Raw genomic sequence first — 56082 nt, 5'->3', positions numbered from 1 at the left:
GTGGATGCGGAAATGATCGGCCGGCTTCAGTGCGTCGGCGGCCTTCTGTATGTCCTTGTCGTTCGCGCGCGCAAGCGAGCAGATCGTGCTGTCCTTCACGAGGCCGGCGATCGTATGGATCGCGTCGAAGTCGCCGTTCGAGCTGGCCGCGAAGCCCGCTTCGATCACGTCGACTTTCATCCGTTCGAGTTGCCTGGCGATGCGGATCTTCTCTTCCTTCGTCATCGACGCGCCGGGCGATTGCTCGCCGTCACGCAGCGTGGTGTCGAAAATGATCAGTTTGTCGGACATGTCGGGCCTCCTCGGGAGTCGTTCAGATGTGGGACTTGGTTTTGGAATGGGACGATGAGCGCTGCCGCTGGCAAGGTAGGGCGATCACGATGATCGCGGCCGGTGCGGACGGAACGCAAAAACGCATAAGGGCGTGAACGAAGCATGATGGCGCGGCGCCGCGAACGGCCTCGCCGACCCGGCAAAATCGGCCACGCCCACGCACTGATCCGACGACTATAGCGGCATTCCAGCCACCGCGCAATGCGCGCCGGGGCGGTCTGCGGCGCTGTCCGAAGCGACCGCGTAACGGCACCAACCAACGGAAAACGGCAGCCTGCAGGCTGCCGTTTTTCGTACGTCGCTGCGATGCAGCGCGGTTCAAATCCTCAACGGTCGTGCGACATCGAACGCGCCGGATTGGCCCGGCCGCGCACCGCCTGATACGCCCAGAACACGTAGCCGGACAGACCGTACAGCACAAACAGACCGAACAGCATCAACGGCGGATCGGACGACACGAGCACGAAGGCGACCACCACCAGCAGGATCACGCCGAACGGCACGCGATGCCGTACGTCGAGCGCCTTGCCGCTATAGAACGGCGCGTTCGACACCATCGTCACGCCCGCGTAGATGGTCAGCACGAAGGCGACCCACGGCAGCCAGACGAGCTTCAGCGGCACGCGGTTGTCGGTGGCGAGCCACACGAAACCGGCGATCAGTGCCGCCGCGGCCGGGCTCGGCATGCCCTGGAAAAAACGCTTGTCGACCACGCCGATATTCGTGTTGAAACGCGCGAGCCGTAGCGCCGCGCCGGAACAATAGACGAACGCCGCGAGCCAGCCCCACCGGCCGAGGTCCTTCAGGATCCATTCGTACATCACGAGCGCGGGCGCAACACCGAACGACACCATGTCCGACAGGCTGTCGAACTGCTCGCCGAACGCGCTTTGCGTATGCGTCATGCGCGCGACGCGACCGTCCATGCCATCGAGCACCATCGCGACGAAGATCGCGATCGCCGCGATCTCGAAGCGCACGTTCATCGCCTGCACGACGGCGAAGAAGCCGCAGAACAGCGCGGCCGTGGTGAATGCGTTCGGCAGCAGGTAGATGCCGCGTTTTCTGAGGAACTGCTGACGCTGCGCGCGCCGGCTGTCGGCGACCGGCGACTCCGTGACCACCGGCGGCTTGTTGCGACGAAACGGCCGCGGCAGCGGTCCACTGCTGCGGGGTCGACGCGGTTTGAATGCGGCCATTCGGACAACCTCCTGTATGCCGCTTTACAGCTCGGCGAGGATCGTGGACGACGCCGACACCTTCTCGCCGATCGACACGCGCGGACGGCTGCCCACCGGCAAATACACGTCGACGCGCGAACCGAAGCGGATGAATCCGTAACGCTGGCCGCGGGTCAGCGGCTCGCCTGCACGGACGTAGCAAAGAATCCGCCGCGCGATCAGCCCGGCAATCTGCACCGACGTGACCGTCTGGCCGCCGGCCATTTCGATCACGACCGCGTTACGCTCGTTTTCGAGCGAGGCTTTATCGACCGCCGCGTTCAGATAGGCGCCAGGAAAGTATTCGACTTTCGAGATCGCACCGTCGACGGGCGAGCGCTGCGAGTGCACGTTGAACACGTTCATGAACACGCTGATCTTCAGCGCTTCGCGATTCGCATAAGGATCATGCGCGGTTTCTACCGCGACGATACGACCGTCGGCAGGACACAGCACCGCGTTGGCCTGCGTCGGAATCGGACGCGCCGGGTCGCGGAAAAACTGCACGATGAAGATCAGGATCAGCCAGAAGAGCCACGCAAAGCCGAACCCCCCGAAGGCGTGAACCAGTAATGCAACGACGGCCGCGATGGCGATGAACGGCCAGCCTTCTCGCGCGATGATCGGATGAGGGTAATTCATGGATGGCTTCTGTGTTTTTGTAAAACCGTAGGATAGCAAAAGCCGCCCAGGGTTCAGCACCCTTGGACGGCTTTTTGACTGTTCCGGCCGCCGCGCCGAAGCACCGCGCCGGACCTCGTTATATCGAGACGCTTAGTTCTTCGACTGGTCGACGAGCTTGTTCTTCGCGATCCACGGCATCATCGCGCGCAGCTTCGAGCCAACCTGCTCGATCTGGTGCTCGGCCGTCAGACGGCGACGCGATTGCAGCGTCGGTGCGCCAGCCTTGTTCTCGATGATGAAGCTCTTCGCGTATTCGCCGGTCTGGATGTCGGTCAGCACGGCCTTCATCGCCTTCTTCGTTTCAGCGGTCACGATGCGCGGCCCCGTCACGTACTCGCCGTACTCGGCGTTGTTCGAGATCGAGTAGTTCATGTTCGCGATGCCGCCTTCGTAGATCAGGTCGACGATCAGCTTCAGTTCGTGCAGGCACTCGAAGTACGCCATTTCCGGCGCGTAACCCGCTTCGACCAGCGTTTCGAAGCCGGCCTTGATCAGGTCGACGGTACCGCCGCACAGCACAGCCTGCTCGCCGAACAGGTCGGTTTCGGTTTCTTCGCGGAAGTTCGTTTCGATGATGCCGGCCCGGCCGCCGCCGTTAGCCGCTGCGTACGACAGCGCGATGTCGCGCGCCGCGCCCGACTTGTCCTGCGCAACCGCGATCAGGTGCGGCACGCCGCCACCTTGGGAGTAGGTGCCGCGAACCGTGTGGCCCGGCGCCTTCGGCGCGATCATGATGACGTCGAGGTCGGCACGCGGGATCACCTGGCCGTAGTGAACGTTGAAGCCGTGCGCGAACGCGAGCGCTGCGCCCTGCTTGATGTTCGCGTGGACTTCCTTCGCGTACACGTCGGCGATCTGCTCGTCCGGCAGCAGCATCATGACGACGTCCGCGCCCTTCACCGCTTCCGCGACTTCCTTGACTTGCAGGCCGGCGTTTTCAGCCTTGCTCCACGATGCGCCGCCCTTGCGCAGACCGACCGTGATGTTCACGCCGCTTTCCTTCAGGTTCAGCGCGTGCGCATGGCCTTGCGAGCCATAGCCGATGATGGTGACCTGCTTGCCCTTGATGAGGGAGAGATCGGCGTCCTTGTCGTAGAAAACTTTCATGTCGGTTCCTTGGCTAGATTCGATGATTCAGATAAATTCAGGTACTGCGAATGTCGTTATTGCCAGCCGGGCGATACCGCGTTGCCCGGCCTTGCGAAACGCGACGTCAGACCTTCAGAATGCGCTCGCCGCGACCGATGCCCGAGCTGCCCGTGCGGACCGTCTCGAGAATCGCCGTGGAATCGAGCCCCTCGATGAAGGCGTCGAGCTTGTCGCTCGCCCCCGTCAATTCGATCGTGTAGGTCTTTTCGGTGACGTCGATGATGCGGCCGCGGAAAATGTCCGCCATCCGCTTCATCTCCTCACGTTCCTTGCCGACCGCCCTCACCTTGATCAGCATCAGCTCGCGTTCGATGTGGGCGCCCTCGGTAAGGTCGACCACTTTCACCACCTCGATCAGGCGGTTCAGATGCTTCGTGATCTGTTCGATCACGTCGTCCGAGCCAACGGAGACGATGGTCATGCGCGACAGCGAACGGTCTTCGGTCGGAGCCACCGTCAAGGTTTCAATGTTGTAGCCGCGTGCGGAGAACAGACCCACCACGCGCGACAGCGCGCCTGGTTCGTTTTCCAGCAGGACGGAAATGATGTGTCTCATGTTTCGCTTCTTCCAGATGATGTGTCGATGTCTGCGAGCGGAGCGGCGCCGCTTCGTCTGCCCTCGCCTTTTTTGAAGGCGCGCATCACGAAGCCGGCGCTGGAGTTATCCAGACGCCCCGTCGTTAAAGATCTTCCGAACCCATGAGCATCTCGGTGATGCCCTTGCCGGCCTGAACCATCGGCCAGACGTTTTCGGTCGGATCGGTCTGGAAGTCGAGAAACACCGTGCGATCCTTCAGGCGCAGCGCTTCCTTCAGCGCCGGTTCCACATCGGCCGTGCGCTCGATGCGCATGCCCACGTGTCCGTACGCTTCGGCAAGCTTCACGAAGTCCGGCAGCGCATCCATGTACGAATGCGAATAGCGTTTGCTGTATTCGATCTGCTGCCACTGGCGCACCATGCCCAGATAGCGGTTATTCAGCGAAATAATCTTGATCGGCAGGTCGTACTGCTTGCAGGTCGACAGCTCCTGGATGCACATCTGGATCGAGCCTTCGCCCGTGATGCACAGCACGTCGTCGTCCGGATGGGCCATCTTCACGCCCATCGCGGCCGGTAAGCCGAAGCCCATCGTGCCGAGGCCACCGGAATTGATCCAGCGACGCGGCTTGTTGAACTTGTAGAACTGCGCGGCCCACATCTGGTGCTGGCCCACGTCGGAGCACACGAACGCGTTGCCGTCGGTCAGCTCCCACGCCTTTTCGACCACGTACTGCGGCTTGATGATGTCGCTCTTGCGGTCGAACTTCAGGCAATCTTTCGCGCGCCAGCCTTCGATGTCCTTCCACCAGTCGGCGAGCGCCGCGGCGTCGGGGCCATGCTCGGCCGTCTGCAACTGCTCGATCAGTTCCTTCAGCACTTCCTTCACGTCGCCGACGATCGGAATGTCGACCTTGACGCGCTTGGAAATGGAAGAGGGATCGATGTCGATATGGATGATCTTGCGCGGCCGCGACGCGAAGTGGCTCGGATCGCCGATCACGCGGTCGTCGAAGCGCGCGCCGATCGCGATCAGCACGTCGCAGTGCTGCATCGCCATATTGGCTTCGTACGTGCCGTGCATGCCGAGCATGCCGAGGAATTTCTTGTCGCTCGAGCGGTAGCCGCCCAGACCCATTAGCGTATTGGTGACCGGATAGCCGAGCAGATCGGCGAACTGGTTCAATTCACGCGACGCATCCGCGAGCACGATGCCGCCGCCGGTGTAGATATACGGACGCTTCGCCGACAGCAGCAGCGACACCGCCTTGCGGATCTGACCGGAGTGGCCCTTCGTGACCGGGTTGTATGAGCGCAGCGAAACGCTCTTGATCGGCTCGTATTGGCACGGCGTCTTCGACACGTCCTTCGGAATGTCGATCAGCACTGGGCCGGGACGGCCGGTACGGGCGATGTAGAAAGCTTTCTTGACGGTGGCGGCGAGATCGCGCACGTCCTTCACGAGGAAGTTGTGCTTCACGCAGGGACGCGTGATGCCGACCGTGTCGCATTCCTGGAATGCATCCTGACCGATCGCGGCAGTCGGCACCTGGCCGCTGATCACGACCAACGGGATCGAATCCATATAGGCGGTCGCGATGCCGGTCACCGCGTTGGTGACGCCGGGGCCGGAGGTCACGAGACACACGCCGACCTTGCCGGTGGAACGCGCGTAGGCGTCCGCGGCATGCACGGCGGCCTGCTCGTGGCGCACGAGCACATGCTGGAACTTGTCCTGCTTGTACAGCTCGTCGTAAATGTAGAGTACCGAGCCGCCGGGATAGCCCCAGATGAACTCGACGTCTTCGTCGGCCAGTGCCTTCATGAGCACGGTGGCGCCGATAGAGTCTGCTTCGTGATGGGGGGTCGTATCCGACGTGGAGAATTCCGCGCTGGGCATATTCATTGATTCACCTTTCGAATTTTCGGCAAAAAATTGATCGGGTGCTCTCTGCCGGGCTCGTGACTCGGGTTCAAGCGGCGCGTCCAGTTGACAGGCGGGCTTCTTGGGCCACACCTCAATTGAGACAACTCACTTATGTTGCGAACCAGCGACGATAGCTTCTGACGCGCTCGCGGTCAAGAAAATATTGCCATTGGCTCGCGCGTAGGAGAGCGCGATCGGACGGAATGTCGACCGTCATGCAAATGCAAGCTTGAGCAGGTTTCACCCCTATCGGAGCAAAAGTTTGTTAGCATCCGCGAGTTTTACGACATTTTTCGACCGATTACGCGCACGCTTGCTGCGCCGACCCCAACCGGATGGCATCAGACAAGGAACTCGCCGATTTTCTGGCGGGCGTCGAAAGGCGCGCATTCAAGCAGACGGTCTACGCCGTGCGGGACGACGATGCGTCCCTCGACATCGTGCAAGACGCGATGATCAAGCTCGCCGAGAAATACGGCGACCGTCCGGCGGCCGAGCTACCGCTGCTGTTTCAGCGTATTCTGCAGAATGCGACGCACGACTATTTCCGCCGTGCCAAAGTACGCAACACCTGGGTTAGTCTATTCTCGTCGCTCGGCAATGCCGACGACGACGAGTTCGATCCGCTGGAAACCTTCGAGGCCGAGGCGGGTTCGGCTGGCGCCGAGAGCAACGAACAGAAGCTCGAACGAGAGCAGGTCCTGCAGTCGATCGACAACGAGATCCAGAAATTACCGGCACGTCAACGGGAGGCGTTTCTCATGCGTTATTGGGAGGATATGGATGTCGCCGAGACTGCCGCCGCAATGGGCTGCTCCGAAGGCAGCGTGAAAACGCACTGCTCCCGGGCCACTCACACGCTGGCGCAAGCGCTCAAGGCGAAAGGAATCACGCTATGAGCTCCCTTGAAAACACAGAACTCGAGTTTGCGCGTCAACTGCGCCGCGCGCTCGACGAAAACACCGCCAGCCTCCCTCCCGCCACCGTCGACCGGCTCGCTGCCGCGCGTCGGGCCGCGTTGGCGCGCAAAAAGCCCGAAGCCGTCAGCGCGCCGGTGTTCGTGCCTGCGTTCGCCGGCATGCCGGCCGGGATGGCGGGGCTACCGCAGGGAGGCTTCGAGCCGCGCCGCCGCTGGCCGCTGCGCCGCTTCGCGCTCGCGTGGCCGCTGGCCGCGCTGGTCGTGAGCCTGATCGGCATCGCGTACTGGGAAGATCACCAGCGCACCGCCGAACTTGCCGATATCGATGCCGCCATGCTAAGCGACGACCTGCCGCTCAATGCCTATCTCGACCACGGCTTCAACGCGTATCTTTCACGCGCCCACTGAGCGGGAGATTCCTCGGGTGAGTTACAAGCGCGGCCTGGCCGTTGTTTTCGGATGCACGATCGCGGCCCTGGTGTCGTTTGTCGCGACCTATCCGCGCTTTCACCCGAGCCCATCGTCGGCGGGCAATCCGTCGCCCGGCGTCAACGTCGCCGCGCCCGCGCCCGCCCCCGCACTTTCCGTCGAATTGCCCGGCCTGCCGGGCAGCAATAGCCCCCTCGCGTGGTCACGCCTGAGCGCCGCCGACCACGCCGCGCTGGCCCCATTCGCATCGCAATGGGATTCGTTTAGCGACGAACGCAAGCGAAAGTGGATCAAGATTGCGTCGCGATACGCAAAGATGTCGCCGGATGCGCAAAAGCGTCTGCATGAGCGCATGAGTGAATGGGTGCGCATGACGCCCGATCAGCGCCGCGTCGCGCGCGAAAACTACCAGGTTTCGAAGGAGTTGCCGCGCGAAGCGCGCCAGAACGCGTGGAAAGCGTACCAACAGCTGCCCGAAGAAACGAAGGAGCGGCTCGCCGCGAGCGAACGCAAGCGTCGCCCCAGCGTCGTCAGCGCGCCGCCATCGGCTCGCAACGAGATCAAGGGCATCGACCGGTTCGTGAATGCGCGCGAGCACGGCGCCAGTGCTGCCGCGGCGGCGAGCGCCGCGCCGGCTGCCTCCGCGCCGGCCGCGGCCTCGCTGCCGGCAACGCCTGCGATTCCGGCGGCGGGCAGCTTCGTACCGGCGACGCCGGTGCCCGTGTCGCCTGCCGAAGCGCCGGCAATCTTCCACGGCTCCTGATTCCGACCCCGAACCCATTACGTGTCCCAGCCGCTCGCCACCCCCACCCTGCCTGCCGCCGCACCCGGCGGCACGGCGCCCACCGTCCGGCGACGGCTCGCGGCACTGCTCTACGAAGCGGTCATTCTGTTCGGCGTCGTGTTTCTCGCCGGCTATCTGTTCAGCACGCTGACGCAGCAGCGTAACGGGCTCGCGCATCACAACCTGCTCGCCGGCTGGATCGGCCTCGTGGTTGGCGTGTACTTCGTCTGGTTCTGGACGCACGGCGGCCAGACGCTGCCGATGAAAACCTGGCGATTACGGGTTGTTGGCGCTGATGGCGCGCCGGTTTCGGTTGGGCGGGCGATTGCGCGGTATGTGTTCGCCTGGTTGTGGTTTTTGCCGCCGCTGGCGTTGCATCCACTTCTTGGGTTGCGGGTGCCGCAGACGCTTGTTATTGCGGGCGTCTGGTTCGTGGTGTGGGCCGCGAGTGGGCGTTTTGATCCGCAGCGGCAGTTTTTGCATGATCGGCTCGCGGGGACGCGGGTGGTAGCGGTTGGGCGCTAGCGCGCGTGGGCGATGGGCCGAATGCGGTGTTGTCGTCCTTTCCTTGCTTTGTTATCGGTCTATTGGCGTTGCCCCTTGCAGGGCGGGGCTTTTTTCGTTGTTCTGGGTTGGTTGGCCTCTCCTTGTTGTCTTGTCGGTCTATTAGCGTTGCCCCTGTGCGGGGCGGCACCTACTTTCTTTGCTGCTGCAAAGAAAGTAGGCAAAGAAGACAGCTCAAACCGCCAACTCTTAAGCGGGTCCCTCGGTCCGCGTGAGGTAGTGGTGCATCTGGAATCAGTGCCCGCGCACATTCCGCGCTTGTGACAAGGCTGTCATTCTTCCGGCGGCGCTACGCGCGCCGAAACCCCGCTCAAAAACCGCTGGTTGTTTCAGCACATCGCCGAGGCGCAGCCGAGGGTCCCCGCTGCGCGGGCAAAGCCGTTGGTTTCCCAGGCAGACCCGTCCGCGACGCACGTAGTGCGGAGTGGGAGCGGATGATGGCTTTGTCACGAACGGGGAATGTGGCGGGGGCCCGGATTCCAGATGCACCACTACCCCTTCCAAGCCAGGGGACCCGCTTAAAAGTTGGCGGTTTTAGCTGTCTTCTTTGCCTACTTTCTTTGCAGCAGCAAAGAAAGTAGGTGCCGCCCCGCACAGGGGCAACGCTAATAGACCGATAAGCCAGCAAGGAAAGGCCAACCAAGCCAGAACAACGAAAAAACAGGCCCCGCCAAGGCCCCTCCGTAATAAGAACTTCTCATGACTGTCACGCCGCAGTCACGCGCACCCGGCCCAATACGGGCACCGCCACTCGACGCGTGAGCCATGGACCCCAATACGTCCGCGACTTCCCTGTTTCGTCAAACCGGACCGAGCGTCGACCCCGTCGCGTTCCGGCCCGCTCCGGGTTCTACTCAACACGGCCTGCCGCTGCCCGCGACGCCATCACTCGATGCCCACGCCGATCATCCCGATGACGGCCACGACGATCCGCATCGCTATCGCACGATCTGGCTCTCGGATATCCATCTCGGCTCGAGCGGCTGCCAGGCGGGATATCTGCTCGACTTCCTGCGCCACAACGAATCGGAGTACCTGTACCTCGTCGGCGACATCATCGACGGCTGGCAGTTGAAGAAAGGCTGGTACTGGCCGCAGGCGCACAACGACGTCGTGCAGAAAGTGCTGCGCAAAGCGCGCAAAGGCACTCAGGTCATCTACGTGCCCGGCAATCACGACGAAGCCGCGCGCCAGTTCTGCGACCTCGCGTTCGGCGACATCCACGTACGCGGCGAAGCGTTCCACACGACGCTCGCCGGCAAGCGGCTGTGGATCGTGCACGGCGATCTGTTCGACGGCGTGATCCAGCACGCGAAATGGCTCGCCTATCTCGGCGACACGCTGTACACGATGATCCTCGTGCTGAACCGCTGGTTCAACCGCATTCGCAGCAAGCTCGGATTTCCGTACTGGTCGCTGTCGCAATACCTGAAGCATCAGGTCAAGAACGCGGTCAACTTCATCTCGTCGTTCGAACGCGTAATGACCGACGAAGCGCGTCGCCGCGGCTGCGACGGCGTCGTCTGCGGCCACATCCACAAGGCCGAGATGCGCGAGATCGATGGCGTGCTCTATTGCAACGATGGCGATTGGGTCGAGAGTCTGTCGGCGCTCGTCGAGACTTATGAAGGCGAGCTCAAGGTGATCTTCTGGACTGCGCTGCGCGCGCCCCAGGCGGGCACGCAAAAAGCCCGCGCCACTGCCTGAGCACTTCCACTCTCCACTTCCACAGGGCCCGCAGCGATGAACAACGCGATGAAGATCATGATCGTCACCGACGCATGGGAGCCGCAGGTCAACGGTGTCGTACGCACGCTGAAGAACACCCGGCGCGAACTCACCGCGCTCGGCCATCAGGTCGATCTGCTGACGCCGCTCGAATTCCGCACCATCCCGTGCCCGACTTACCCGGAGATACGCCTGTCGTTGCTGCCGCGCCGCCGGCTGCGCGAGCGCATCGACCGTTTCGCGCCCGACGCGTTGCACATCGCGACCGAAGGTCCGCTGGGCATGGTCGCGCGCGCGTATGCGCTCGACCACAAGCTGCCGTTCACGACCGCGTATCACACGCGCTTTCCCGAGTACGTGCAGGCGCGCTTTCGCATCCCGCTCGCGGCGACCTACAGGTTTCTGCACTGGTTCCACAAGCCGTCGCTCGCGGTAATGGCGCCGACCCCCGTCGTCAAGCAGGACCTCGAGAAGTTCGGCTTCACGAACGTCGTGCTGTGGACGCGCGGCGTCGATCTCGAAATCTTCCGTCCGATGGACTCGAAGGTGCTCAACACCGCGCGGCCGATCTTCCTGTACGTGGGACGCGTGGCGGTCGAGAAGAACGTCGAGGCATTCTTGCAGCTCGACCTGCCCGGCTCGAAGTGGGTCGCGGGCGAAGGTCCGGCGCTCGCCGAACTGAAGTCGCGCTATCCGCAGGTCAACTATCTGGGCGTGCTGTCGCAGGCCGAACTCGCGAAGGTCTACGCGGCCGCCGACGTCTTCGTGTTTCCGAGCCGCACCGACACGTTCGGACTCGTGCTGCTCGAAGCGCTCGCATGCGGCACGCCGGTGGCCGCATATCCGGTCACCGGCCCGATCGACGTGCTCGGCGACGGCGGCGCCGGTGCAATGCACGAGGATCTGCGCGAAGCGTGTCTGGAGGCACTGAAGATCGATCGGTTGCATGCGCGCGCATGGGCCGAGCGCTTCTCGTGGGCAGCGGCGTCCGCACAATTCGCCGCGCATCTGAAGCCGCTGCGCGATACGGCGTATCGTGAGGAAAGCGCCGCTGCGTGATGCGGCGCGCGGAGCCATCCATGCGAAGCAGTCGATCCAGCGCCGAAGGCGCGTCGAACGGCGCACTGCGCGCCGTCGAGTCCACCCGCGACACCACCAGCATCGAACCGTTCGACGACGTACGCGAGCCGGGTATGACCGGGCATGCGGATACCGTGCATCGGGTGAACGGCGCGAGTACCACGACCGGCGGCGCCAGCGTCGCGGGTGGCGTGCAGCCTGACGCCACCCACGACACGACTCGCGACTCGAGCCACGACGCCCCCAACGAACCGCTCAGCCCCGACGACCCCCTCGCCCCGCTGCCCTTCAATCCCTACAAAGGCAACCGCGGCCTCACGCGCGCATGGCACGCGATGAAAAACTCGCTGGCCGGATTTCGCGTTGCGATTCGCGAGGAAAGCGCGTTTCGTCAGGAACTCACGTTGGCCGCGATCCTGATTCCGTGCGGCCTCGTGGTGCCCGTCGATCCCGTGTCGCGCGTGTTGCTGCTCGGCTCGGTGCTGCTGGTGCTGATCGTCGAGCTGCTCAACTCGAGCGTCGAAGCGGCAATCGACCGGATCTCGCTCGAACGTCACGAGTTGTCGCGCCGCGCGAAGGATCTCGGCAGTGCGGCCGTGATGGTCGCGCTCGGCATGTGTGTGATGACGTGGGGAGTCATCGTCGGGCCGCTGGTCGTCGGCTGGGTTCGCGCGTGGCTTTGAGGTGCGATGCGGGTTGAAGCGCACGCTTCGCCACGCCCACAGGATGAAAATCCGCGCAGGCGGTTGGGTATTAGAACGCTCGGTTTATAATCGTTTAACGGTCTCACAGGAAAGCGCTCGCGCAAACGGATCCGCGCCTCGCCTCATCCTGCCCTTTCGGGGGGCCCGCCGCGTGTCGGCGGGTTCGGGAGAGCTCAATATACCAACCGCATCCGGGTGGAACACGCAGCAGCGGCACGCCGCCACGCGCACAGCCCGGCATAACCAGGGCCGGACGACATGGAAGCCAAACCTCCCCGCCGCACGCGCGAACGGATTCTCGAACTGTCGTTGAAGCTGTTCAACGAAATCGGCGAGCCGAACGTCACGACGACGACGATTGCCGAGGAAATGGAAATCAGCCCAGGCAACCTGTACTACCACTTCCGCAACAAAGACGACATCATCAACAGCATCTTCAGCCAGTTCGAGCAGGAGATCGAGAAGCGTCTGCGTTTCCCCGACGACCATCGCGCGACCATCGACGAGATGTGGTCGTATCTGCAGTACATGGTCGATTTCACGTGGCGCTACCGCTTCCTGTACCGCGACCTGAACGACCTGCTCGCGCGCAACCGCACGCTCGAGACGCACTTCAAGCAGATCATCAGCCATAAGGTGCGCTTCGCGAGCCAGTTCTGCGAACAGCTCGTCGCCGACGGCGAAATGGTCGCGACGCCGCAGGAAATGCAGGTGATCGCGACCAACGTCGGCGTGATCGGCACGTACTGGCTGTCATATCAGTTCGTGATGAATCCGCGCAAATACAACGAGCAGGAAGCGATCCGCGAAGAGCTGCATCAGGTCAGCGTGCAGATCGTCTCGCTGATGGCGCCCTACCTGCGCGGCCGCTCGCGGCAGCTGTTCGACGACCTCGTATCGGGCACGCTGCCCAAGCGCGAGTTCTACGACTACCTGCCGCCGCGTGAAGGCGCCGCGCCTCGCAACGAATCGAAGGACAGTTGAGCATGAAGTCGGTGTGTGTCTATTGCGGCTCCTCGATGGGAGCCAAACCGTTGTATGCGCAGGCGGCGCGCGCGTTCGGCCGTGCGCTGGTCGAGGCCGATCTCGCGCTCGTCTATGGCGGCGGCAAGGTGGGGCTGATGGGCGTGATCGCCGATACCGTGATGGCCGAAGGCGGCCGCGCGATCGGCGTGATTCCCGAGCTGCTCGTCAGCAAGGAAGTGGGACATAACGGCCTGACCGAACTGCACGTGGTGCCCGACATGCATCATCGCAAGAAGATGATGGCCGAGCTGTCCGATGCGTTCGTCGCGATGCCCGGCGGCGCGGGCACGCTCGAGGAGCTGTTCGAGGTCTTCACGTGGGCGCAGCTCGGCTACCACGGCAAACCGGTTGCACTCCTGAACACCGACGGCTTCTACGCGCCGCTGATCGACCTGCTTCAGCACACGGTCGACGAAGGCTTCATGCGCAAGACCTATCTCGACATGCTGCAGATCGACGCCGATCCGCTCGCGTTGATCGGCAAGCTGCAACGCTACGCGCCGCCCGCGCGCGACAAATGGGCGGCGGTCCAAAGCGACGCGATCTGAATCGCGGGTCCGCCGAACCCGAGCGAAGCGCGCCGCGCACGCACCACCCCAACGACGAGGTTGCGATGACGAAAGCTGTTCTGATCACCGGCGGCAGCCGCGGCATTGGCCGCGCCACCGCGCGTCTGCTTGGCGCGCGCGGCTGGTGCGTCGGCGTGAACTACGTGCGTGACCTCGCCGCCGCGCAGCAGACGGTCGCAGAGGTCGAACACGCGGGCGGCCGCGCGGTGCCGATCGCCGGCGATGTCGCGAACGAAGCCGACGTGACCGGCATGTTCGATACGCTGCAGCAATCCTTCGGCCGCATCGATGCGCTCGTCAACAACGCGGGCATCGTCGCGCCGTCGAGCCAGCTCGCCGATATGGACTTCGCGCGTCTGAAACGCGTGTTCGACGTCAACGTGCTCGGCGCCTATCTGTGCGCACGGGAAGCGGCACGGCGCATGTCGACCCAGCGCGGCGGCGCGGGCGGCGCGATCGTCAATGTTTCGTCGGCGGCGGCGCGGCTCGGTTCGCCGAACGAATACGTCGACTATGCGGGGTCGAAAGGCGCAATCGACACGATGACGCTCGGCCTCGCGAAAGAACTCGGCCCGCAGGGCGTGCGCGTGAACGCGGTGCGTCCGGGCCTGATCGACACCGAGATCCATGCCAGCGGCGGCAAGCCCGAGCGCGCCGCGCAACTGGGCGCGACCACGCCGCTCGGCCGCCCCGGCCGCGCCGACGAAGTCGCCGAGGCCATCGTATGGCTGCTCAGCGACGCGTCGTCGTACGTGACGGGCGCGCTGTTCGACGTCGCCGGCGGCCGCTGAGCGAACGCCGCACGCAACGCGGCGCAAGCCTTAAACACCTGGCGCGGTCCACTACGGCCGCGCCTTTCCAGCCCGCTCCCCCTCTCCTCTTTCCCCACGAACCCTGGTCGATTTCTCATGAAACCGGCACAGTCGCGCATCGAATGCGCGCGCGTTCGTTCGTGTGTAATCTTCAGTAATAATGCAGCGCTACAATCGACCAGATCGTATGCATCTGCAGGCGACGTAAGCAAAGCATAAGTACGAGGCCAACGCCGCCGCGTACGCTGACCAGAGACTTCCATGCAACACAAGCAGTCCACGCGCTGGCGCGCGCACAGCGCCAACGCGACGGCCCCGACCTCGGCCGCTCCAGCAGGTGGCGCGCACGAGGCCGCGCTTTCCGCCGGCACCGCGCACCCGTTTGCCGGCGCGCAGACCCAGCCGGCGGCCGGGGACCCCGCGGCTTCGGCCGCAGCGGTATACAGCGCCGACACCGCCCATCCATCGGGCTCCGCCGTTTCTGCCGACCGCGCAACGCGCGGCCTGCAGCGTTGGCGCGCGCTCGCGGCGATCCGCCCGCTGCTGTGGCTGGTCGCGCTGGCGATCCTGTGCGCGTGGCTCGCCCCCGGCATTCTCGGCCACGAACCGTGGAAGCAGGACGAAACCTACACATTCGGCATCGTCCAGCACATGCTCGATACCGGCGACCTCGTCGTGCCGACCAATGCCGGCCAGCCCTTCGTCGAAAAGCCGCCGATCTACGATTGGGTCGCCACGGGCCTCGCGTGGATGTTCGGCCGCTATCTGCCGCTGCACGATGCGGCACGGCTCGCGAGTGCGCTGTTCGCGGGCCTGACGGTGTATTACACCGCGCGGGTCGCGCGTCGCGCGGTCGCTGCGTCGAGCTGGTTCGACCTGCGCGTGCTCGGCACGCTCGCGCTGTTCGGCGGCACGCTCGTCGTCGTCAAGCACGTGCACGACATGATGACCGACGTCGCGCTGATGGCCGGCGCCGCGCTCGGCTTTTGCGGACTGTTCGAACTCGTACTCGTGCATCTGCGTGACGACCCGCGCGCCGCGTCGTATTTGCCGATGCACTCGCAAGCCGCCCGGCAGACCGAACCGCTCGATGCCCGCGAGCGGCGTCACGCGATCATCAGCGGCGCGACGATGTTCGGCGCGGGCGTCGGCGTGTCGCTGCTCGCCAAGGGGCTGTTCGTACCGCTCGTGTTCGGCGCCACCACCTGCGCGGCGCTGCTGCTCTATCCCGCATGCCGCAGCCGCGGCTTCGCCGGCGCGCTCGGCCTCGCCGCGCTCGTCTGCGCGCCGTTCGCGCTGATCTGGCCGATCTGCTTCTACCTGCGCTCAGCGGCACTCTTCAAGGTGTGGCTGTGGGATAACAACGTCGGGCGTTTCTTCGGTTTTTCGGTCGCCGAGCTCGGCTCCGAAAACGAGAGCCACCTGTTCGTGCTTCGCACCGTGCTGAGCGTCGGCTTTCCGGTCGTACCGCTCGCGCTGGCCGCGCTCGCCGGTGGCGCATGGCGGCGCTGGCGCGATCCGGGCGTCACGCTGCCGGTGCTGTTCGCGGGTATCGGTTTCGCGGTGCTGCAAAGCTCGGCGACGGTTCGCGAGCTGTACATCCTGCCGTTCATCGCGCCGCTCGCGCTGGTCGCGATGCAGGGCGTCGAACGTTTGCCGGCGCGCCTGCATACCGGCTGGGATATGACTAGCCGAGTGCTGTTCGGCAGCGCGGCCGCGCTCGTGTGGATCGTCTGGTCGATCATGACGACCCCCGCGAGCACGCATGCGTCGCTGCATCTGCTCGGCCGCTGGCTGCCGCTCGACTGGGTGCTGCCGATTTCGCCCGCGCTGATCGTCGGCGCGCTGCTGCTGACGATCGGCTGGCTGTGGCTGTTGCCGTCGTTCAAGTACGCGGGCAAATGGCGCGGCGCGCTCAGCTGGTGCGCGGGCGCGATGCTCGTCTGGGGGCTCGTCAGCACGCTGTTGCTGCCGTGGCTCGACTATGCGAAAAGCTACCGCTCGGTGTTCCGGGACCTCGGCGCGAAGATGGATATCGAATGGAACGACGGCGACTGCATGGCAAGCTCCGGACTCGGCGAATCCGAAGCGCCGATGCTCTTCTACTACACGGGCATCGTGCATCAGCCGAGCGAAGATCCGCGCACGACCGCCTGCACCTGGCTCATCGAGGAAAGCCGCCGCGACAACGCGCGGCCGCCGGCCGGCGAATGGCGGCTGTTCTGGTCCGGTGCGCGACCGGGCGATTCGGATGAGCTGTTGCGCGTCTTCGTGCGCACGCCGATGGCGGGCAAGCTGCACGGCGACGAATAGAGCCGCGCAACGCGTCGCGCCGGCCGAGTGTCTCGCGCGCGCGTCCGCGTCGATTCAGAACGACGAACCGGGCTCGCGCAGGAACGCGATCTCCTCGTCGCTCGATTCACGTCCGAGCAACCCGTTGCGATGTGGAAAGCGGCCAAATCGTTCGATCGCTTTCGCGTGGCGCAGCGCGTACTGATAGTAGCCGTCACCGCCCGGCTCCGCCGCAAGCTGTTTGAACAGTCGCAGCGACTCCTGCTGGCTCGCGAGCGTTTCATCGTGCTCGAACGGCAGATACGCGAACGCGCGATGCTGCACGTCCGGCAACAGCCGATCGGCGCCGCTCGCGATGATCCGTTGCGCGGTTTGCAGCGCCTTGCCGTCGGTCGCGAAGGCGCGCGGCGTATTGCGATGGCAGTTGCGGGAAAACTGGTCCAGCACGATGACGAGCGCCAACGCACCCAACGGCGTGCTCTGCCATGCGTCGAGCTCACCCGCGTTCGCCGCATCGATCAGGTTACCGAAACGTTCGCGCAGCATCGTATCGACGGCGTCATCGCGCTTGAACCAGAACTTGCGCTCCGTGCCGCGCTCCGGCGTGCCCGGCGCACCGAACCAGCAGTCGAGAACCTCGCGCGCCCGCGGCGCAAGCGCCGCATAGTCGGCTTCGACCGAGTACGGTGCCGAGGTGGCGTGCGGCGGCGTGTCAGCCATTGCGGTTGCGCATCCAGTCGGCGGTTTCGAAGAACGAGCCGAGCAGGCGCGCGCGCAGCGGTTCCGGCAAGCCGACATCCTCCATCGCCCATGCCATGCACCTCAACCACTGGTCACGCTCGCTCGACGCGATCGCGAACGGCAGATGCCGCGCGCGCAGACGGGGATGGCCAAAGCGGCCGATGTAATGATCGGGACCGCCGAGCCAGCCGCACAAAAACCAGAATAGCTTGTCGCGCGACCCCTCGAGCGACGCCGGATGCAGCGCGCGAATCCCGGCGAAATCCGCCTCGAGATCCATCAGGTCGTAAAACCGGTCGACCAGGTCGCGCACGCGCGACTCGCCGCCCACCAGTTCGAAGGCCGTCGGCTTGTCCGAGGACACTTCGTCGTTCAAATCGCTCATACCCTGCTCGACAGCAAAAAGACATCACCAGGAAAACTCACGCGTCGCGCAGCGACTGCAGCGCCGGCCGCGCCAACACATGCCGCAAACTCAGCCACCCGCCGACACCGGCACACGCGATGCCGGCCGCAATGCCCACCGGCAGCAGCCACGGATCGAAGTCCAGATAAAACTCGAACACGTGCGTGGCCAGCATCGAGCCGACGATCTGCGCGCCGAGCGCCGCCATCAGGCCGGCAAGCGCGCCGACCGCGACGAATTCGGCCACCTGCACCGCCCGCACCTGACGATGCGATGCGCCCAGCGCACGCAGCAGCGCGGATTCTCGCATACGCTCGTCGCGCGTGCCGGCGAGCGCCGCGTATAGCACCAGCACGCCGGCCGCGAGCGTGAAGGCGAACAGGAATTGCACCGCGCCGATCACCTGCTGCAACACGCGCTGCACCTGCGCGAGGATCGGGCCGGTATCGATCGCGGTCAGATTGGGATACGCGGCGATCAGGCCATCGATCGTCGACTGTTTGTCCACCGGCAGATGGAAGCTCGTGATGAACGTCGCCGGAAAATCCTGCAACGAAACCGGCGGCATCAGCACGAAGAAGTTGACCTTGAAAGAACCCCAGTCGAGCTTGCGCACGCTCGTCACCGGCGCCTCGACAGTCAGCCCCGTCACGTCGAAGCGCAGCACGTCGCCGGGCTTCACGTTGATCAGCTTCGCGAGACCCTGCTCGATCGAGATCTGCGGCTTCGTCGTCTCGCCGAACCAGGTTCCCGCGGCGATCCGGTTGTCGTCGGGCAGTTGCGTCGTGTAGGACAGGTTGAACTCGCGGTCGACCAGTCGCCGCGCATCCTCGCCCTTGAACGAATCCGGATTGACCGCCTTACCGTTGATCGCGACGAGCCGCCCGCGCACCATTGGCGACAGCGCCACGCCGGCGATGCCGTGCGCGTCCAGATACTGCGTGACCGCGTCGCGCTGATCGGGCTGGATGTCGATGATGAACTCGTTGGGCGCATCGGGCGGGGTCGATTTGCGCCAGCCCTGCACGAGGTCGTTGCGCGTCATCGCGATCAGCAGCAGGCACATCAGGCCGATGCCGAGCGCGGTGATCTGCAGCGTGCTGGTGCTGCTGCGCCGCTCCAGCGACGCCAGCGCATAGCGCCAGCCGACGCCCGCATTGACGCGCTCGCTGCGCACCACGCGCGCCGCGCCCCACAACGCGAGCCGCGCGATGCCGGCGAACACCAACAGCCCGCCCGCGAATCCACCCGCGACGATGCCCCCGAGCTTCAATTCCCCCGCGGCGAGTATCAGCAGCCCCGCGAACAGCACGATGCCGACCGCGTAGGCGGCCCACGCAGTGCGTCCCTCCTCGCCCCATTCACGCCGCAGCACGCGCACCGGCGGCACGCGCGTGAGCGGCAACAGCGGCGGCAGCGCGAAGCCGAGCAGCAGCACGAGGCCGGCCGCGATGCCTTCGAGCGCGGGCCACAGCGTCGGCTGCGGCAGCACCACGTCGATCAGGCCGCCGAGCCACGTCAGCAGCGCGAGATGCCCGAGATAACCGAGCGCCACGCCGAGCACGCCGCCGAGTACGCCCAGCCCGACGAATTCGAGCGTGAACAGCGCACGCAGCGCGGCCTGGCTCACGCCGAGACAGCGCATCGCCGCGCAGCCGTCGAGATGCCGGCGCATATAGCGGTGCGCAGCCATCGCGATCGCGACGGCCGCGAGCAGCGCGGTCAACAGCGACACGAGCGTCAGGAAATGGCCCGCGCGATCGAGCGCCTGACGCACCTGCGGCTGGCCGTCCTGCAGCGACTCGAGCGCGACGCCGCGCAGCTTGCCGCCGTCGACGCGCTCATGCGCAAACTGCGCGAAGCGCGCGACCGCGTCGTCTGAACCGGCGACCAGCAGCCGGTACGTGACGCGGCTGCCATAGGTGATCAGGCCCGTCGACGGTACGTCAGCGGCATTCAGCATCAGGCGCGGCGAAAAGTTGACGAACGAAAAGCCGCGATCGAGCTCGCGCGTGATCAGCGCGCCGACCGTGAAGTTGCGATTGCCGAGCTTCACCGCATCGCCGATCTTCAGCTTCAGCGCGTCGAGCAACTGCTGGTCGACCCACACGGTGCCCGGCGCCGGAATCGACGTCGCCGGATGATCGGCCGCACCCGGCGCCGCCGCGATGCGCAGCGCGCCGCGCAACGGATAGCCGGGCGACACCGCCTTGACGGCGGCGAGCCGCGACGCCGGCTGCGCGCCGGTCGAATTGATCATGCTGGGAAAGATCGCCGTGGTGGCGGTGCGCAGGCCCAGGGCGTGCGCCTCGGCGGCGAATTGCGGATCGACCGGATGATCGGCGCGCACGATGAAGTCGGCGGCGATCATGCGCCGCGCATCGCGCTCGAGCCCCTGATGCAGCCGATCGCCCAGAAACCCGACGCTCGACAACGCCGCGACCGCCAGCACGAGCGCGAGCAGCAACATCGTCAGTTCGCCCGCGCGCCAGTCGCGCGCCGTCATCCGCATGGCCTGGCGCAACAGATCGATGCCGCCAAGCCGCCGCGCCGGTCTCGTGTCGGCGCGCGTTCTTGAACCCGCCTTGGATCCTGGTAGTGCTTCGCTCAATCGTGCCTGCTCCTCGCAAATCGCGACACCATGTGCGTGGCCATGCCGCGAAAACCGCCCTGCACGCCACGCCACAATCGCGGCAATGCCCACGCCGCGAGCAGTAGGAAGCCTACCATCAAGACCAGAAACACGAGCGGCACGAACAGCGCAAGCAGTACGCCGCCGACCACGAGGCCGTCCTCGGCGGTCGACGTGACGACGTTCGACACCGGCTCCGGCGACAGGTTGATCAGCGCGCGCGTGCCCGCCTTCGCGAGATGCGCGGTGCCGGCGAGCGTGCCGCCCGCGAGCGCGGCAACGCTCAGCAGCGTCGGATCGGCGTGGCCGAGCGCGCCGGCGGCCAGCACGGCGCCGGCCGGAATGCGGATGAAGGTGTGGATCGCATCCCACAGCGAATCGAACGCGGGGATCTTGTCGGCGAGGAACTCGGTCAGCGTCAGCACGGCCGCCGCACCGATCACCCATGGCGATGACAGCGCGGACAATGTGTTCGGCAAGTGAATCAGGCCAAGACGTTCGAACACGCCGGCCAGGAGGACTGTCAGATAGAGGCGCAGACCGCTGCCCCATGAAAGGCCCGCTGCAAGTGAAAGTGATTCAAGCATGGCCGCCTCCACGCGCTCAGTGCGTGCCAGGCGCCGCGGCGGGAACGAGCGGGCGTTCCGCGCCGAAGCCATCAGGCTCGCCAAGCCGGCCGCGCCAGCCTGGCCGGGGACAATCTCAAGGTCGTTTCTGTCTCATTATAGCTACGATAATTCGCAGAACGTAGAGCGGCGAAGCCTTCGCTGTGGCTTGCAGGCAATGGCGGCCGCGCCCCGAGCGGAGGTGGCCGCCCGGTCAGTGCCCCGACGACAGCTTCAGGCCGACGAGGCCGATCACGATCAGCGACGCACTGGCGACGCGCGCGACCGTCAACGCCTCGCCCATCATCACGACGCCGAAGATGAACGCGCCGACCGCGCCGATCCCTGTCCAGACAGCATAGGCTGTGCCGAGCGGCAACTGGCGCATCGCGAGCGCGAGCAGCACGAAGCTGCCGAGCGCGGTCACGACCGTGAAGATGGACGGCCACAAGCGGGTGAAACCTTCGGAGGTTTTGAGACCGGCCGCCCACGCGACTTCGAGCAGACCGGCAATCAGGAGAAGAAACCAGGACATCGACACAGCTCCACGAAAAATGGGGCCGTCCCCGATGATTGATGCAGGCGCAAGGTCGTCCTTACGTCGGGAGATTATAGCGAAGCGGCATCGCGGACGAATTCACACCGCGCCCACCAGCCGGTACCCGACGCCCGTCTCCGTGACGATATGCTCCGGCTGCGCCGGATCGCGCTCGAGCTTGCCGCGCAGATGCGCCATGTAGATGCGCAGATAGTGGTGACTCTCGACGTGCGACGGCCCCCACACGTCGCGCAGCAACTGCCGGTGCGTGAGCACGCGGCCCGCATGGCGCACGAGCGTCGCGAGCAGCCGGTATTCGATGGGCGTCAGATGGACCGCGGCGCCGTCGCGCGTAACCTGGCGCAGCGCGAGGTCGACGGTGACCGCACCGAAGCGCACCTGCGGCGATTCGTTGGCGCCGCCGTGATTGCGCCGCCGCAGATGCGCGCGGATCCGCGCAAGCAACTCGGACACGCCGAACGGCTTGGTCAGGTAATCGTCGGCGCCGGCGTCGAGCGCGGCGACCTTTTCGCTTTCCTGGGTACGCGCCGACAGCACGATCACCGGCAGCTCGCTCCAGCCGCGCAGCTCGCGGATCACGTCGAGGCCGTCGGTGTCGGGCAGGCCCAGATCGACGATCACGAGATCGGGCTTGCGCGTCGCCGCTTCGACGAGCCCCTGCTTGCCGGTCTCGGCGTCGTACACGGCGATGCCCTCGCCTTCGAGCGCCGTGCGCACGAAGCGGCGAATCTGCTTCTCGTCTTCGATCAGAACGACGGTGATGCTCAGGTCACTCATGGGCGGGGCGGGTGAGCGGGTTGAGGTCGGCGGCGGAGTCGGTGGCTGCGCCTTCGTCTTCGAGCGTATCAAACGTCTCGGGTGCGTCGGGCGGCGTCTTGACCGGCAGCGTGAACCAGAAGCGCGCGCCCTCGACGTGGCCATCCGCGGCCAGCCGGTTGAGCGCGCCGATTGTACCGCCGTGCGCCTCGACGATCGCGCGGCAGATCGCGAGCCCCAGGCCGATGCCTGGTTTCGCCGACTCCTTCTCGCCGCGCGTGAACTTCTCGAACACGCGCGCTTCCATGCCGGCGGGCAGGCCGGGGCCGTTGTCGTCGATCGTGATGCGCACGAACGGCGTGCCGTCCGCGTCGATCTGCTGCGCGCCGATCGCGAGCGGCGTGCCGGACGCCGTGTATTTGGCCGCGTTCTCGAACAGGTTCGAGAACAAGCGCTCCATCAACACCGCGTCGAGATGCAGCAGCGGCAGATCGGCGGGCAGCGTAACCCGCACCGGATGATCCGCGAGCACACGCTTGCACGCGCGCAGCGCGGCGCCGACGGTCTCCTCGAGCAGCGTCCATTGCTGGTTCAGTTGCAGGCTGCCGGCCTGCAAGCGCGCCATGTCGAGCAGATTCGTGACGATGCCGGTCATGCGCAGCGCTTCTTCGTGGATTGCGTCGACGAGTTCGTCGTCACGCCGCGCGGCGGATTGCGCGTCGGTCCGCAAAGAAGCATTCGCCTCGCCTTCTGTCCGCCCCTGTCCCGCCTGCCGCCCCTGCGCGAGCATCGACGAAAACCCGACGATCGTCGTCAGCGGCGTGCGCAGATCGTGCGAAATCGCCGACAGCAGCGAATTGCGCAGCCGCTCCGACTCCATGTTGACGAGCGCGTCGCGCGCGATATCGACGTAGTGCACCCGTTCGAGCGCGAGCGCGATCTGCGCGGCGAACGCATCGAGCATGCGGCGCTGTTCGGGCACGGTCAGCTCGCGCTCGTCATGCACGACCACCGCGAGCACGCCGCGCGTGCGCATCGGCGCCTTCAGCGGCAGATACAGCGCCGCGGCGGCCGGCAGCGTATCGGTGCCGTGGCCGGCCGGCTTCTGCTGATCGTAGACCCATTGGCCGACGTCGAGATCGAGCGCGTCGCCTTCGAGCGTGATCGCCGCGTCGGGGTCCTCGATCTTCTGTTTGACCTTATCGACGCTATCGGGCAGCAGGATCGCCACACGCGCGCCGAACACCTCGCTCACGTGCCGGGTGCCGATGCCGACGATCTGCTCGGTCGCGAGCGCCGCGGCGAGCTCGCGCGCCATCTCGTACATCGCGCCGGTGCGCTGCTCGCGGCGTCGCGCGACGCTCGCCTCGTGGCGCAGGCTCGAAGTCAGATGGCTGATCACGAGCGAGGTCAGCAGCATGCCGAAGAACGTCAGCAGGTATTGCGTGTCGGAGACCGACAGCGAGATGCGCGGCGGCACGAAGAAGAAATCGAACGCGGCGACGCTCGCGAACGACAGCACGACACCGGGCCCGCGCCCGAGCCTCACCGCGGTGAAGATCACGCCGAGCAGATACAGCATCACGAGGTTGGTCAGATCGATGCGGTCGATCAACTGGCTCGACAGCAACGTGATCGCCGCGCCGATCGCGAGCGCGAACGCGTACGCGCGCGGCGGCGAGCGACGCTCGCGGGCCGCGCTCAACGCCTCGCGCCACGCGTTCGCGGTCGTGTTCAACAGCCGCCGCTGCTCGCCGCCGTCGCGCTCCGACGACACGCGAATCAGCGTGAGATCGAGATCGCCGCTCTTCTCGGCGATGCGCTCGCCCAGCGGCCGGCGCAGCCAGCGGCTCGCGCCGGTGCGCGACGATGCGCCCGCCACCAGCTTCGATACGTTGCGCGCCTGCGCGTAACCGATCAACGCGTCGAGCGCATCGGTGGCGGCGAGCGTCGCGGTTTCGGCGCCGAGTTCGGCGGCGAGCTTCAGCGCGTTCAACGTGCGTTCGCGTCGGGCGTCGGGTAGGCGCTGCAACGCGGGCGTTTCGACATAGACCGCGAGCCAGTCGGCCTTCAGGCTCGCGGCGAGGCGCGCCGCCGAGCGCACCAGCGCCGGCGCTTCGGGACCAGGACCGACACACACCAGCAGCCGCTCGCGCGCCTGCCAGATACGCTGGATCGACCGATCGGCGCGGTACTCGCGCATCTGCGCGTCGACCCGATCGGCGGTGCGGCGCAGCGCGAGTTCGCGCAGCGCGATCAGGTTGCCCTTGCGAAAGAAGTTGCGCACCGCGCGCTCGGCCTGCTGCGCCATGTAGACCTTGCCGTCGCGCATGCGGTCGAGCAGTTCCTCGGCCGGCAGATCGACGAGCGTGACTTCGTCGGCATGATCGAACACGCGATCGGGCACGGTCTCCCACACCCGGATGCCGGTGATCTGGCCGACCACGTCGTTCAGGCTCTCCAGGTGCTGCACGTTGACGGTCGTATAAACGTCGATGCCCGCGTCGAGCAGTTCGTAGACGTCCTGCCAGCGCTTCAGATGACGCGCGCCCTGCAGGTTCGAATGCGCGAGTTCGTCGACGAGGATCAGTTGCGGCTTGCGCGCGAGCGCGGCGTCGAGATCGAACTCGCCGAGCTTGCGGCCGCGATATTCGATCTGCGCGAGCGGCAGCACGTCGAGCCCCGCGAGCAACGCGGCGGTTTCGCTGCGTCCATGCGTTTCGGCGATGCCGACCAGCACGTCGACACCTTCTTGCTGGCGGCGGCTCGCGGCCTGCAGCATCGCATAGGTCTTGCCGACGCCGGCCGACGCGCCGAAGAAAACCTTCAGCCGGCCGCGCTGGCGCTTTTCTTCGTCGCGCTGCAGCTTGTCGAGCAGTTGGTCAGGGTCGGGGCGGTTCATGCTCAGTGGTTTTGATAGTCGTGCGAGCGGCGGTGTCTGCATGGTGGCACGGCCCGCGCCGGCCCGCAAATGGCGGCGCGGCGCCACGCGAAACGCCGCTGTTTCAGCGATGAACCGCAATTGCGGCTGGTGCGTCGTCGCTGCGTTCAGTGTCAGCCGCGCTTCATTTCATCGAGCGCGAGATTGAGCTTCAGCACATTCACGCGCGGCTCGCCGAGCACGCCGAACTGGCGCCCCGTCGTGTAGCGCTCGACGAGCGCCTGCACGTCGTTCGGCGCGAGGTGACGGGCCTGCGCGACCCGCTCGAGCTGATACGCGGCCGCGGCCGGACTGATCTCCGGATCGAGCCCGCTGCCCGACGACGTGACCAGATCGACCGGCACCGGCTTCGACATGTCGGTGCCCGCCGCCTTCAGCGCCGCGAGACGGCCCTTGATCTCGTCGAGCAGCGCCGGGTTGGTCGGCCCGAGGTTCGAGCCCCCCGAGCTTTGCGGGTTGTACGGCATCGGGCTCGTCGCCGACAGCCGGCCCCAGAAGTACTGGGGCGCGTCGAACTGCTGGCCGATCAGCTGTGAGCCGACCACCTTGCCGTTCTGCTCGATGAGGCTGCCGTTGGCCTGTTCGTGGAACGCCGCCTGGCCGAACGCGGTCATCACGGCGGGATAGGCGAGTCCTGTGATCGCGGTCAGCACCGCGAAGATCACGATCAGCGGACGGAACAGATTCTTCATGATGGGTCTCTTTCCCTTTTCATCACTTCTGGTTGTGGCGTAATGACGCGCTGCGCGCTCAAACCCAGCCGAACGCGGCGAGCACCATATCGATCAGCTTGATGCCGATGAACGGCACGATGATGCCGCCAAGGCCATAGATCAGCAGATTGCGGCGCAGCAGGATCGCAGCGCCTAGCGCGCGATAGCGCACGCCCTTCAGCGCCAGCGGAATCAGCAGCACGATGATCAGCGCGTTGAAGATCACCGCCGACATGATTGCCGAGGTCGGCGTCGCCAGATGCATCACGTTCAGCGCGTTCAACGCCGGATACGTCGACGCGAACGCGGCCGGGATGATCGCGAAGTACTTGGCGAGGTCGTTGGCGATCGAGAACGTGGTCAACGACCCGCGCGTCATCAACATCTGCTTGCCGATCTCGACGATCTCGATCAGCTTGGTCGGATTCGAATCGAGGTCGACCATATTGCCGGCCTCTTTCGCCGCCTGCGTGCCGGTGTTCATCGCGACCGCGACGTCGGCCTGCGCGAGCGCGGGCGCATCGTTGGTGCCGTCGCCGGTCATCGCGACCAGACGCCCTTCGGCCTGATGCGCGCGAATCGTCGCGAGCTTCGTTTCGGGTGTCGCCTCGGCAAGGAAGTCGTCGACGCCCGCTTCGGCCGCGATCGCGGCGGCGGTCAGGCGGTTGTCGCCCGTCACCATCACGGTCTTGATGCCCATCTTGCGCAGCTCGGCGAAGCGCTCCTTGATGCCGCCCTTCACGACGTCCTTCAACTCGATCACGCCGAGCACGCGCGCGCCCTGCTCGCCTTTCTCGGCGACCACCAGCGGTGTGCTGCCGCGTCGCGCGACATCGGCGACCGCGTTGCTGACTTCATTCGGGAAACGGCCGCCGTTCGCTTCGACGTAGTGCTTGACCGCATCGGCCGCGCCCTTGCGGATTTCACGGTTCGGCGCCCCGGAGGAAGTCCCCTGGGGGGAGAGATCGACGCCGCTCATGCGGGTCTGCGCCGTGAACGCGAGAAACACCGCATGCAGCGAGGCCATATCGCGCTGACGGATATTGAAGCGCTGCTTCGCGAGCACGACGATGCTGCGGCCTTCCGGCGTTTCGTCGGCGAGCGACGACAGCTGCGCGGCATCGGCAAGCGCCTCTTCGGTCAGACCCGGCGCGGGCAGAAACTGCGACGCCTGGCGGTTGCCGAGCGTGATCGTGCCGGTCTTGTCGAGCAGCAGCACGTCGACGTCGCCGGCCGCTTCGACGGCACGGCCCGAGGTCGCGATCACGTTCGCCTGCATCATGCGGCTCATGCCGGCCACGCCGATCGCCGACAACAGGCCGCCGATCGTCGTCGGGATCAGACACACGAGCAGCGCGGCGAGCGCGGTGATCGTCACCACGTGGCCCGCTTTCGCGGCTTCGACGGAGAACATCGAGAACGGCAGCAGCGTCGCGGTGGCGAGCAGCATCACGATGGTCAGCGCGACGAGCAGGATGGTGAGCGCGATTTCGTTCGGCGTCTTCTGACGCTTCGCGCCTTCGACCATCGCGATCATGCGGTCGAGGAACGCCTCGCCCGGATTGGCCGTGACGCGCACGACGATCCAGTCCGACAGCACCCGCGTGCCGCCCGTCACCGACGAAAAGTCGCCGCCCGACTCGCGGATCACCGGCGCCGATTCACCGGTGATCGCCGATTCGTCGACCGAAGCGACGCCGTCGATCACTTCGCCGTCGGCCGGGATCACGTCGCCGGTCTCGACCAGCACGACGTCGCCACGGCGCAGATCGGTCGCGGTCGTGATGCGGATCGGCGACTTCGGATGCGGCTCGTTGAGCTTTTTCGCCATCACGTCTTTCTTCGCGCTGCGCAGCGACGCGGCCTGCGCTTTCGAGCGGCCTTCGGCGAGCGCCTCCGCGAAATTCGCGAACAGCACCGTGAACCACAGCCATAGCGTGACCGCGAGGATGAAGCCCGCGGGCGCCTCGGCCTGACCGCCGAGCGCGGCGATCCACAGAATGGTCGTCAGGATGCTGCCGACGTACACGCAGAACATCACCGGGTTGCGAAACTGCGTGCGCGGCGTGAGCTTTTTAAAGGAGTCCACGATCGCCGGGCGCAGCAGCGCCGGGTCGAACATGGACCGGGTAGCGTTATGTTCAGTCATTGAATCCTCGAATGTCCGTGGGCGCTGGCAGGCTTGCGGCGTGCAGGCGCCTGTTCGGTCGTTGGCTCGCGGCCTGGGTCACTGCCGTGGGTCACTGCACGCCGATCATCATCAATTGCTCGACGCCGGGACCGAGCGCGAGCGCCGGGACGTAGGTCAGCGCGCCGACCAGCAGCACCGTGCCGAGCAGCAGCACGACGAACAGCGGTCCGTGCGTCGGCAGCGTGCCGCCGGTGACGGCGATGCGCTTCTTCGCGGCGAGCGAACCGGCGATCGCGAGCACCGGCACGATCGTGCCGAAGCGGCCGAACCACATCGCGATCGCGGTGAGCCAGTTGTAGAACGGCGTATTCACCGTGAGACCCGCGAACGCGCTACCGTTGTTGTTCGCCGCCGAGCTGAACGCATAGAGGATCTCGGAGAAGCCGTGTGCACCGGGGTTTGCGATGCCGGCCTTGCCCGCCGCGCTGAGCACCGCGATCGAGGTGCCCACCAGCACGAGCAGCGGCGTGAGCAGCACGACGATCGACACCATCTTCATCTCGTAGGCCTCGATCTTCTTGCCGACATATTCGGGAGTACGCCCGATCATCAGTCCCGCGACGAACACCGCGAGCAGCGCGAACACGAGCATCCCGTACATGCCGGAACCGACACCGCCGAAGATCACTTCGCCGAGCTGGATCAGCAGCATCGGATACAGGCCGCCGAGCGGCGTCAACGAATCGTGCATGTTGTCGACCGCGCCGCACGAAGCCGCCGTCGTCGCGACCGTGAAGATGCCCGACTGCGCGATGCCGAAGCGCGTTTCCTTGCCCTCCGCATTGCCGCCCGCCTGCAGCGCGTTCGCCGACTGGTCGACGTTGAGCGCCGTGAACGCGGGATTGCCGCTCTGCTCGGCGCTGATCTCGCCGAACACGCAAACGCCGAACGCGATCGTCATCGCCGCGAGCACCGCGACGCCCTGCCGCCGGTCGCCGATCACGCGGCCGAACACGAGCGCGAGCGCCGCCGGGATGATCAGGATCGAGATGATCTGCACGAAGTTCGAGAACGGCGTCGGGTTTTCGTACGGATGCGCGGAGTTGCCGTTGAAGAAGCCGCCGCCGTTGGTGCCGAGCATCTTGATCGCTTCCTGCGACGCGACCGGGCCCATCGCGATGGTCTGTGTCTTCACGGGCGTGTCGAGCATCACCGGATCGCCCTTCGCGTCCTTCACCGGATTGCCTTGCGCGTCGAGCTTCGGCGCGGCGTAGGTGGTGGTCTGCAGCGTCGGCACCTCCTGATATGCCTTGAAGTTCTGGATCACGCCCTGACTCATCAGCAGTGCGGCGATGATCGCCGCCATCGGCAGCAGGACGTACATCGTCACGCGCGTGATGTCGACCCAGAAGTTGCCGATCGTCTGCGCGGTATGACGCGCGAAGCCGCGCATCAACGCGAACACGACGACGATGCCGGTCGCCGCCGACAGGAAGTTCTGCACGGTCATGCCGAGCATCTGCGTCAGATAGCCGACGGTCTGCTCGGGCGTGTAGTCCTGCCAGTTGGTGTTGGTCACGAAGCTGACCGCGGTGTTGAAGGCGCTGTCGACCGACATCGCGCCGAACTGCTGCGGATTGCCTGGCAGCCACCCTTGCACGCGCAGCAGCACGTACAGGAACGCCGCGCCAAGCACGTTGAACGCTAGCGTGGCGACCGCGTAGTGCCTCCAGCCCATTTCCGCCGCTGGATCGACGCCGGCGATACGGTAAAGCAGCCGTTCGAGCGGCGCGCCGAAGCGCACCACGCGCGAACTGCCGTCCATCACGGCGCCGAGATAGCTCGCCATCGGCACCGCCGCGGCCAGTAGCACGACAATAAAAAGACTCGCCTGCAGGACATCGTTCGTGTTCATTCAATGTCCTCCGCGCGCAGCAGCGCATACACGAGATAGACGAACAGCAGCGCGGTGGACGCGCCGGCCAGCCACAGCATCCAGGTCATCAGCGCGCTCCTTGTCCGCGGCGCAACTGCATCAGCTTCTCGCAGCCGCCAATCAGCCCAAAGGTCAGCAAGGCAAACAGCGCCAGGCCCCCGACATACAGCACATCCATTCTCGTTCTCCATTCACGGACTTTGGATGGATAGAACGGTATGCCGATCGGCCTAAAGGGCTGGTCAAAGATCGCGGGGTACGCGTAAAAATCGCGTAAACGGACAAGGCCGTTTCATCTCGCGATGAAACGGCCCTGATGGATGACGTGTAGCGCAGCCCGAGGCCGCGCTGCCACTTCTTTACGGCAGCAGGATCGTCGACCCCGTCGTGCGGCGCCCTTCGAGGTCCGCATGTGCCTGCCCGACGTCCGGCAGCGCATAGCGCTGATTGATGCTCGTCTTGACCTTGCCCGAGCTCAGCACGTCGAACAGCTCGGCCGACATCGCCTCGTAGTCGCTGCGTTTCGCCATATAGGTGAAGAGCGTCGGTCGTGTAAAGAACAGCGAGCCGCGTCCCGCGAATTCCGACGAATCGATCGGCGGCAGCGGACCCGACGCGTTGCCGAAGCTCACGAACAGGCCGAGCGGCGCGAGACAGTCGAGCGATTTTTCGAAGGTGTCCTTGCCGATCGAATCGTAGACGACCGGCACGCCCGCGCCGTTGGTGATCTCGCGTACGCGCTTCGTGAAGTTCTCGCGCGTATAGACGATCGCGTGATCGCAGCCGTGCGCTTTCGCGATCTCGGCTTTCTCGTCGGAACCGACCGTGCCGATCACCGTCGCGCCGAGCGCCTTCGCCCACTGGCACACGAGCAGGCCGACGCCGCCCGCTGCGGCCTGAATGAGGATCGTGTCACCGGCCTTCACGCGATACGTGCGGCGCAGCAGATATTGCGCAGTCAAGCCTTGCAGCATCGCCGACGCGGCCTGCTCGTCGCTGATCGCATCGGGCAGCTTGACGACCAGCGCGGCCTGCAGCACGCGCTCCTGCGCATACGCGCCGGGCGGCCGCGCGACATACGCGACGCGATCGCCGACCTTCAGACCGGTCACGCCCGCGCCCACCGCGCTGACCTCGCCGGCCGCTTCCATGCCGAGCCCGCCCGGCAACGGCAGCGGATACAGACCGGTGCGGAAATACACGTCGATGTAATTGAGGCCGACCGCCGTCTGGCGAATGCGGATCTCGCCCGCGCCGGGCTCGCCCACCTCGACGTCAACCCATTTCATGACTTCGGGGCCGCCGGTTTTGTCGAAACGGATTGCCTTGACCATCACGTCTCCTTCATCTGTCATCTGTATGGATGTGGGTGCGGCGACGCGCGCGCTCACGCCTCGCCGGACAGGCGCAGCGTCAGCACGTCGAGCACCATGCGGGCGGTCGATATGTTCGTCGCGCACGGAATGTTGTGCACGTCGCACGCGCGCACTAGCGCGTTGATGTCCGGCTCGTGCGGCTGCGGCGTCATCGGGTCGCGCAGGAAAATCACCATGTCGACGCGCCCTTCGGCGAGCTGCGCGCCGATCTGCAGGTCGCCGCCGTGCGGGCCCGACAGCATGCGCTCGACCGTCAGGCCGTGCGCGTCGCTGATGCGTCCGCCGGTCGTGCCGGTTGCGACGATCTCGCAGCGCGCGAGCGTGTCGACGTATTCGCCGGCCAGTTTGACGATGTCGTCCTTCTTGTGATCGTGCGCGATCAGCGCAATGCGGGTGCTCATGACGTAAGACTCCTCAAACCCTTGTGACTATCGTTGTTGTGATATGACGGGTGTCGTTCGCGCGCGGCGGCTCGGTACGTACCAGCTCAGTACGTACCAGCTCAGTACGTACCAGGATAGGCGCCGCCGTCGATCAACCAGTTCTGCCCGGTGATGTAACCCGCGTGCGTGCTGCACAGGAACGCGCAGGCGCGGCCGAATTCTTCGCGATTACCGAAGCGGCCGGCGGGGATCGTCTTCATGCGCTGCTTGCGCGCTTCGTCGATCGAAATGTTGTGCGTCTTCGCCTGCGCCTCGAACGTGACCGCGATACGGTCGGTGTCGAACAGGCCCGGCAGCAGGTTGTTGATCGTCACGCCGGTCGGCGCGACCTTGCGCGCGAGCCCCGCGACGAAACCGGTCAGGCCGGAGCGCGCGCCGTTCGACAGACCGAGCACGTCGATCGGCGCCTTCACCGCCGAGCTCGTGATGTTGACGATGCGCCCGAAGCCGCGCGCGCTCATCGTGTCGATGGTCTGACGGATCAGCTCGATCGGCGTCAGCATGTTGGCTTCGAGCGCGCGGATCCAGTCCTCGTGCGTGAAGTTGCGGAAATCGCCCGGCGGCGGACCGCCCGCGTTGTTGACGAGAATGTCCGGCTGCGGGCAGGCCGCGAGCGCGGCCGCACGCCCTTCAGGCGTGGTGATGTCGCATGCGACGGTCTTCACCTCGACGCCGCTCTGCTTGCGGATCGCCTCGGCGGTCGCTTCGAGCGTTTCGGCGGTGCGCGCGACGATCGTCAGGTCGACGCCCTCGGCGGCGAGCGCTTCCGCGCAGCCGCGTCCCAGACCTTTGCTCGCCGCGCAAACCAGCGCGCGGCGTCCTGCGATTCCCATGTCCATGTGTATGCCCTCCTGGCGAAGTTTCCCCAGATTCTAGAAGAATCGGTGCCGGACTGTGCCGAGTCGCTGCAAACTCAGGTATCGCCGGGCGGTACTCTTTCGGTAAACTTGCGCGGTGGCGCGCTTTTCCACCGTTCGTCCGACCTTCGAGCGCGGACTGAGCCAACGGATGAGCGCGCCGAACCGATCCACCTTGCCGCCGCGCGCGAGCCCGCCATGACCCAGGATAGCCGTTTCCCCAATCTCTTCATCCTCGATCACCCGCTGATCCAGCACAAGCTGTCGCACATGCGCGACCGGGACACGTCGACGCGCACGTTCCGCGAACTGCTGCGCGAAATCACGCTGCTGATGGGCTACGAAATCACCCGCAACCTGCCAATGACCACGCGCCGCATCACCACGCCGCTCGTCGAGATCGACGCGCCGGTGATCGCCGGCAAGAAGCTCGCGATCGTGCCGGTGCTGCGCGCGGGCGTCGGCATGTCGGACGGCCTGCTCGAGCTGGTGCCGTCGGCGCGCGTCGGCCATATCGGCGTGTATCGCGCGGAGGATCATCGGCCGGTCGAATACCTGGTGCGGTTGCCGGACCTCGAAGACCGCGTGTTCATCCTCTGCGATCCGATGGTCGCGACCGGCTACTCGGCCGTGCACGCGGTCGATGTGCTCAAGCGCCGCAACGTGGCGGCCGAGAACATCATGTTCCTCGCGCTCGTCGCCGCGCCCGAGGGCGTGCAGGTGTTCCAGGACGCGCACCCGGACGTCAAGCTGTTCATCGCGTCGCTCGATTCGCATCTGAACGAGCATGCGTACATCGTGCCGGGCCTGGGCGACGCGGGCGACCGGTTGTTCGGTACGAAGAACTGACGCGCCGGGGGCCAGCGGGGGTGGCCTGGCGATGCCGCCGCCCCGGAACCGGCCCCGCTTTCGCCCGCATCCGGCCCTCCCGGCGACACATCCGCGCCGCCTCCATTCATTTTCGCGTCGATTTCATTGCATTTGCGGCCGGTTTCGCGGCGCGGCCCCCTCTGCCGCACCCTCGCGGCATGATAAAATTCGAATCCGCTCGACGGGTCGGCTCGACCCGCACGATCACTCGCACCACCGCCTGCAATTTCGATTGGCGCCCCGCGCTTTCGCATCAGGTCATGCGGCGCCTGGCCGCGCAAGCTGCGCCGCTCCACCGCGCTGCCGCCCTGCGGCTGCGCCTGGCCGGCCGATCATGCACGAACCGGCACGAACGCCCACCGGCGGGCAAGCGCGGAACGACGCGCGGGAACGGCCAGGCTGAGATCGGCGGCACAGGTGGCCGCCTCGACGGGCCAACACGAGCGACAAGCACGAGCGGCCGGCAGCCTTTCACCTGACGGATTGACATCGAGGCGCAACACGCGAGGCGCCCGACATCGCAACGACAATTGCACTATGCGTGCGCCCCGCTGGCGCGCGCGACGGAGAAAAGTATGGCGGGTCATTCGAAATGGGCCAACATCAAGCATAAGAAAGCAGCGGCCGATGCCAAGCGCGGCAAGGTCTGGACGCGGCTCATCAAGGAAATCCAGGTTGCGGCCCGTCTGGGAGGCGGCGAAATCGACTCGAACCCGCGTCTGCGGCTCGCGGTCGACAAGGCGTACGACGCCAACATGCCGAAAGACAACATCAACCGCGCGATCCAGCGCGGTGTCGGCGGCGCGGACGGCGCGAACTACGAGGAAATCCGCTACGAAGGCTATGGCATCGGCGGCGCGGCGGTGATCGTCGACACGATGACCGACAACCGCACCCGCACGGTCGCGGAAGTGCGTCACGCGTTCTCGAAGAACGGCGGCAACATGGGCACCGACGGCTCGGTGTCGTTCATGTTCGATCACGTCGGCCAGTTCCTGTTCGCTCCCGGCACCGCCGAAGACGCGCTGATGGAAGCCGCGCTCGAAGCGGGCGCCGACGACGTCGTGACGAACGAGGACGGCAGTATCGAGGTGCTGTGCCCGCCGAACGATTTTTCGAAAGTGAAGGCTGCACTCGAAACGGCGGGCTTCAAGGCCGAACTGGCCGAAGTCACGATGAAGCCGCAGACCGAAGTCGAATTCACCGGCGACGATGCCGTGAAAATGCAGAAGCTGCTCGACGCGCTGGAAAATCTGGACGACGTGCAGGAAGTCTATACAAACGCGTCGATCGTCGGCGAGTGATGGCGCGCCGGGCTCTGGCATCGTTTGCCCTTGCTGTTGATGGTTTATTGCACGGCTGAGCACACCGCTCGGCCGTTTATGGTTTTCAAGTCTCGGGGATTCACATGAAGTTACTCGTCGTCGGTTCCGGCGGTCGCGAACATGCGCTGGCATGGAAGCTCGCGCAATCGCCGCGGGTCCAGCTCGTCTACGTCGCGCCGGGCAACGGCGGCACCGCTCAGGATGAGCGTCTGCTCAACATCGACATCACCGAGCCGGCCGCGCTCGCTGATTTCGTTGAAAAAGAACAGATTGCGTTCACGCTGGTCGGGCCGGAAGCGCCGCTCGCGGCAGGCATCGTCAACCTGTTCCGCTCGCGCGGTCTGAAGATCTTCGGGCCGACCAAAGAGGCCGCCCAGCTCGAAAGCTCGAAAGATTTCGCCAAAGCGTTCATGAAGCGCCACGGCATCCCGACGGCCGAGTACGAAACCTTCGCCGACGTCGCCGCCGCGCACGCGTATCTGGACGCCAAGGGCGCGCCGATCGTGATCAAGGCCGACGGCCTCGCCGCCGGCAAGGGCGTGGTGGTCGCGCAAACGCTGGAAGAAGCGCACGCCGCGGTCGACATGATGCTGTCGGACAACAAGCTCGGCGACGCCGGCGCGCGCGTCGTGATCGAGGAGTTCCTCGCCGGCGAGGAAGCGAGCTTCATCGTGATGGTGGACGGCAAGCACGTGCTCGCGCTCGCGTCGAGCCAGGATCACAAGCGTCTGCTCGACGGCGACCAGGGCCCGAATACGGGCGGCATGGGCGCCTACTCGCCCGCGCCGATCGTCACGCCGCAACTGCATGCGCGCGTGATGCGCGAAATCATCCTGCCGACCGTGCGCGGCATGGAGAAGGAAGGTATCCGCTACACCGGCTTCCTGTACGCGGGCCTGATGATCGACGCGCAAGGCAACCCGAAGACGCTCGAATTCAACTGCCGGATGGGCGACCCCGAAACGCAGCCGATCATGGCGCGTCTGAAGGGCGACTATTCGAAGGTGGTGGAACACGCGATCGCCGGCACGCTCGACACCGTCGAGCTCGAATGGGACCGCCGCACCGCGCTCGGTGTCGTGCTCGCCGCGCACAACTACCCGGACACGCCGAGGAAGGGCGACCGCATCAACGGCATTCCCGCCGAAACCGCGGATTCAGTCACGTTCCACGCCGGCACCACGCTGACGGACGGCAAGCTGACCACCTCGGGCGGGCGCGTGCTGTGCGTCGTCGGTCTCGCGGATTCGGTGCGCACCGCGCAGGCGGCCGCGTACCACACGATCAACCAGATCGCGTTCGACGGCATGCAGTACCGCCGCGACATCGGCTATCGCGCGCTCAACCGCAAGCACGACGGCAAGTAAGCTTCGCTAGCGCTGGACGCCCTGCGGGCGGCGCACTGCCGGTGCCACAGGCGCCGCAGTGCGGGCACGTTACACGACGCGCGCTACACTGAATCTTTCCCGCTCGTCGCGGCAGACGGGCCCGGAGCCCGCGAATCGACTGAAGCGGCAAGCCGCCTCTGATGTTCGCCTCCGGCAACCAGGCACAATCCGAACCAGCGGTCCGAGTGCGCAGACACCCGGCGCCAGCGCGGCCATCGCTTTCTTTCGACGAACCCGCGGCACGACGAGCGTGCCGCCCCAGCACCTGCATTCATGAGCAATTCGAGCTACGACGCACAAGCCGTGCGCAGCTGGCTGCAAGGCCTGCAATCGCATATCGCGGAGACGCTCGGCGCCTTCGACGGCACCGCGTTCGCTACCGACGCGTGGCAGCGCGCGCCCGGCGAGAAGCTGCGCGGCGGCGGCGTCACGCGGATTCTCGAAGGCGGCCAGTTCTTCGAGCGCGCCGGCATCGGCTTCTCGGACGTCGCGGGCGACGCGCTGCCGGGCTCGGCAAGCGCCGCGCGGCCGCAACTGGCCGGGCGCGGCTTCGAGGCGATGGGCGTGTCGCTCGTGCTGCATCCGCACAATCCGCACTGCCCGACCGTGCACATGAACGTGCGCCTGCTGATCGCGACGAGGGAAGGCGAAGAACCGGTGTTCTGGTTCGGCGGCGGCATGGACCTGACGCCCTGCTACGGCTACGAAGAGGACGCCCGGCAGTTCCATCAGGTGTGCCGCGACGCGCTCGCGCCGTATGGCGCGGATCTGTACCCGCGCTTCAAGCGCTGGTGCGACGAGTACTTCTTCCTGAAGCACCGCAACGAGCCGCGCGGCATTGGCGGGATTTTCTTCGACGATTTCTCGGCGCCGGGCTTCGAGCAATCGTTCGCGATGCTCAAAAGCGTCGGCGAAGGCTTTCTCAAGGCGTACCTGCCGATCATCGAGCGGCGCCGCGACACGCCGTACGGCGAAGCCGAGCGCGCGTTCCAGGCCTACCGGCGCGGCCGCTACGTCGAGTTCAATCTGGTCTTCGACCGTGGCACACTGTTTGGGCTGCAGAGCGGCGGACGCACCGAATCGATCCTGATGTCGATGCCGCCCGTGGCGAACTGGCGCTACGACTGGCACCCCGAGCCGGGCACGCCGGAAGCGCGTTTGTACAGCGATTTCCTCGTGCCGCGCGAGTGGGTATGACGCGCCACCTGTCTCGCTTACGGTCACGACAAAGGACCCTCACCTGAAGCCGAACGCTCACCCTGTCGCCCTGCCTCGCCGGATCGGTCTGCTGGGCGGCACATTCGATCCGATCCACGACGGCCACCTCGCGCTGGCGCGGCGGTTCGCCGACGTGCTGCGGCTGACCGAACTGGTGCTGCTGCCGGCCGGCCAGCCGTGGCAGAAAGCCGACGTGTCGCCCGCCGAACATCGGCTCGCAATGACGCGCGCGGCGGCCGCGTCGCTCGCGATCCCCGGCGTGACGGTACGCGTCGCGACCGACGAAATCGAGCACGATGGCGCGACCTACACGGTCGAGACGCTGCAATGCTGGCGCGAGCGCGAAGGCGACGACGCATCGATCACGCTGCTGATCGGCGCGGATCAACTGGTGCATCTCGACACATGGCGCGACTGGCGGCGCCTGTTCGAGCTCGCGCATATCGGCGCGGCCACGCGGCCCGGCTTCGACCTCGCGTCGGTCGCCCCCGCGGTCGCCAAGGAAATCGCCGCGCGCCGTGCGCGCGCCGACGTGCTGCAGGCCACACCCTGCGGCCATCTGCTGATCGACACGACGCTCGCGTTCAACGTATCGGCCACCGACATTCGCGCGCATCTGCGCGAGCAGGTCAACCAGCGGCTCGCCCACGCGGGTGCGGGCGGCACAAGCCAGGATCGGGCCGCGAGTCACGTCCCCGCCGCGGTGTGGGACTATATTCTTCAACATCATCTGTACCACCGGTAACTCCATGGATATTCGCAAACTGCAACGCGTAATCGTCGACGCTCTCGAAGACGTCAAGGCGCAAGACATCAAAGTGTTCAACACCAGCCACCTGACCTCGCTGTTCGATCGCGTGATCGTCGCGAGCGGCACGTCGAACCGGCAAACCAAGGCGCTCGCGTCGAGCGTGCGCGAAGGCGTGAAGGAAGCCGGCGGCGAGATCATCAGCACCGAGGGCGAGGATATCGGCGAATGGGTGCTGGTCGATTGCGGCGACGCGATCGTGCACATCCTGCAGCCGGCGCTGCGCCAGTACTACAACCTCGAGGAAATCTGGGGCGACAAGCCGGTGCGCATCAAGCTGTCGACGCCGAATCCGTTCGGCGGCGCGCGCGCAAGCGAGCCCGACGACGAGGAAGACGAGGAAGCGCCGGCCGCGAAGCCCGCGCGCAAGACCACGGCGCGCCGCAAGTAAGCGGGCCGTGTCGGCCACAGCGCTACTGTCCTCGCGATGAAACTGCATATCCTCGCCGTCGGCCACAAGATGCCGGACTGGATCGCGACCGGCTTCGACGAATACGCGAAACGCATGCCGCCCGAGTTGCGCATCGAACTGCGCGAGATCAAACCGGAGCAGCGCTCGTCGGGCCGTTCGGCCGAAAGCGTGATGGCCGCCGAACGGCAGAAGATCGAAGCCGCGTTGCCGAAGAACGCACGCATCGTCGCGCTCGACGAACGCGGCAAGGACTGGACCACGATGCAGCTCGCGGGCGCGTTGCCGGGCTGGCAGCAAGACGGCCGCGACGTGGCCTTTCTGATCGGCGGCGCGGACGGGCTCGATCCCGAGCTGAAGGCACGCGCCGATATGATGCTGCGTGTGTCGAGCCTCACGCTGCCGCACGCGATGGTGCGCGTGCTGCTGGCCGAACAGCTTTATCGCGCGTGGACCATCACGCAAAATCATCCGTATCATCGCCCGTAGGTGCTGGAGCCTCGCGCGGCGACGCCTGGCAATGATTCGTTGCTGCTGACGCGTCGCGGGTGCTCGGCTCCATACGCTTGAGCGTATTGCCGCCGCTTCATGCGATGATGCGCCCGACGCGCTGTCCATCGATGCCGCTAGTGGATGCAGCGCATCGATCGGATCACCGGGTCAACCTCGCCCGCTCACTCTTCCACGCCCACCCGCGTTCACCACCCCGCGCCATCCGTTTCCCGCTCCATCGAGACCCGTTCATGCCCACGCCTTCCGCTTCGCTGCATCCGTTCGTCTACCTCGCCTCGCAAAGTCCGCGCCGCCAGGAGCTGCTGCAACAGCTCGGCGTGCGTTTCGAATTGCTGCTGCCGCGCCCCGATGAAGACGCCGAAGCGCTCGAAGCCGAACGGCCCGGCGAACACGCGCGCGACTACGTGCAGCGCGTGTGCATCGCGAAGGCGCAGGCGGCCCGCGCGCGGCTCCTCGACGGCGGTCACGAGGTGCGGCCGATACTCGTCGCCGACACCACCGTCACGATCGACGACGCGATTCTCGGCAAGCCCATCGATGCCGACGATGCGGTCGCCATGCTCACACGTCTCGCGGGCCGCACGCACGAAGTGCTGACCGCGCTCGCCGTGATCGATGCCAACGGCGCGCTGCTGCCCGCGGCGTTGTCGGTCTCGAAGGTGCGTTTTGCTGCAGTGCACGCAGACGCGTTGCGTCGCTACGCGGCGAGCGGTGAGCCGCTCGGCAAGGCGGGGGCGTATGGCGTGCAGGGACGCGCGGCGGAGTTTATCGAGCATATAGACGGGTCCTATTCGGGTATCATGGGTTTGCCGCTTTTTGAAACCGCTGCCCTCCTGCGTGCAGCGCGCATCGACTTCTAGAACAACACCATGAATGAAGAAATCCTGATCAATGTCACGCCGCAGGAAACGCGCGTCGCGCTCGTTCAACAGGGCGCCGTCCAGGAACTTCATGTCGAACGAACGCTGTCGCGCGGCCGCGTCGGCAATGTCTATCTCGGCAAGGTCGTGCGCGTGCTGCCCGGCATGCAATCGGCGTTCATCGACATCGGCCTCGAACGCGCCGCGTTTCTTCATGTCGCCGACATCTGGCATCCGCGCATCGCCGGGGAAGCGCAACATCAAACACCGCATCAGCCGATCGAAAAGATCGTCTTCGAAGGTCAGACGCTGACGGTGCAGGTCGTCAAGGACCCGATCGGCACCAAGGGCGCGCGGCTGTCCACGCAAGTGAGCATCGCCGGGCGCACGCTCGTGTATCTGCCGCAGGAGCCGCACATCGGCATCTCGCAGAAAATCGAAAGCGAAGCCGAGCGCGAGGCCGTGCGTGCGCGTCTGACCGCCGTGCTGCCCGCCGACGAGAAAGGCGGCTACATCGTGCGCACGATCGCCGAGGATGCGACGAGCGAAGAGCTCGCGGCCGACGTCGCGTATCTGCGCAAGACGTGGGCGACGATTCTGTCGCAGGCCCAGCGCATGCCGCCCACCAGCCTGCTCTACCAGGATCTGAATCTCGCGCAGCGCGTGCTGCGCGATTTCGTCAACGATGACACATCGCGCATCCAGGTCGATTCGCGCGAGACGCATCAGATGCTCGCCGATTTCGCGGCCGAGTTCACACCGGCGGTATCGTCGAAGCTGCACCACTACACCGGCGAGCGGCCGCTGTTCGATCTGTACAACATCGAGGCCGAGATTCAGCGCGCGCTATCGCGTCGCGTGGATCTGAAGTCGGGCGGCTACCTCGTGATCGACCAGACCGAGGCGATGACGACGATCGATGTGAACACCGGCGGCTACGTCGGCGCGCGCAACTTCGACGACACGATCTTCAAGACCAACCTCGAAGCCGCGCATACCATCGCGCGGCAACTGCGGCTAAGGAATCTTGGCGGCGTGATCATCATCGATTTCATCGATATGGAAAACGTCGAGCATCGCGACCAGGTGCTAGGCGAATTGAAGAAGGCGTTGTCGCGCGATCGCACGCGGGTGACCGTCAATGGTTTCTCGCAACTCGGGCTCGTCGAGATGACGCGCAAGCGTACGCGTGAGTCGCTCGCGCATGTGCTGTGCGAGCCTTGCCCGATTTGCCAGGGCAAAGGGCAGGTGAAGACTGCGCGCACGGTGTGCTATGACGTGTTGCGGGAGATTTTGCGCGAGTCGCGGCAGTTCAATCCGCGCGAGTTTCGCGTGGTCGCTTCGCAGCAGGTGATCGATCTGTTTCTCGAGGAAGAGTCGCAGCATCTGGCAATGCTGATCGATTTCATCGGCAAGCCGGTGTCGTTGCAGGTGGAGTCGAATTTGAGTCAGGAGCAGTACGATATTGTGTTGATGTGATCGCCAGAAGTCTTGTCCAGTAAGGATTTGTGGCTAAAAAATTGCCGATTTTTCGCGCTGGCTACCCATCTAGCTACCAATTTTTGGTGCACTGGCGATGAACGAGGATCAACGGACCGTTCCCGTGACCGTCAAAATTCGAACTCAGAAAAGAAAAGGCCCACGCGGATCGCTCCGGCGCGACCTTCCTGTATAGATGACGCGCTATCGACACTCTCCCAGCGATGCCCACCCCTCGGCCAGAATCGCGCCGATAGCGATCAACGAGAAAAGGGCGGCCGTGAGAACGTAGACGCTCCATGCGGGCACGGGTGGCCGGTTGGGTCTGAGGTCGTTGGTCGTCATGCCGCGTGAGGTTTCGGTCGGGCAGCGACACACCGTTGATCGATGTTGGCGCGCACCACCGGGTTGCCTACGAACTGGTGAGCATCCAGCACACCGTAGCGGGCACGAAGCGCTTTTTCGACCGCTTGCCAGTCGGCATACCTGCCGCTGTCGGCAAGGCTGTACGCGGCTCGCCGTATGGCCTCTCGCCGCCCAGCCCCTAGTACATCCCGGCTCGTCATGGCTTGCCTCTGACGTAAGGGTGTCGCTTACATCATAGGACGCCAATGGCGCGCTGCTACCATGCCTCGCCGGATGGCGTTCAATCCAGATCAAACAGAGCCCTGTCAGCGGGCCGGGTTAGCGTCTCGTCCATCATCTGCCTGAATTCGGCCTCGTCCCACTCGCCTCGATCCACGCGCCTGAGAACCGTTTCGTCGACGAGCATCACCTTGCGGTCGCGGTCGGCTTTCGTCTGCCTGTGCGCCTGGCTGCGCGCTTTATCAGCCACCCCTTGCGGGCTTGCTTCAATTCGTCGAGCTTCCTATCGGTCGCGGTGATGCGGCTTTTCAGCAGGGTCATACGCACTCCATGTCGATATTGATGTTGAGCCAGCACATCGACACTCCGTGCGGCCACGATCGGCCGGTTGGTTCTGCACTGCTACGCCCGCCGGCGTCAGGTTCAGTCGATCTCCTGCATCCCCTCGCATACCGCGACGACTTCCGCGCCGACAGACGGCTCCAGTACGAACAGGATGGACTTTTCTGCGGCAATGGCTGCATCGATCATCTGCGCCTTCTCGTCCGTCATCGCTGCTCGATAGTCGTGCTGGCTGTTTGCCCAATTTGCATAGGCGCGAATCTCATCGGGCGCAAACGCATGCGACGGCGAAATGAGCAGGCGCGACACCACGTTCTGCTGGCAGAAATCGTTGACGCGTATGGCCGTGACACCGGAGAACACCAGTTTCGGCGCAGTGCCGTCTGTGCATTCGAAACTGAGCAGCAGAGTGGAATCCGTGCGCGAGTATGCGCAGCCGACCAGCTCGGCGTCGTGATAGCTATGTCTAGTTTTCATGAGTGCAAAAATAGGAAAGGGTGTGATTGCTTGCCGGATGGTCGACTAGGGGAGTTTTACGGTAACGGCGAAACCCGCACCCCCGGCCCACGAATGGGAAAGGGGCCGCCCGCGTCCTCCCAGTTGTGGGCATGCGGGATGCCTTGCCCGTCGCCGTGGTCGAAATCAAAATCAACGACTGGAAAACCGTCTTGCCCGTACATCCGCATTTGGCCGCTGCCGGGGTTCGTGTACCAGCTGCCGGCCGCGCCCTTGTTAGGCGTCAGGTTGCCCGCAAGATCGAAGGAATCACCGGACACAGCGTCGTCGCCGTACTCGAACGGATGCGCACCGCTGAACGGCGTCGATGTACCCTCGGCCGATTCAGCGAACCCCTCGGCCACACCGTCACCTTCGCCCATGTCCGCGTTGCCGCCGACAAGTGCACCGGCCACGGCCTCGACTACCCCAGGCAGGCCGCCGCCGCGGCTACTGCCGCCCATCGCAGCGCGCGCGGCGACCGGTCGCGATTCCCACGTGGCGGGATCGTACGGGCCTGACAGGACCGCCTCGCCGTTGAATGAGGTGATGCCGGGCGGGAACAGATCGGGTGATCGGCTCCAGTAGGTTCCACCTCCCCCCCTGACGACGGCCAGCGCAGCGGTGCAGGTGCGGGACTATACACACGCCCCAGCGCGGAACGCCGGTCACGGTGGACCACCGGGACGAGCCGCCCATCTTTCACCGCCTGCCTGAGAACGCGCTCGATACTCGCGTTGCCGGTCGGCAGGTTCCAGTGCGCGAGACCCAGCGCATCCCTGACATAGATCTGGATTTCGCGTAGAGCCTGACCGCCCGTGATCGTCCGCAGGTCCAGGCGTGGCCGGAAATACCTGTCGAAATCCCGCCGGTCCTGTTCAAGCTGCCTGCGCGCGTCTTCTTCTTCGTCCCGCCTGTCGTCCCTCATGAACGACGACCAGCCTCGCGAGCGGCTGCTATCTCGATCCCAAAACAGGCTGCTGCGCCGTTCTCGCTCCATGCTGTGATACTGGCTGGCGGCATGCAGCGTGCACTGCCAGCTGCACTCCAGCGGAATTTCTAGCGAGTTCCAGGGCATACGATGGTCTCTATCCGTGTGACGGCGTAAACCTAGCAGATGATTGCCCCGCCAGGTTTTTGGGATATGGCCTCCAGGTCTTGGGGTGAGGCCTAACGAGCCGTGTATCTCAGTCGGCACGTGTTAACCGGTGGGGGTTGACGAAATAACCTCATGAGGTTATTTCACGTGGTCGCGAGGGGGAAATCACGATTACTGCGTTTGGGGAGTTTGTCCGTAGCTTGCGGCACCAGCACCCGGAGCTGCTCAAGGACATGGCGGAAAAGCTGCTGGGTACATCGGCGTTCCTGTCGGCCGTGGAAACTGGCAAGAAGAGCGTTCCAGCCGAATGGGGCACAAAACTGTCTTTGATGTACGCCCTTCCGAAGAAAGAAGCATTGAAGCTTCGGAAAGCGATCGACGAATCGCAACGAAGCGTCACGATCGACCTGGACGGACAGTCGGCAGACCGGCGTGGCGTTGCCGTGGCGCTTGCTCGCCGCTTCAATGAACTGTCCGACGAAGAGCTTTCGCAGTTGAAACAGAACATGTTCTTGTTCAAGCCGAAGGGAGATAAATGATGCATGCCTTCCGTGCTTTGCCGATGAAGCGCGCCGAAACCAGGGTGGTTGCCCACAATCTTCGGCGGTCGTTGGGCCTGGCAGGCAGGTTATGGTTCCCTGTGCTTCAACTGGTCGAACATGCGTTTCGGGGCGACTCGCACGGGCTAACCGAACGGGATGGCGATTCAGTGTGCATTAAGATCCGCGAGGACATTTACGACCGGGCATATGCAGATGAAGGCCGGGATCGCGGGAAAGTTGGGCACGAAGCGGGGCACTACCTGTTGCACGCTCGATCGCCCGCCTTGCACCGTCATTTCGGAGGCGAACTCAAGTCGTATGAAGATCCGGAATGGCAGGCCAAAGCGTTTCAGGGAGAACTGCTGGTCCCGAAACACCTTGTAGTCGGCATGAGCGCGGTCGACGTTGCCCGCGAGTGTGGGGTGTCGTACGACGCTGCGGAGTATCAACTCAAGCTGTACGCTGCGGGAAAATAAAAAGCGCATTGAAGAGCGCCAATCCAGAAACGTCGCGAAAAACTTCGCGAGATCCGCCATCTGTTCGGTGTGCTGCGCAACCGGCATCAGTTCGCCCTCGAGCTTCGACAGTTCGAGATCGTTAATCCGCGTGCGGCTGCACAGGTTGTCGATCTGCGCCTGCCTGAGCGGGTCGTCGTCGAACCGCGCCTCGGCCTGCTGGTCGAGCGTGCGCCGCCAGAGGTTGCGCAGACTCAGACCGGCGAAGTAGCGCCCATGGGACGCTTTGACGGTCACGCCCTCGGCGGCCAGTCGCGCAATCAGCTCAACGGTCGCGATCGGGCCGAACTGCGTGAGCCAGTGGGCCGTGACCTCGAAGTCCGGCTCGGCTGCTGTTGCTTTAAAGCGCCGTCCCGAGATCACGTCGATGCATTCATCAAAGCAGGACTCTCGACTGGTGGCAAATCCCACGGAGAGCCTAGCTTGAGGCCTCACTATCACCGCGACTATTACGCGGCATTTCTGGTCGACCCGGCTGACAATCGCGTCGAGGCCGTCTGTCATACCTCAAGCCCTAACCTCTCAGCCGCCACGTCACACCCCGTCTGCTCCAACACAGCCTGCGCCCTCTGGTGCAGATTGCGGCCAGCCAACGACGCATCCGGCGACCTGGCCCACGTGCCCAACGCGGCCAACATCGGCGCGAGGGTCGGGTGCGCGTGCGTACGCGCGTGCGCCTTCGCGAACATCGCGCCGACGCGTGATGCGTTCCTGCCCCTCCGTTACACCTCGCGGTACGCGACTTGCTCGCCGAAGCGGAGCGGACCGGCGACGCTACACGCCGCGCGGCAGCGCTGCCTCGATGAACACCGCGCACAACGCTTCCATGCCCTTCGCGTCCTCCTCGTCGAAGCGCGCGACGACCGGGCTATCGACATCCCACACGCCGATCAGCGTGCCGTCGGGCGCGACGAGCGGCACGACGATTTCCGATTGCGACGCCGAATCGCATGCGATATGGCCGGGAAACTCGTGCACGTCGCGCACAACCTGGGTCTGACGGGTTTGCGCGGCCGTACCGCAGACGCCCTTGCCGAGCGCAATGCGCACGCACGCGGGCTTGCCCTGGAACGGGCCGACCACCAGTTCGCGGCCGTCGTGAAAGTAAAAGCCGGCCCAGTTCAGATCGCTCAACGAATGAAAGACGAACGACGAGAAATTCGCGGCGTTGGCGATCCAGTCCGTTTCGCCGGCCAGCAGCGCGCGCGCCTGCGCGACCAGTTCTTCATATTGCGCGGCTTTGGGCAGATGCGAGGTGGAGGAAACTTCGAACATGACGGCGTCCGTGATCAGAGCGGGATGGAAAGCGGTAAGGGGTGAAGTGTAAAGCAAGCGCAATCCCCGCGCGCGGGTGTCGAACGCTGTGACACGCGCCGCGCGTCTACGCTCGCCGTCCTCCTCGGTTCTCGACTATCCCTTCTTAGTTTCTATCTTAATATAATCAATATTCATTTCGCATTAGTTTAAATCGAACGGGTCTCTGTCGACTCTATTTTTGCTATATTGCCGGCCGTGTCTTTTTCTTATAACTCATCACGCCAGAACATACGTGACGCGTTAGGTCCCGCAAATACCGGAGACATGATGGCGGTAGCAGAAAAAATGATGCTTAATGTGATGATTACCCCGCGTGATCGCAATGGCCGAAAGATAGGTCCCGCGAAGATAAGCCGGGGACTAATGAGCCGCCGTCAACGAGAATCCGCGCCCTTCCGGCAGTCGGCACAATGACAGGCCACAAGCTTTTTTCGTATGTGGCCGTCACGTTGACCGCCTCGGCAAGCGTGTGCGCGGCACAAACACCACCACACGCTACGATTAATGATTTCATCGGCAATTGGGTCGTGACCGATGTAGTTGACTATGCCGATATTTCTGGGGGCATCCCCGAAGCAAAACGGATTCTCGGCATGACGATGACAATTACGCCGCAATCCATGAGCTTCGACAGTGAAACCTGCAAGCCCAACACAGGTTTTACCGTCAAACGAATTGACACGCTTTCGGCGTTGAAGAAACAGTTCGACCTTCGCGTGAATGAAACCGGGTTGCCCGCTACAACCGTTGTCGTAGATAGCGACAATTGTTTTGCGATCTTCCGGATGGACGCTCACAGGATTGTTTTTGGATGGGACGGGATCATCGTTCGCGCCATCCGCGATCAGTGAGAGCTCGTTGAGTACCCGTCCCAGAGGCCCGGGCCTTTTACTGATCGATCCCAATAATCACGCTCGACGCCTTGAAAACCGCCGTCGCCGCCTTGCCGCTCGCGAGGCCGAGGCGCTCGACGCTGTCGTTCGTGATGATCGCCGCGATCTGCGCGCTGCCGGCACTGATCGTCACTTCCGAATTGACGGCGCCCGTCGTCACCGCCGCGACGGTCCCTTCGATGCAGTTGCGCGCCGACACCTGCTGCCTCGCGACATCGACCATTACGATCACCGACGACGCCTTCACGAGCGCAAACGCCTGCTTGCCGGTCGCCAGCCCGAGCGACTTCGCGCTGCCGTGCGTGATGATCGCGACGACTTCGAGACCGTCCGGCGTGCGCAGCGTGACTTCGTCGTTGACGGCACCGTGCTTGACGTCGGTGACTTCGCCGCTGAACTGATTACGTGCGCTGGTTTTCATGGCGGACTCCCTGGCGATTGTCGCGCGTGGCGACGCGCGGGTGGACGGATAAAGCGAGTGTAGTCGAAGCCGCGCGCGCCCCGCCCAACATCCGATGCGCCGTGCGCATCGCCGACACCGTATCATCTTGGCCGTGCACCTCATACGCCGAATCTTTATGCCCGTCGCCGTTCTCTCCCGCCGTGCCTGCCGCGCCGTCGTGCTGTGCGTCGCCGTCACGACGCTCGCCGCGTGCAGCACGCCAACGCCGCCGCGCGGCACACACGCGTTCGTCGACAACGTCACGCTGTTTTCGCTCGCCCATTACGACCAGAACGTCGATCACTGGCTCGATCCGAACAGCCCCGACTACGATCGGCCATTTCTCAGCGCCGCCGAGCAGCGCGCACATTTCGACGCGCTGTTGGCGCGCTACTTCGGCACGGGCGAGAACGCGCCGTCGCCGTGGAATCCCGCCTGGGTGACGACACGCGTGTTTCGCGAGCAGGGCGAGGACATTGCCGCACTGCAACAGCGCCGCATCGACAGGTTCGACAACACCGGCAAGCGTGGCGGCGTGATCGGTTACGGCGAAAACTTCCGGCCGCACGACAAGGCGTGGATCGACGCGATCGCGCGCAACATCAACGTCGCGCAGTTCACGCAAACGCCGGTCTATCAGCCCGAGCGGCGCGCGATCGCGACCGGCAACCTGATGGTGCGCGAGTTGCCTACCACCGATCCGTCGTTCTACGACCATCGCCTGGCCGGCGAGGGTTATCCGTTCGACAACCTGCAGATCTCGGCGGTGCGACCCGGCACGCCGCTCTATGTGCTCGGTAGCAGCGTCGACGGCGCGTGGCATTACGTGCAGACGCCCGACGTGCAGGGCTGGGTGCGCAGCGACGGCGTCGCGTTCGCCGACGATGGTTTCATCGATCAATGGCGCGCGGCGGCCGGGAAGTCGCTAGGCGCGGTGATCGTCGCGTCGGCGGCGGTCAACGACAGCCACGGCGTGTTCCGCTTCGCTGCCCCGGCCGGGACGATGCTGCCGCTGGTGGCGGGTGCCTCGGCATCGCCAGCCGCGACCAGCACCAATGCAGGCACACTCCAGCTCCTCGTTCCCGCACGCGACGTCGACGGCCGCGCGCTGATCCGCACCGCGTCGCTCGACGCCACGCAGATCACGCCGATGCCGCTCGCCGCGACGCCGCGCCATCTCGCGATGCTGTTGAAGGCGCTGATCGGCCGGCCGTACGGCTGGGGCAATAGCGGCCTCTACAACGACTGTTCGTCGGAACTGCAAAGCATCTTCGCCGCGTTCGGCGTGTGGCTGCCGCGCCATTCGTCGACGCAGATGAGCGCCGGCCGCATGGTCGATCTGTCGGAGTCGACACCCGCCGAACGGCTCGACTATCTGGCGCGGCATGGCGTGCCGCTGCGCACACTGATCTACATCGGCGGCCACGTGATGCTGTACCTCGGCAACACGACGCGCAACGGCGCCACGGTCCCCGTCGTCTATCAGGACGTGTGGGGCCTGCGCCCGGCCGACAACAGCCGGCGCGCGGTCATCGGCGGCTCGGTGATCCTGCCGCTCGACGAGCGCATCCCCGAGGACGCGACGCTGCAGTCGCTCGCCGCGACGCCCACGTTCCAGATCAGCATCCTCGGCGCGCCGGCGGGCAGCACGGCGCCGTCGTCCGCGCCGCCGGCGGACGACGACAATCCGGCGGGATAAATGGGGGGCCGCCCTCCCCCGCGCCTGAAAATATTTTTTTCGGAGTGTCGATCCGACGGTGACCAACTCGTCGTAACGTTGAAGACCCAGCTCATGCAGCCGGTCTTTCCCCTGAGGAACCGTTACTTCAAGGAGTCACCGTCATGTCCAGCGCCGCAGCCAAACCGATCCCGGACGGGATGCACTCGCTCACGCCGTACCTGATCTGCAAGAACGCCGCCGAAGCGATCGCGTTCTACACGAAAGCCTTCAACGCCGTCGAACAGATCCGTCTGCCGGGCCCCGACGGCAAGGTGATGCACGCGACCCTGAAAATCGGGGACTCCATGCTAATGCTGACCGACGAATGGCCCGAGCACCAGACCTTCGGCCCGAACACGCTGAAGGGCACGCCGGTCACGATTCACCACTACGTACCGGACGTCGATGCGAGTTTCAAACAGGCGGTCGACGCGGGCGCGACCGTCACGATGCCCGTCACCGACATGTTCTGGGGCGACCGCTACGGCCAGGTCAAGGACCCGTTCGGCCACAACTGGTCGCTCGCGACGCACAAGCGCGACCTGAGCGCCGAGGAAATCCAGCAGGCGATGGCCGCGATGGACTGTTCGTCCCAAGAGAAGAAGTGAGCGGCCGATGGGCGTCGGGCAATCGCACGCCCAAGCCCACCGACACCAGTCCCGAAAGGAGCAACGTCATGCAGAAAATCGCGCCGTGCCTGTGGTTCGACGGCAACGCGGAAGAAGCCGCGGAGTTCTACACGTCGGTGTTTTCGGCGTCGCGCATCGCCACCACGCTGCACGCCACGGACGCCGGCCCAGGCCCGGCGGGCAAGGTCGTCGCCGTCACCTTCGAAATCGAAGGCCAGGAGTTCATGGCGCTGAACGGTGGCCCGCAATACAAATTCACGCCGGCCATCTCGCTGTTCGTGCACTGCGACTCGCAGGAGGAAATCGATCGCTACTGGTCGAAGCTGCTCGACGGCGGCGGCGAGCCGTGGGCCTGCGGCTGGCTGCGGGACCGCTTCGGCGTGTCGTGGCAGATCGCGCCCAACGTGCTGCTGCAGATGCTGCGCGACCCGGATCGCGCAAAGGCAAGCCGCGTGATGGCGCAGATGATGAAGATGGTCAAGCTCGATATCGCGCCGCTCGAACAGGCGTATCGCGGCGAATAGGACGGCGGCCAGCGGGCGCCCCGCCTCGCCCGCGCGATCTTTTGATAGGATCGGTCTCGACCCCAATACGGCGAGACAACCACGGTGCGCGTCAACCATCAGGCCTTCTTCTGCTCGCTGTTCATCGCGCGTCTCGCCGATCAGATCCTGCTCTTCCTGGTGCCGCTCGTGGTGTTTCAAACGACGCGCCAGGTCTCGTGGTCGGGGCTCGCGTTTTTCATCGAAACGCTGCCGCGCTACCTCGTGTTCCCGTTCTTCGGCGCGCTCTGCGACCGCTTTCCACCGCTGCGCCTGATGCGGCTGAGCCAGGCGGTGCGTGCGCTCGCATGCTTCGGCGGTATCGCCGCATATGCGCTGTTCGGCGGCATCGGCTGGCTGATCGCGCTGTCGGCCGCGTGCGGCGTGCTGACGAGCCAAGGGCTCGTCGCGCGCGAGGTGATGCTGCCGCAGATCTTCAGCACGCAGCAGATCCAGAAGGTGCTCGCGTATTCGCAACTGGCCGATCAGCTCGGCTTCGTGCTTGGGCCGATGCTCGCCGCGTTGCTGCTCGGTGTGTGGCATTGGGAATGGGTGGTCGCCGCGACCGGTGTGCTGTTTCTGTGCGCCGACGCCGCACTGTTCGTCTGGCAGCGACTGAGCGGCTTTCGCGCGCCTTCGCCTGTGTCCGCTCGATCGCTCACGCCCGCTGCCCACTGGACCACGCCGCTGCGCATCGCGTTGGATCACGTGTGGACGCTGCCGGGCCTGAAGAAGGTCATCATGCTCGCGGCCGCGGAGAACCTCGTCATCGGTGTCACGCTTGCGACGTCGGCGGCGATGGTGACGGGTTTGCATGCGCAATCGAGCCGCTACTACGCCGGTCTGCAAACGGCCGGCGCGCTCGCCACGGTGCTGGTGCTGCTGACGGTTGCGCGCGCCGGATGGCCCGCGCGCGTGCTCGGTCTCGTCGCATTCGTGACGATCTGCGCGGGCGGCGTGATCGCAGGCGCGAGCGCGTCGCCGTGGGGCTATGCGTTCGGCTTCCTGCTGATCGTCGGCTTCGACAAGATGTTCAACGTCTACATCCGCAGCGCGCGTTTGCAGATCATCCCGCCCGAGGACTACGGCAAGACCATCGGCGTCGCGATTCTGCTGAACAACCTGACGCAGCCGCTAGCCGGCCTGCTCGTCGGCGTGGTCTCGGCGCGCACCCAAACCGGCCCACTGATCGTCGCGCTGTCGCTGACGATGGGCGGCATCGGCGCGGCGGTATCGATCGGCTCGGCGCTGCAGCGCCGCAAGCGCGCGTGGGCGCTCGAAGACTAACGGCGCTTCGACGCGCGACGACACGCTCGAAGTTACCCACAGTTTTTGTTGGCAAATCTGTGCATAACTTCCCGGAAAAATCCGCAAGCCTTTGATACGCCTGTCGTTTTTTCGTCTGCATCGAAGGTGCGGCAGCGCACGGAGTTTTACCGGGGTTCATGAGTGGCCGGCTGTGCGCAGACCGTCGTCAGCGCCGTGCGCATGCGAAGAGTTTCATCAGATTTACACGCCCGTCAGCTAAACCCGGCACGCTGTAATTCGTGACAAAAATGACACGTTCTATTGCAGCGCAATTAGCCGCATTTCTGCTTAATAATTCACGAAAAGTAACGATCCACACATAGCCTAAATTTTTTGTATCGATGACAATGGGTCTGCATGCCCTGACGCAATCGGGGCCCACGCTTGCGCTTAGGATAAGGTATTCAGTCAATTCGATGTGAACTCGATCCGAATATCCGCCGCAAATCATTATTAACAGATATAAATCGTCAAATCCCGATCTGCTAAATTCAATTTAAATCACATTTGTCAAATGCGTCCGGAGTACCGCATCTTTAACCAAATGCTTCGGCGAGCGCAGCAATTACGGCGCGAAACCGGCGCCGTGCCCGCGGACGTCGGCCCCGCGCTACGCGAAGACGCGGATGCTGCCGGCGTGTCGCAGGGACGGCGGCGCGCGCTGAAAACGCTCTGGGGGCTTGCGATCGCCGCGCCCGCGGGCTGGCTCGCGAGCCGCTTGCCGTGGCAGATGTGGACCGCCGAATTCCACACCGGGACTGGCGAACTGGAGGACGTGCTGCTGGCGGACGGCACTCAGATCACGCTGGGCAGCGCGAGCGCGATCAACGCCGCGTTCGAGGCGAACGTTCGGCGCGTCGAACTGCTCGGAGGGGAAATCATGGTGCGGCCCGTGATCGATGTTGGCGGCGCACCGGGCGCCCGAACGACTCATGCGCCTTTGCTCGTGCAGACGGCCGAAGGCGTCGTCGAAGCGCGCGGCGCGCAGTTCAGCGTGAGGCAAGGGGATGGTTTCACACGCGTGGCCGCGTTTCGCGGCGACGCGTTGGTGAGGCCGGCATCGGGCGCGGCGCTGGTGCTGACGCAAGGCCAACGGTGCACGCTGACACGCTTCGGCGTCGCGGCGCCGCAAGCGCTCGACCCGCGCGAGGCGATGTGGACGCGTGGCCTGCTCTGCGCGAACAACATGCGTATCGCGGATCTCGTCGACGAACTCGCGCGCTATCACGCCGGCGTATTGCGCTATGCCGACGACGTCGCCGATCTGCGCGTGTCGGGCATCTATCAGCTCACCGATACCGACGCGACGCTCGCACTGCTGCAGCGGACCTACCCGATCCGCTTGCGCTCGATCACGCCTTACTGGACCCTCGTCGAAGCGCTCGACAGCGCGAGAATCTGACGCTCAGGCCGCGACGGCCTGCGGCAACGCGAACCCTTGCTCGCCCTGCTCGCCGCCCAGCGCATCGAGCAGATCGCGCAGCATGCGGTCGAGCTCGGCCGTCATCAGCGCGACGTCGGAATCGAAGCGCTCGTCGTCGTTCTGCGCGGTCGGGTCGCTCGCTTCCTTGAGCACGTCGAGCGGCGCGACGCGCTTGATCGTCAGCGACGGCGTCAGCACGAACGACACGCGATCGTTCCACGTCATCGCAAGCCGCATGCATTGCTTGCCCGCCTCGATGTGGCGGCGCATGTCTTCGGCGTCCAGCGCATGCCCGACATAGCGCACCGTCGCGTTGCCCTCGGCGGGCGAACGCAGCTCGGTGTCCTGATCGAGCGTGAAACCCGCCGGCGCATCGCCGTCGAGCAGCCAGCCGGTCATCGCCGCGACCGGCGACTGCGCGACGCGCACCGTCATCAGCGGCAACTGGTCGATCGACTTCACGAGCAGACCGCGCACATCGTCGGCGACCGCCTGCGACGCCGCGTCGATCACGAGCCAGCCATTCGTGCAATCGATCCACACGCGCGTATCGCGGCGGATGCTGAACGCGCGCGGCCGCAGTTCGTCGGTGACCTGCTCCTTCAGGTCGCGCATCTGCTTGCGGCCCGGCTTGAAGCCCTGCTGATCCTCGAGTTCGGCCGCGCGCTCGCGCGTGACCTGGGTGACGACCGACGCGGGCAGCAGCTTCTTCTCGGCACGGAACGTCAGCAGCATCTGACCGTTCATTGCATAGACCAGCGAGTCGCCGTCGCGCGGGGGCGCCCAGCCTTGGGCCTGCATCTCGATGCTCTGGCCGGGCGCGAACGCGTACGGCGCGAGCCACTTCTGCATCTGTTCAGGGTTAACGGACCACGGCGCGGGCAGACGGTGCAGCTGAAGGTTTTTGAACCACATGAGCGAAGTCGGATTTAGGCAAAGCGCAACATTTTATCCGAGGAGAACCAGCCGGGGCGTTCTGGCGGACGCGATCCTGCAGGCCGCCTAATTTCAAAAATTAAACGAAAATCTCTCCAACTGCGGCCCAATTATCAAAACGTCGCCGATCTCAGCACAATGCGCTTCATCAACCCACTTCCCAGGAGCGCCTCCATAGTCGAAGCCGTCATGGTTTGGCCGTAGCCGGCCGCCCGCGCGTTTTGGCGGCAAATCACCTAGACTTTTGGACAGGATAGACCCAGACGGAGGCGGTCATGGCCGACCAAACCGCAAGCTGGCAGACGGTGCAATACGAGGGCTTCGAGATACACGTGTCACCTGTCGCGAAGGATCCGCCCGACCCGGCGCATGCCGCGGATGCGGCCGCGCAAAACAGCCGCTACACGTATCTAGGCTACGTCTGCCATCCGGGCGCCAACCCCCAGCTTCCCGGCCAAGCGGTGCCGTTTCACGCGGACGGCGAGGAGAGCTTCGCGAGCGTCGACGACGCGCTCTATGAAGCGGTGCACGTGGGACGCAGCATCGTCGACGGCACGCATCCGGATCTGACGGTGCTCCCGCTCGTAACGCGCGGCGTTTGACACACGCAGCGCGTCAAGCAGCCGTTTTCGGCTCGCCGCCCGTCAGCCCAACGCGCGCTTGATGCGCGACTTCAGCAGCGCACGGCGCAGCCGGCCGGTGCGCTCGGGCTCGCTGACCGCGAGCGTGCCGTCGATGGCGGTGCCGCGGCGCAGGTAATAGCGGTCGAAGGTCGCCTGTGTCATCCCCCACTTGTTGAGGAACTGGCGACGCCCGTCGTTCTTCACGATCTTGCCGGTGCTCTTCTGCTGGAAGTGATAGATGAGACTGTCGCCGACGCCGACGAACACGCGGCAGCCCGCGTCCCACAGCTTCATCGAGAAATCGTTGTCGCTGCTCATGCCGGGGCTCAGTTCGCTGCTGTAGCCGCCCACCTTGAACCACCAGTCCCGATGCACGAGCGTCGGCGGCCACGTCGCGCCGCGCCAGTCGGCGCGCACGAGACCGGCCGCGGCGGCGACCAGCTCGTCGGCGCGAAACGCCTGCGCATCGCGGCCGAAGTCGCGCACGACCACGCATGGATTGCCCGAATCGACCGGCTCGATCATCGTGCCCGACAACATGAACAGGTTGTCGGCCGGCATCTGCGCGAGACGCTTGACGAGCGCGTCGTCCCAGCCGGGGCAGCAGTACATGTCGTCGTTCATGTAGACGATGTAGTCCTGCGTCGCACGCGCCGCCGCGATATTGACCGCGTGGCAGATGCCGATATTGCCGGGCGACGCCGTGTGCTCGATGCCCTCGTCGCGCACCCACGCGAGCGTGCCGTCCGAACCGTCGTTCACGTGCACGATGATCTGGTGCGGATGCGTCGAATGACGGCGCAGGCTTTTGATCACGAGGCGCAGATAAGGCAGGTTGTTCCAGGTCGGGATGATGATTGAGAACATCGAGTCGGTCCGTTGAGCTGGGCGCGGGGCGCGGCATGCGCCGCGCCCCGGCCATGAATGTCGCGCGATTGTACCGCCCC

57 protein-coding genes and 1 pseudogene (1 of these 58 only partly in view) are annotated in these 56082 nt (G+C 65.0%); 30 read left to right on the top strand and 28 right to left on the bottom strand.

Annotated elements, in window-relative coordinates; genetic code table 11:
* The 6 genes from F6X39_RS21120 to F6X39_RS21095 all read right to left on the bottom strand — a co-directional run.
* Positions 1 to 291 carry the start of a 2-isopropylmalate synthase gene (locus F6X39_RS21120; RefSeq protein WP_187617970.1) on the bottom strand. The gene continues 1257 nt to the left of window position 1, outside the view, so only the first 291 of its 1548 coding nucleotides appear in the window; the start codon lies at positions 289 to 291; its stop codon lies off the left edge, out of view.
* Positions 292 to 659: 368 nt separating this feature from the next.
* Complete coding sequence (gene pssA / locus F6X39_RS21115) at positions 660 to 1532, bottom strand: CDP-diacylglycerol--serine O-phosphatidyltransferase (protein WP_018420002.1); 873 nt, start codon at positions 1530 to 1532, stop codon at positions 660 to 662.
* A 24-nt stretch (positions 1533 to 1556) separates the two neighbouring features.
* Entirely contained in the window at positions 1557 to 2195 is a 639-nt protein-coding gene (locus F6X39_RS21110; RefSeq protein ID WP_184059342.1) for a phosphatidylserine decarboxylase, read from the bottom strand.
* A gap of 132 nt (positions 2196 to 2327) precedes the next feature.
* Positions 2328 to 3344, bottom strand: coding sequence for a ketol-acid reductoisomerase (gene ilvC / locus F6X39_RS21105; RefSeq protein WP_008920617.1), 1017 nt, complete (start codon positions 3342 to 3344; stop codon positions 2328 to 2330).
* A gap of 106 nt (positions 3345 to 3450) precedes the next feature.
* Entirely contained in the window at positions 3451 to 3942 is a 492-nt protein-coding gene (ilvN, locus tag F6X39_RS21100; RefSeq protein WP_018420000.1) for an acetolactate synthase small subunit, read from the bottom strand.
* Positions 3943 to 4066: 124 nt separating this feature from the next.
* Positions 4067 to 5830: an acetolactate synthase 3 catalytic subunit gene (locus F6X39_RS21095; RefSeq protein WP_184028488.1), complete on the bottom strand. Its 1764-nt coding sequence runs from the start codon at positions 5828 to 5830 to the stop codon at positions 4067 to 4069.
* 356 nt (positions 5831 to 6186) lie between these two features.
* Between F6X39_RS21095 and F6X39_RS21090 the strand changes: the two genes are divergently transcribed.
* The 11 genes from F6X39_RS21090 to F6X39_RS21040 all read left to right on the top strand — a co-directional run bounded on the left by F6X39_RS21090 (position 6187) and on the right by F6X39_RS21040 (position 16779).
* Positions 6187 to 6750 (top strand): RNA polymerase sigma factor, encoded by a 564-nt coding sequence (locus F6X39_RS21090; protein WP_090803748.1) that lies wholly within the window; start codon positions 6187 to 6189, stop codon positions 6748 to 6750.
* Positions 6747 to 7178, top strand: a complete 432-nt coding sequence (locus F6X39_RS21085) for a DUF3619 family protein (RefSeq protein WP_184072110.1) — start codon at positions 6747 to 6749, stop codon at positions 7176 to 7178. Before F6X39_RS21090 ends, F6X39_RS21085 begins: the two co-directional genes overlap by 4 nt.
* A 16-nt stretch (positions 7179 to 7194) precedes the next feature.
* Positions 7195 to 7962 (top strand): DUF3106 domain-containing protein, encoded by a 768-nt coding sequence (locus F6X39_RS21080; RefSeq protein ID WP_184072109.1) that lies wholly within the window; start codon positions 7195 to 7197, stop codon positions 7960 to 7962.
* A 21-nt stretch (positions 7963 to 7983) separates the two neighbouring features.
* Complete coding sequence (locus tag F6X39_RS21075) at positions 7984 to 8508, top strand: RDD family protein (RefSeq protein WP_187617969.1); 525 nt, start codon at positions 7984 to 7986, stop codon at positions 8506 to 8508.
* 804 nt (positions 8509 to 9312) lie between these two features.
* On the top strand, positions 9313 to 10254 hold the full coding sequence (locus tag F6X39_RS21070; protein WP_184072037.1) for a UDP-2,3-diacylglucosamine diphosphatase: 942 nt from the start codon (positions 9313 to 9315) through the stop codon (positions 10252 to 10254).
* Between the two features lie 48 nt (positions 10255 to 10302).
* A complete protein-coding gene (locus F6X39_RS21065; protein ID WP_187618001.1) occupies positions 10303 to 11334 on the top strand; it encodes a glycosyltransferase family 4 protein in 1032 nt (343 codons plus the stop codon).
* 20 nt (positions 11335 to 11354) lie between these two features.
* Complete coding sequence (locus F6X39_RS21060) at positions 11355 to 12038, top strand: diacylglycerol kinase (protein ID WP_187617968.1); 684 nt, start codon at positions 11355 to 11357, stop codon at positions 12036 to 12038.
* A 279-nt stretch (positions 12039 to 12317) separates the two neighbouring features.
* Positions 12318 to 13043, top strand: a complete 726-nt coding sequence (locus tag F6X39_RS21055; protein WP_018419991.1) for a TetR/AcrR family transcriptional regulator — start codon at positions 12318 to 12320, stop codon at positions 13041 to 13043.
* Positions 13044 to 13045: 2 nt separating this feature from the next.
* Entirely contained in the window at positions 13046 to 13633 is a 588-nt protein-coding gene (locus F6X39_RS21050) for a TIGR00730 family Rossman fold protein (protein ID WP_026225698.1), read from the top strand.
* Between the two features lie 65 nt (positions 13634 to 13698).
* Positions 13699 to 14445 carry an SDR family oxidoreductase gene (locus F6X39_RS21045; protein ID WP_184021746.1) on the top strand — a complete coding sequence of 249 codons (747 nt, stop codon included), beginning with the start codon at positions 13699 to 13701 and terminating at the stop codon, positions 14443 to 14445.
* Between the two features lie 282 nt (positions 14446 to 14727).
* Positions 14728 to 16779: an ArnT family glycosyltransferase gene (locus tag F6X39_RS21040; RefSeq protein WP_187617967.1), complete on the top strand. Its 2052-nt coding sequence runs from the start codon at positions 14728 to 14730 to the stop codon at positions 16777 to 16779.
* A 54-nt stretch (positions 16780 to 16833) separates the two neighbouring features.
* Here the strand turns inward: F6X39_RS21040 and F6X39_RS21035 are convergent, their stop codons facing one another.
* The 15 genes from F6X39_RS21035 to F6X39_RS20965 all read right to left on the bottom strand — a co-directional run bounded on the left by F6X39_RS21035 (position 16834) and on the right by F6X39_RS20965 (position 32836).
* A complete protein-coding gene (locus F6X39_RS21035) occupies positions 16834 to 17478 on the bottom strand; it encodes a DUF924 family protein (RefSeq protein WP_187617966.1) in 645 nt (214 codons plus the stop codon).
* Entirely contained in the window at positions 17471 to 17884 is a 414-nt protein-coding gene (locus F6X39_RS21030; protein ID WP_187617965.1) for a group II truncated hemoglobin, read from the bottom strand. The genes F6X39_RS21035 and F6X39_RS21030 overlap by 8 nt, the downstream gene beginning before the upstream one ends.
* A gap of 37 nt (positions 17885 to 17921) precedes the next feature.
* On the bottom strand, positions 17922 to 20411 hold the full coding sequence (locus F6X39_RS21025) for an ABC transporter permease (RefSeq protein WP_262414761.1): 2490 nt from the start codon (positions 20409 to 20411) through the stop codon (positions 17922 to 17924).
* Between the two features lie 101 nt (positions 20412 to 20512).
* Entirely contained in the window at positions 20513 to 21124 is a 612-nt protein-coding gene (locus tag F6X39_RS21020) for a DUF4126 domain-containing protein (RefSeq protein ID WP_187617963.1), read from the bottom strand.
* Between the two features lie 232 nt (positions 21125 to 21356).
* A complete protein-coding gene (gene sugE, locus F6X39_RS21015; protein ID WP_184072024.1) occupies positions 21357 to 21677 on the bottom strand; it encodes a quaternary ammonium compound efflux SMR transporter SugE in 321 nt (106 codons plus the stop codon).
* Positions 21678 to 21779: 102 nt separating this feature from the next.
* A complete protein-coding gene (kdpE, locus tag F6X39_RS21010; protein WP_176109149.1) occupies positions 21780 to 22478 on the bottom strand; it encodes a two-component system response regulator KdpE in 699 nt (232 codons plus the stop codon).
* On the bottom strand, positions 22471 to 25359 hold the full coding sequence (locus F6X39_RS21005; RefSeq protein WP_187617962.1) for a DUF4118 domain-containing protein: 2889 nt from the start codon (positions 25357 to 25359) through the stop codon (positions 22471 to 22473). Before F6X39_RS21005 ends, kdpE begins: the two co-directional genes overlap by 8 nt.
* 152 nt (positions 25360 to 25511) lie before the next feature.
* On the bottom strand, positions 25512 to 26090 hold the full coding sequence (gene kdpC, locus F6X39_RS21000; protein WP_184021726.1) for a potassium-transporting ATPase subunit KdpC: 579 nt from the start codon (positions 26088 to 26090) through the stop codon (positions 25512 to 25514).
* 58 nt (positions 26091 to 26148) lie between these two features.
* Positions 26149 to 28260, bottom strand: coding sequence for a potassium-transporting ATPase subunit KdpB (gene kdpB, locus F6X39_RS20995; RefSeq protein WP_187617961.1), 2112 nt, complete (start codon positions 28258 to 28260; stop codon positions 26149 to 26151).
* A gap of 91 nt (positions 28261 to 28351) precedes the next feature.
* Entirely contained in the window at positions 28352 to 30157 is a 1806-nt protein-coding gene (kdpA, locus tag F6X39_RS20990; RefSeq protein WP_187617960.1) for a potassium-transporting ATPase subunit KdpA, read from the bottom strand.
* Positions 30154 to 30246, bottom strand: a complete 93-nt coding sequence (gene kdpF, locus F6X39_RS20985; protein WP_013088901.1) for a K(+)-transporting ATPase subunit F — start codon at positions 30244 to 30246, stop codon at positions 30154 to 30156. The genes kdpA and kdpF overlap by 4 nt, the downstream gene beginning before the upstream one ends.
* Positions 30246 to 30356, bottom strand: a complete 111-nt coding sequence (locus tag F6X39_RS20980) for a hypothetical protein (RefSeq protein WP_018419977.1) — start codon at positions 30354 to 30356, stop codon at positions 30246 to 30248. The genes kdpF and F6X39_RS20980 overlap by 1 nt, the downstream gene beginning before the upstream one ends.
* Before the next feature lie 181 nt (positions 30357 to 30537).
* Positions 30538 to 31512 carry a quinone oxidoreductase family protein gene (locus F6X39_RS20975; RefSeq protein ID WP_187617959.1) on the bottom strand — a complete coding sequence of 325 codons (975 nt, stop codon included), beginning with the start codon at positions 31510 to 31512 and terminating at the stop codon, positions 30538 to 30540.
* A gap of 53 nt (positions 31513 to 31565) precedes the next feature.
* Positions 31566 to 31955: a methylglyoxal synthase gene (locus tag F6X39_RS20970; protein WP_013088898.1), complete on the bottom strand. Its 390-nt coding sequence runs from the start codon at positions 31953 to 31955 to the stop codon at positions 31566 to 31568.
* Between the two features lie 101 nt (positions 31956 to 32056).
* A complete protein-coding gene (locus F6X39_RS20965) occupies positions 32057 to 32836 on the bottom strand; it encodes an SDR family oxidoreductase (protein WP_090803723.1) in 780 nt (259 codons plus the stop codon).
* A 216-nt stretch (positions 32837 to 33052) separates the two neighbouring features.
* On the opposite strand from F6X39_RS20965, the gene upp reads away from it, so the two are divergent.
* The 9 genes from upp (at position 33053) to rng (ending at position 41724) form a co-directional block, all read left to right on the top strand.
* Positions 33053 to 33703, top strand: coding sequence for a uracil phosphoribosyltransferase (gene upp, locus F6X39_RS20960; RefSeq protein WP_026225693.1), 651 nt, complete (start codon positions 33053 to 33055; stop codon positions 33701 to 33703).
* 596 nt (positions 33704 to 34299) lie between these two features.
* Positions 34300 to 35028, top strand: a complete 729-nt coding sequence (locus F6X39_RS20955) for a YebC/PmpR family DNA-binding transcriptional regulator (protein WP_187617958.1) — start codon at positions 34300 to 34302, stop codon at positions 35026 to 35028.
* Positions 35029 to 35132: 104 nt separating this feature from the next.
* Entirely contained in the window at positions 35133 to 36416 is a 1284-nt protein-coding gene (purD, locus tag F6X39_RS20950) for a phosphoribosylamine--glycine ligase (RefSeq protein ID WP_184021714.1), read from the top strand.
* A 294-nt stretch (positions 36417 to 36710) separates the two neighbouring features.
* On the top strand, positions 36711 to 37634 hold the full coding sequence (gene hemF, locus F6X39_RS20945; RefSeq protein ID WP_187617957.1) for an oxygen-dependent coproporphyrinogen oxidase: 924 nt from the start codon (positions 36711 to 36713) through the stop codon (positions 37632 to 37634).
* Between the two features lie 43 nt (positions 37635 to 37677).
* Positions 37678 to 38400, top strand: coding sequence for a nicotinate-nucleotide adenylyltransferase (locus F6X39_RS20940; RefSeq protein ID WP_221307877.1), 723 nt, complete (start codon positions 37678 to 37680; stop codon positions 38398 to 38400).
* A 4-nt stretch (positions 38401 to 38404) separates the two neighbouring features.
* Positions 38405 to 38854, top strand: coding sequence for a ribosome silencing factor (gene rsfS / locus F6X39_RS20935; RefSeq protein ID WP_018419969.1), 450 nt, complete (start codon positions 38405 to 38407; stop codon positions 38852 to 38854).
* A gap of 36 nt (positions 38855 to 38890) precedes the next feature.
* On the top strand, positions 38891 to 39361 hold the full coding sequence (gene rlmH / locus F6X39_RS20930) for a 23S rRNA (pseudouridine(1915)-N(3))-methyltransferase RlmH (protein ID WP_187617956.1): 471 nt from the start codon (positions 38891 to 38893) through the stop codon (positions 39359 to 39361).
* A 254-nt stretch (positions 39362 to 39615) separates the two neighbouring features.
* Positions 39616 to 40245, top strand: coding sequence for a Maf family protein (locus tag F6X39_RS20925; protein ID WP_184010124.1), 630 nt, complete (start codon positions 39616 to 39618; stop codon positions 40243 to 40245).
* 9 nt (positions 40246 to 40254) lie between these two features.
* The gene (rng, locus tag F6X39_RS20920) at positions 40255 to 41724 is read left to right on the top strand and encodes a ribonuclease G (RefSeq protein WP_187617955.1); all 1470 of its coding nucleotides are present in this window, start codon (positions 40255 to 40257) and stop codon (positions 41722 to 41724) included.
* 646 nt (positions 41725 to 42370) lie between these two features.
* Here rng and F6X39_RS20915 read toward each other — a convergent pair.
* From F6X39_RS20915 to F6X39_RS36915, 3 genes are all read right to left on the bottom strand, one after another.
* On the bottom strand, positions 42371 to 42559 hold the full coding sequence (locus tag F6X39_RS20915; RefSeq protein WP_262414760.1) for a hypothetical protein: 189 nt from the start codon (positions 42557 to 42559) through the stop codon (positions 42371 to 42373).
* A gap of 173 nt (positions 42560 to 42732) precedes the next feature.
* The gene (locus F6X39_RS20910) at positions 42733 to 43128 is read right to left on the bottom strand and encodes a hypothetical protein (RefSeq protein ID WP_187617954.1); all 396 of its coding nucleotides are present in this window, start codon (positions 43126 to 43128) and stop codon (positions 42733 to 42735) included.
* A gap of 56 nt (positions 43129 to 43184) precedes the next feature.
* Positions 43185 to 43610, bottom strand: a complete 426-nt coding sequence (locus tag F6X39_RS36915) for a hypothetical protein (protein WP_262414759.1) — start codon at positions 43608 to 43610, stop codon at positions 43185 to 43187.
* A gap of 868 nt (positions 43611 to 44478) precedes the next feature.
* On the opposite strand from F6X39_RS36915, the gene F6X39_RS20900 reads away from it, so the two are divergent.
* The 3 genes and pseudogenes from F6X39_RS20900 to F6X39_RS36910 all read left to right on the top strand — a co-directional run.
* Complete coding sequence (locus F6X39_RS20900) at positions 44479 to 44784, top strand: XRE family transcriptional regulator (protein WP_187617953.1); 306 nt, start codon at positions 44479 to 44481, stop codon at positions 44782 to 44784.
* Positions 44781 to 45263, top strand: coding sequence for an ImmA/IrrE family metallo-endopeptidase (locus F6X39_RS37640; protein ID WP_187617952.1), 483 nt, complete (start codon positions 44781 to 44783; stop codon positions 45261 to 45263). Before F6X39_RS20900 ends, F6X39_RS37640 begins: the two co-directional genes overlap by 4 nt.
* 375 nt (positions 45264 to 45638) lie before the next feature.
* A pseudogene (locus F6X39_RS36910) lies at positions 45639 to 45812 on the top strand (VOC family protein); the annotation flags it as partial.
* Between the two features lie 264 nt (positions 45813 to 46076).
* Here the strand turns inward: F6X39_RS36910 and F6X39_RS20890 are convergent.
* Positions 46077 to 46577 carry a GAF domain-containing protein gene (locus tag F6X39_RS20890; RefSeq protein ID WP_018419924.1) on the bottom strand — a complete coding sequence of 167 codons (501 nt, stop codon included), beginning with the start codon at positions 46575 to 46577 and terminating at the stop codon, positions 46077 to 46079.
* Between the two features lie 452 nt (positions 46578 to 47029).
* Between F6X39_RS20890 and F6X39_RS20885 the strand changes: the two genes are divergently transcribed.
* Positions 47030 to 47470 carry a hypothetical protein gene (locus tag F6X39_RS20885; RefSeq protein ID WP_187617951.1) on the top strand — a complete coding sequence of 147 codons (441 nt, stop codon included), beginning with the start codon at positions 47030 to 47032 and terminating at the stop codon, positions 47468 to 47470.
* Positions 47471 to 47507: 37 nt separating this feature from the next.
* On the opposite strand, the gene F6X39_RS20880 is transcribed toward F6X39_RS20885, so the two are convergent.
* Entirely contained in the window at positions 47508 to 47933 is a 426-nt protein-coding gene (locus F6X39_RS20880) for a molybdopterin-binding protein (RefSeq protein ID WP_187617950.1), read from the bottom strand.
* 157 nt (positions 47934 to 48090) lie between these two features.
* On the opposite strand from F6X39_RS20880, the gene F6X39_RS20875 reads away from it, so the two are divergent.
* The 5 genes from F6X39_RS20875 to F6X39_RS20855 all read left to right on the top strand — a co-directional run bounded on the left by F6X39_RS20875 (position 48091) and on the right by F6X39_RS20855 (position 53555).
* Positions 48091 to 49653: an SH3 domain-containing C40 family peptidase gene (locus F6X39_RS20875; RefSeq protein WP_187617949.1), complete on the top strand. Its 1563-nt coding sequence runs from the start codon at positions 48091 to 48093 to the stop codon at positions 49651 to 49653.
* A gap of 143 nt (positions 49654 to 49796) precedes the next feature.
* Positions 49797 to 50282 carry a VOC family protein gene (locus F6X39_RS20870; protein WP_187617948.1) on the top strand — a complete coding sequence of 162 codons (486 nt, stop codon included), beginning with the start codon at positions 49797 to 49799 and terminating at the stop codon, positions 50280 to 50282.
* Between the two features lie 68 nt (positions 50283 to 50350).
* Positions 50351 to 50827 carry a VOC family protein gene (locus F6X39_RS20865; RefSeq protein WP_184059400.1) on the top strand — a complete coding sequence of 159 codons (477 nt, stop codon included), beginning with the start codon at positions 50351 to 50353 and terminating at the stop codon, positions 50825 to 50827.
* A gap of 84 nt (positions 50828 to 50911) precedes the next feature.
* Positions 50912 to 52132: an MFS transporter gene (locus F6X39_RS20860; RefSeq protein WP_187617947.1), complete on the top strand. Its 1221-nt coding sequence runs from the start codon at positions 50912 to 50914 to the stop codon at positions 52130 to 52132.
* A gap of 607 nt (positions 52133 to 52739) precedes the next feature.
* Positions 52740 to 53555 (top strand): FecR family protein, encoded by an 816-nt coding sequence (locus F6X39_RS20855; RefSeq protein WP_316251706.1) that lies wholly within the window; start codon positions 52740 to 52742, stop codon positions 53553 to 53555.
* A 3-nt stretch (positions 53556 to 53558) separates the two neighbouring features.
* Here F6X39_RS20855 and F6X39_RS20850 read toward each other — a convergent pair whose 3' ends face one another.
* Entirely contained in the window at positions 53559 to 54491 is a 933-nt protein-coding gene (locus F6X39_RS20850; RefSeq protein WP_187617945.1) for a recombination-associated protein RdgC, read from the bottom strand.
* A gap of 296 nt (positions 54492 to 54787) precedes the next feature.
* Here F6X39_RS20850 and F6X39_RS20845 point away from each other — a divergent pair, with 296 nt between their 5' ends.
* Positions 54788 to 55114 carry a hypothetical protein gene (locus F6X39_RS20845; RefSeq protein WP_187617944.1) on the top strand — a complete coding sequence of 109 codons (327 nt, stop codon included), beginning with the start codon at positions 54788 to 54790 and terminating at the stop codon, positions 55112 to 55114.
* A gap of 42 nt (positions 55115 to 55156) precedes the next feature.
* Here the strand turns inward: F6X39_RS20845 and F6X39_RS20840 are convergent, their stop codons facing one another.
* Positions 55157 to 56002: a glycosyltransferase family 2 protein gene (locus F6X39_RS20840; RefSeq protein WP_187617943.1), complete on the bottom strand. Its 846-nt coding sequence runs from the start codon at positions 56000 to 56002 to the stop codon at positions 55157 to 55159.
* Between the last annotated feature and the right edge of the window lie 80 nt (positions 56003 to 56082).

The sequence above is a fragment of the Paraburkholderia sp. UCT2 genome, assembly GCF_014397665.1.
GTDB lineage: Bacteria > Pseudomonadota > Gammaproteobacteria > Burkholderiales > Burkholderiaceae > Paraburkholderia > Paraburkholderia tuberum.
Note: the sequence above shows the minus strand (reverse complement) of the source record. Positions and strands in the feature narration are given on the sequence as shown.

What these genes read in the sequence shown, in the direction of transcription:
- F6X39_RS21050 (WP_026225698.1), top strand. Translation starts at nt 13,046, where the DNA reads ATGAAGTCGGTGTGTGTCTATTGCGGCTCCTCGATGGGAGCCAAACCG.
- F6X39_RS20885 (WP_187617951.1), top strand. Translation starts at nt 47,030, where the DNA reads ATGACAGGCCACAAGCTTTTTTCGTATGTGGCCGTCACGTTGACCGCC.
- F6X39_RS21095 (WP_184028488.1), bottom strand. Translation starts at nt 5,830, where the DNA reads ATGAATATGCCCAGCGCGGAATTCTCCACGTCGGATACGACCCCCCAT.
- F6X39_RS20965 (WP_090803723.1), bottom strand. Translation starts at nt 32,836, where the DNA reads ATGGACATGGGAATCGCAGGACGCCGCGCGCTGGTTTGCGCGGCGAGC.
- F6X39_RS20850 (WP_187617945.1), bottom strand. Translation starts at nt 54,491, where the DNA reads ATGTGGTTCAAAAACCTTCAGCTGCACCGTCTGCCCGCGCCGTGGTCC.
- F6X39_RS36915 (WP_262414759.1), bottom strand. Translation starts at nt 43,610, where the DNA reads ATGGGCGGCAGTAGCCGCGGCGGCGGCCTGCCTGGGGTAGTCGAGGCC.
- F6X39_RS21070 (WP_184072037.1), top strand. Translation starts at nt 9,313, where the DNA reads ATGGACCCCAATACGTCCGCGACTTCCCTGTTTCGTCAAACCGGACCG.
- purD (WP_184021714.1), top strand. Translation starts at nt 35,133, where the DNA reads ATGAAGTTACTCGTCGTCGGTTCCGGCGGTCGCGAACATGCGCTGGCA.
- rlmH (WP_187617956.1), top strand. Translation starts at nt 38,891, where the DNA reads ATGAAACTGCATATCCTCGCCGTCGGCCACAAGATGCCGGACTGGATC.
- F6X39_RS20975 (WP_187617959.1), bottom strand. Translation starts at nt 31,512, where the DNA reads ATGGTCAAGGCAATCCGTTTCGACAAAACCGGCGGCCCCGAAGTCATG.
- F6X39_RS21030 (WP_187617965.1), bottom strand. Translation starts at nt 17,884, where the DNA reads ATGAGCGATTTGAACGACGAAGTGTCCTCGGACAAGCCGACGGCCTTC.
- F6X39_RS20925 (WP_184010124.1), top strand. Translation starts at nt 39,616, where the DNA reads ATGCCCACGCCTTCCGCTTCGCTGCATCCGTTCGTCTACCTCGCCTCG.
- kdpF (WP_013088901.1), bottom strand. Translation starts at nt 30,246, where the DNA reads ATGACCTGGATGCTGTGGCTGGCCGGCGCGTCCACCGCGCTGCTGTTC.
- F6X39_RS21025 (WP_262414761.1), bottom strand. Translation starts at nt 20,411, where the DNA reads ATGACGGCGCGCGACTGGCGCGCGGGCGAACTGACGATGTTGCTGCTC.
- F6X39_RS21065 (WP_187618001.1), top strand. Translation starts at nt 10,303, where the DNA reads ATGAAGATCATGATCGTCACCGACGCATGGGAGCCGCAGGTCAACGGT.
- F6X39_RS20840 (WP_187617943.1), bottom strand. Translation starts at nt 56,002, where the DNA reads ATGTTCTCAATCATCATCCCGACCTGGAACAACCTGCCTTATCTGCGC.
- sugE (WP_184072024.1), bottom strand. Translation starts at nt 21,677, where the DNA reads ATGTCCTGGTTTCTTCTCCTGATTGCCGGTCTGCTCGAAGTCGCGTGG.
- kdpA (WP_187617960.1), bottom strand. Translation starts at nt 30,157, where the DNA reads ATGAACACGAACGATGTCCTGCAGGCGAGTCTTTTTATTGTCGTGCTA.
- F6X39_RS20900 (WP_187617953.1), top strand. Translation starts at nt 44,479, where the DNA reads ATGGCGGAAAAGCTGCTGGGTACATCGGCGTTCCTGTCGGCCGTGGAA.
- ilvN (WP_018420000.1), bottom strand. Translation starts at nt 3,942, where the DNA reads ATGAGACACATCATTTCCGTCCTGCTGGAAAACGAACCAGGCGCGCTG.
- kdpC (WP_184021726.1), bottom strand. Translation starts at nt 26,090, where the DNA reads ATGAAGAATCTGTTCCGTCCGCTGATCGTGATCTTCGCGGTGCTGACC.
- F6X39_RS20980 (WP_018419977.1), bottom strand. Translation starts at nt 30,356, where the DNA reads ATGGATGTGCTGTATGTCGGGGGCCTGGCGCTGTTTGCCTTGCTGACC.
- F6X39_RS21020 (WP_187617963.1), bottom strand. Translation starts at nt 21,124, where the DNA reads ATGCTTGAATCACTTTCACTTGCAGCGGGCCTTTCATGGGGCAGCGGT.
- F6X39_RS37640 (WP_187617952.1), top strand. Translation starts at nt 44,781, where the DNA reads ATGATGCATGCCTTCCGTGCTTTGCCGATGAAGCGCGCCGAAACCAGG.
- F6X39_RS21055 (WP_018419991.1), top strand. Translation starts at nt 12,318, where the DNA reads ATGGAAGCCAAACCTCCCCGCCGCACGCGCGAACGGATTCTCGAACTG.
- rsfS (WP_018419969.1), top strand. Translation starts at nt 38,405, where the DNA reads ATGGATATTCGCAAACTGCAACGCGTAATCGTCGACGCTCTCGAAGAC.
- pssA (WP_018420002.1), bottom strand. Translation starts at nt 1,532, where the DNA reads ATGGCCGCATTCAAACCGCGTCGACCCCGCAGCAGTGGACCGCTGCCG.
- F6X39_RS20970 (WP_013088898.1), bottom strand. Translation starts at nt 31,955, where the DNA reads ATGAGCACCCGCATTGCGCTGATCGCGCACGATCACAAGAAGGACGAC.
- F6X39_RS20845 (WP_187617944.1), top strand. Translation starts at nt 54,788, where the DNA reads ATGGCCGACCAAACCGCAAGCTGGCAGACGGTGCAATACGAGGGCTTC.
- kdpE (WP_176109149.1), bottom strand. Translation starts at nt 22,478, where the DNA reads ATGAGTGACCTGAGCATCACCGTCGTTCTGATCGAAGACGAGAAGCAG.
- hemF (WP_187617957.1), top strand. Translation starts at nt 36,711, where the DNA reads ATGAGCAATTCGAGCTACGACGCACAAGCCGTGCGCAGCTGGCTGCAA.
- F6X39_RS20865 (WP_184059400.1), top strand. Translation starts at nt 50,351, where the DNA reads ATGCAGAAAATCGCGCCGTGCCTGTGGTTCGACGGCAACGCGGAAGAA.
- F6X39_RS21045 (WP_184021746.1), top strand. Translation starts at nt 13,699, where the DNA reads ATGACGAAAGCTGTTCTGATCACCGGCGGCAGCCGCGGCATTGGCCGC.
- F6X39_RS21035 (WP_187617966.1), bottom strand. Translation starts at nt 17,478, where the DNA reads ATGGCTGACACGCCGCCGCACGCCACCTCGGCACCGTACTCGGTCGAA.
- F6X39_RS20880 (WP_187617950.1), bottom strand. Translation starts at nt 47,933, where the DNA reads ATGAAAACCAGCGCACGTAATCAGTTCAGCGGCGAAGTCACCGACGTC.
- kdpB (WP_187617961.1), bottom strand. Translation starts at nt 28,260, where the DNA reads ATGACTGAACATAACGCTACCCGGTCCATGTTCGACCCGGCGCTGCTG.
- F6X39_RS20870 (WP_187617948.1), top strand. Translation starts at nt 49,797, where the DNA reads ATGTCCAGCGCCGCAGCCAAACCGATCCCGGACGGGATGCACTCGCTC.
- rng (WP_187617955.1), top strand. Translation starts at nt 40,255, where the DNA reads ATGAATGAAGAAATCCTGATCAATGTCACGCCGCAGGAAACGCGCGTC.
- F6X39_RS20955 (WP_187617958.1), top strand. Translation starts at nt 34,300, where the DNA reads ATGGCGGGTCATTCGAAATGGGCCAACATCAAGCATAAGAAAGCAGCG.
- F6X39_RS21060 (WP_187617968.1), top strand. Translation starts at nt 11,355, where the DNA reads ATGCGAAGCAGTCGATCCAGCGCCGAAGGCGCGTCGAACGGCGCACTG.
- F6X39_RS21110 (WP_184059342.1), bottom strand. Translation starts at nt 2,195, where the DNA reads ATGAATTACCCTCATCCGATCATCGCGCGAGAAGGCTGGCCGTTCATC.
- F6X39_RS21090 (WP_090803748.1), top strand. Translation starts at nt 6,187, where the DNA reads ATGGCATCAGACAAGGAACTCGCCGATTTTCTGGCGGGCGTCGAAAGG.
- F6X39_RS20875 (WP_187617949.1), top strand. Translation starts at nt 48,091, where the DNA reads ATGCCCGTCGCCGTTCTCTCCCGCCGTGCCTGCCGCGCCGTCGTGCTG.
- F6X39_RS21040 (WP_187617967.1), top strand. Translation starts at nt 14,728, where the DNA reads ATGCAACACAAGCAGTCCACGCGCTGGCGCGCGCACAGCGCCAACGCG.
- upp (WP_026225693.1), top strand. Translation starts at nt 33,053, where the DNA reads ATGACCCAGGATAGCCGTTTCCCCAATCTCTTCATCCTCGATCACCCG.
- F6X39_RS21085 (WP_184072110.1), top strand. Translation starts at nt 6,747, where the DNA reads ATGAGCTCCCTTGAAAACACAGAACTCGAGTTTGCGCGTCAACTGCGC.
- ilvC (WP_008920617.1), bottom strand. Translation starts at nt 3,344, where the DNA reads ATGAAAGTTTTCTACGACAAGGACGCCGATCTCTCCCTCATCAAGGGC.
- F6X39_RS21005 (WP_187617962.1), bottom strand. Translation starts at nt 25,359, where the DNA reads ATGAACCGCCCCGACCCTGACCAACTGCTCGACAAGCTGCAGCGCGAC.
- F6X39_RS20890 (WP_018419924.1), bottom strand. Translation starts at nt 46,577, where the DNA reads ATGTTCGAAGTTTCCTCCACCTCGCATCTGCCCAAAGCCGCGCAATAT.
- F6X39_RS20910 (WP_187617954.1), bottom strand. Translation starts at nt 43,128, where the DNA reads ATGAAAACTAGACATAGCTATCACGACGCCGAGCTGGTCGGCTGCGCA.